Origin of the sequence: Rhizobium sp. CC1099 (assembly GCF_029714385.1) — a bacterium.
GTDB lineage: Bacteria > Pseudomonadota > Alphaproteobacteria > Rhizobiales > Rhizobiaceae > Rhizobium.
On sequence record NZ_CP121641.1, the window covers coordinates 1,186,471 to 1,240,834 of the forward strand.

General features: G+C 60.5%; 64 protein-coding genes, 3 tRNA genes and 1 pseudogene (2 of these 68 running past the window's edge). 54 read left to right on the top strand and 14 right to left on the bottom strand.

The features are described from left to right. The 4 genes from QA644_RS05960 to tuf (QA644_RS05975) form a co-directional block, all read left to right on the top strand. Positions 1-53 (top strand) — tRNA-Tyr (locus QA644_RS05960); it begins 32 nt to the left of the window's first position. Positions 54-78: 25 nt separating this feature from the next. Beyond that, a tRNA-Gly gene (locus tag QA644_RS05965) sits at positions 79-152 on the top strand. A gap of 129 nt (positions 153-281) precedes the next feature. Next, entirely contained in the window at positions 282-584 is a 303-nt protein-coding gene (locus tag QA644_RS05970; protein WP_074067585.1) for a hypothetical protein, read from the top strand. 328 nt (positions 585-912) lie between these two features. Then, positions 913-2,088, top strand: coding sequence for an elongation factor Tu (tuf, locus tag QA644_RS05975; protein WP_074067586.1), 1,176 nt, complete (start codon positions 913-915; stop codon positions 2,086-2,088). An 8-nt stretch (positions 2,089-2,096) separates the two neighbouring features. Here the strand turns inward: tuf (QA644_RS05975) and QA644_RS05980 are convergent, their stop codons facing one another. Continuing rightward, positions 2,097-2,423: a hypothetical protein gene (locus QA644_RS05980; protein WP_283071456.1), complete on the bottom strand. Its 327-nt coding sequence runs from the start codon at positions 2,421-2,423 to the stop codon at positions 2,097-2,099. Here QA644_RS05980 and QA644_RS05985 point away from each other — a divergent pair. The 11 genes from QA644_RS05985 to QA644_RS06035 all read left to right on the top strand — a co-directional run bounded on the left by QA644_RS05985 (position 2,422) and on the right by QA644_RS06035 (position 16,253). Then, positions 2,422-3,315: an NAD(P)-dependent oxidoreductase gene (locus QA644_RS05985; RefSeq protein ID WP_283071458.1), complete on the top strand. Its 894-nt coding sequence runs from the start codon at positions 2,422-2,424 to the stop codon at positions 3,313-3,315. The genes QA644_RS05980 and QA644_RS05985 overlap by 2 nt on opposite strands. Positions 3,316-3,458: 143 nt before the next feature. Beyond that, positions 3,459-3,534 (top strand) — tRNA-Trp (locus tag QA644_RS05990). A 188-nt stretch (positions 3,535-3,722) separates the two neighbouring features. Then, entirely contained in the window at positions 3,723-3,923 is a 201-nt protein-coding gene (gene secE / locus QA644_RS05995) for a preprotein translocase subunit SecE (protein ID WP_039844632.1), read from the top strand. A gap of 17 nt (positions 3,924-3,940) precedes the next feature. Then, positions 3,941-4,471: a transcription termination/antitermination protein NusG gene (nusG, locus tag QA644_RS06000; RefSeq protein ID WP_022719204.1), complete on the top strand. Its 531-nt coding sequence runs from the start codon at positions 3,941-3,943 to the stop codon at positions 4,469-4,471. Positions 4,472-4,647: 176 nt separating this feature from the next. Beyond that, the gene (rplK, locus tag QA644_RS06005; RefSeq protein ID WP_022719203.1) at positions 4,648-5,079 is read left to right on the top strand and encodes a 50S ribosomal protein L11; all 432 of its coding nucleotides are present in this window, start codon (positions 4,648-4,650) and stop codon (positions 5,077-5,079) included. Between the two features lie 4 nt (positions 5,080-5,083). Continuing rightward, positions 5,084-5,776: a 50S ribosomal protein L1 gene (gene rplA / locus QA644_RS06010; protein WP_039844633.1), complete on the top strand. Its 693-nt coding sequence runs from the start codon at positions 5,084-5,086 to the stop codon at positions 5,774-5,776. A 326-nt stretch (positions 5,777-6,102) separates the two neighbouring features. Then, positions 6,103-6,621, top strand: a complete 519-nt coding sequence (gene rplJ, locus QA644_RS06015) for a 50S ribosomal protein L10 (protein WP_022719201.1) — start codon at positions 6,103-6,105, stop codon at positions 6,619-6,621. A 58-nt stretch (positions 6,622-6,679) separates the two neighbouring features. Continuing rightward, positions 6,680-7,063, top strand: coding sequence for a 50S ribosomal protein L7/L12 (gene rplL / locus QA644_RS06020; protein ID WP_022719200.1), 384 nt, complete (start codon positions 6,680-6,682; stop codon positions 7,061-7,063). 257 nt (positions 7,064-7,320) lie between these two features. Then, positions 7,321-11,463: a DNA-directed RNA polymerase subunit beta gene (gene rpoB / locus QA644_RS06025; protein ID WP_283071461.1), complete on the top strand. Its 4,143-nt coding sequence runs from the start codon at positions 7,321-7,323 to the stop codon at positions 11,461-11,463. A 189-nt stretch (positions 11,464-11,652) separates the two neighbouring features. Beyond that, positions 11,653-15,864, top strand: coding sequence for a DNA-directed RNA polymerase subunit beta' (rpoC, locus tag QA644_RS06030; RefSeq protein WP_074060950.1), 4,212 nt, complete (start codon positions 11,653-11,655; stop codon positions 15,862-15,864). 155 nt (positions 15,865-16,019) lie between these two features. Further along, positions 16,020-16,253 carry a hypothetical protein gene (locus tag QA644_RS06035; RefSeq protein WP_283071463.1) on the top strand — a complete coding sequence of 78 codons (234 nt, stop codon included), beginning with the start codon at positions 16,020-16,022 and terminating at the stop codon, positions 16,251-16,253. Here QA644_RS06035 and QA644_RS06040 read toward each other — a convergent pair. Further along, complete coding sequence (locus QA644_RS06040) at positions 16,250-16,681, bottom strand: NUDIX domain-containing protein (RefSeq protein WP_283072336.1); 432 nt, start codon at positions 16,679-16,681, stop codon at positions 16,250-16,252. The genes QA644_RS06035 and QA644_RS06040 overlap by 4 nt on opposite strands. Before the next feature lie 4 nt (positions 16,682-16,685). Beyond that, complete coding sequence (locus tag QA644_RS06045) at positions 16,686-16,979, bottom strand: transcriptional regulator (protein WP_074060952.1); 294 nt, start codon at positions 16,977-16,979, stop codon at positions 16,686-16,688. A 501-nt stretch (positions 16,980-17,480) separates the two neighbouring features. On the opposite strand from QA644_RS06045, the gene rpsL reads away from it, so the two are divergent. The 34 genes from rpsL to QA644_RS06215 all read left to right on the top strand — a co-directional run bounded on the left by rpsL (position 17,481) and on the right by QA644_RS06215 (position 39,002). After that, positions 17,481-17,852 carry a 30S ribosomal protein S12 gene (gene rpsL, locus QA644_RS06050; protein ID WP_022719193.1) on the top strand — a complete coding sequence of 124 codons (372 nt, stop codon included), beginning with the start codon at positions 17,481-17,483 and terminating at the stop codon, positions 17,850-17,852. 76 nt (positions 17,853-17,928) lie between these two features. Continuing rightward, on the top strand, positions 17,929-18,399 hold the full coding sequence (gene rpsG, locus QA644_RS06055) for a 30S ribosomal protein S7 (protein ID WP_022719192.1): 471 nt from the start codon (positions 17,929-17,931) through the stop codon (positions 18,397-18,399). A 29-nt stretch (positions 18,400-18,428) separates the two neighbouring features. Further along, the gene (gene fusA / locus QA644_RS06060; protein WP_239599252.1) at positions 18,429-20,528 is read left to right on the top strand and encodes an elongation factor G; all 2,100 of its coding nucleotides are present in this window, start codon (positions 18,429-18,431) and stop codon (positions 20,526-20,528) included. Between the two features lie 68 nt (positions 20,529-20,596). Continuing rightward, on the top strand, positions 20,597-21,772 hold the full coding sequence (gene tuf / locus QA644_RS06065) for an elongation factor Tu (protein ID WP_074067586.1): 1,176 nt from the start codon (positions 20,597-20,599) through the stop codon (positions 21,770-21,772). A gap of 259 nt (positions 21,773-22,031) precedes the next feature. Beyond that, positions 22,032-22,340, top strand: coding sequence for a 30S ribosomal protein S10 (rpsJ, locus tag QA644_RS06070; protein ID WP_003547547.1), 309 nt, complete (start codon positions 22,032-22,034; stop codon positions 22,338-22,340). A 34-nt stretch (positions 22,341-22,374) separates the two neighbouring features. After that, positions 22,375-23,016 (top strand): 50S ribosomal protein L3, encoded by a 642-nt coding sequence (rplC, locus tag QA644_RS06075; RefSeq protein ID WP_022718392.1) that lies wholly within the window; start codon positions 22,375-22,377, stop codon positions 23,014-23,016. Between the two features lie 12 nt (positions 23,017-23,028). Next, complete coding sequence (gene rplD / locus QA644_RS06080; RefSeq protein ID WP_022718391.1) at positions 23,029-23,649, top strand: 50S ribosomal protein L4; 621 nt, start codon at positions 23,029-23,031, stop codon at positions 23,647-23,649. Further along, a complete protein-coding gene (locus QA644_RS06085; RefSeq protein WP_022718390.1) occupies positions 23,646-23,939 on the top strand; it encodes a 50S ribosomal protein L23 in 294 nt (97 codons plus the stop codon). Before rplD ends, QA644_RS06085 begins: the two co-directional genes overlap by 4 nt. Positions 23,940-23,950: 11 nt before the next feature. Continuing rightward, positions 23,951-24,787 carry a 50S ribosomal protein L2 gene (rplB, locus tag QA644_RS06090; protein ID WP_074067598.1) on the top strand — a complete coding sequence of 279 codons (837 nt, stop codon included), beginning with the start codon at positions 23,951-23,953 and terminating at the stop codon, positions 24,785-24,787. Between the two features lie 15 nt (positions 24,788-24,802). Next, entirely contained in the window at positions 24,803-25,081 is a 279-nt protein-coding gene (gene rpsS, locus QA644_RS06095; RefSeq protein WP_007531666.1) for a 30S ribosomal protein S19, read from the top strand. A gap of 2 nt (positions 25,082-25,083) precedes the next feature. Then, positions 25,084-25,473 carry a 50S ribosomal protein L22 gene (gene rplV / locus QA644_RS06100; protein ID WP_022718388.1) on the top strand — a complete coding sequence of 130 codons (390 nt, stop codon included), beginning with the start codon at positions 25,084-25,086 and terminating at the stop codon, positions 25,471-25,473. Next, positions 25,473-26,192 (top strand): 30S ribosomal protein S3, encoded by a 720-nt coding sequence (gene rpsC / locus QA644_RS06105; protein WP_022718387.1) that lies wholly within the window; start codon positions 25,473-25,475, stop codon positions 26,190-26,192. The genes rplV and rpsC overlap by 1 nt, the downstream gene beginning before the upstream one ends. Before the next feature lie 36 nt (positions 26,193-26,228). Continuing rightward, entirely contained in the window at positions 26,229-26,642 is a 414-nt protein-coding gene (gene rplP, locus QA644_RS06110) for a 50S ribosomal protein L16 (RefSeq protein ID WP_022718386.1), read from the top strand. 10 nt (positions 26,643-26,652) lie between these two features. Next, entirely contained in the window at positions 26,653-26,853 is a 201-nt protein-coding gene (gene rpmC / locus QA644_RS06115; protein ID WP_022718385.1) for a 50S ribosomal protein L29, read from the top strand. A 12-nt stretch (positions 26,854-26,865) separates the two neighbouring features. Beyond that, on the top strand, positions 26,866-27,105 hold the full coding sequence (gene rpsQ, locus QA644_RS06120) for a 30S ribosomal protein S17 (protein WP_003547557.1): 240 nt from the start codon (positions 26,866-26,868) through the stop codon (positions 27,103-27,105). A 264-nt stretch (positions 27,106-27,369) separates the two neighbouring features. After that, entirely contained in the window at positions 27,370-27,738 is a 369-nt protein-coding gene (gene rplN, locus QA644_RS06125; RefSeq protein WP_018900268.1) for a 50S ribosomal protein L14, read from the top strand. A 12-nt stretch (positions 27,739-27,750) separates the two neighbouring features. Beyond that, entirely contained in the window at positions 27,751-28,059 is a 309-nt protein-coding gene (gene rplX / locus QA644_RS06130) for a 50S ribosomal protein L24 (RefSeq protein ID WP_022718384.1), read from the top strand. Further along, positions 28,052-28,609: a 50S ribosomal protein L5 gene (rplE, locus tag QA644_RS06135; protein WP_283071475.1), complete on the top strand. Its 558-nt coding sequence runs from the start codon at positions 28,052-28,054 to the stop codon at positions 28,607-28,609. Before rplX ends, rplE begins: the two co-directional genes overlap by 8 nt. Before the next feature lie 32 nt (positions 28,610-28,641). Then, the gene (rpsN, locus tag QA644_RS06140) at positions 28,642-28,947 is read left to right on the top strand and encodes a 30S ribosomal protein S14 (RefSeq protein WP_074067600.1); all 306 of its coding nucleotides are present in this window, start codon (positions 28,642-28,644) and stop codon (positions 28,945-28,947) included. A gap of 12 nt (positions 28,948-28,959) precedes the next feature. Continuing rightward, on the top strand, positions 28,960-29,358 hold the full coding sequence (gene rpsH, locus QA644_RS06145; protein WP_022718381.1) for a 30S ribosomal protein S8: 399 nt from the start codon (positions 28,960-28,962) through the stop codon (positions 29,356-29,358). Positions 29,359-29,400: 42 nt separating this feature from the next. Then, complete coding sequence (gene rplF, locus QA644_RS06150; RefSeq protein WP_022718380.1) at positions 29,401-29,934, top strand: 50S ribosomal protein L6; 534 nt, start codon at positions 29,401-29,403, stop codon at positions 29,932-29,934. Between the two features lie 12 nt (positions 29,935-29,946). Further along, positions 29,947-30,309, top strand: a complete 363-nt coding sequence (rplR, locus tag QA644_RS06155; RefSeq protein WP_022718379.1) for a 50S ribosomal protein L18 — start codon at positions 29,947-29,949, stop codon at positions 30,307-30,309. Positions 30,310-30,441: 132 nt separating this feature from the next. Further along, positions 30,442-31,011 carry a 30S ribosomal protein S5 gene (rpsE, locus tag QA644_RS06160; RefSeq protein WP_022718378.1) on the top strand — a complete coding sequence of 190 codons (570 nt, stop codon included), beginning with the start codon at positions 30,442-30,444 and terminating at the stop codon, positions 31,009-31,011. Positions 31,012-31,025: 14 nt separating this feature from the next. After that, the gene (gene rpmD / locus QA644_RS06165) at positions 31,026-31,235 is read left to right on the top strand and encodes a 50S ribosomal protein L30 (RefSeq protein WP_022718377.1); all 210 of its coding nucleotides are present in this window, start codon (positions 31,026-31,028) and stop codon (positions 31,233-31,235) included. Between the two features lie 16 nt (positions 31,236-31,251). Beyond that, entirely contained in the window at positions 31,252-31,725 is a 474-nt protein-coding gene (gene rplO / locus QA644_RS06170; RefSeq protein WP_022718376.1) for a 50S ribosomal protein L15, read from the top strand. A gap of 235 nt (positions 31,726-31,960) precedes the next feature. Next, positions 31,961-33,301, top strand: a complete 1,341-nt coding sequence (gene secY / locus QA644_RS06175; protein WP_074067602.1) for a preprotein translocase subunit SecY — start codon at positions 31,961-31,963, stop codon at positions 33,299-33,301. Further along, entirely contained in the window at positions 33,298-33,948 is a 651-nt protein-coding gene (locus tag QA644_RS06180; protein WP_074067604.1) for an adenylate kinase, read from the top strand. The genes secY and QA644_RS06180 overlap by 4 nt, the downstream gene beginning before the upstream one ends. A gap of 227 nt (positions 33,949-34,175) precedes the next feature. Then, positions 34,176-34,544: a 30S ribosomal protein S13 gene (gene rpsM / locus QA644_RS06185; RefSeq protein WP_022718373.1), complete on the top strand. Its 369-nt coding sequence runs from the start codon at positions 34,176-34,178 to the stop codon at positions 34,542-34,544. Between the two features lie 132 nt (positions 34,545-34,676). After that, the gene (gene rpsK, locus QA644_RS06190; protein ID WP_022718372.1) at positions 34,677-35,066 is read left to right on the top strand and encodes a 30S ribosomal protein S11; all 390 of its coding nucleotides are present in this window, start codon (positions 34,677-34,679) and stop codon (positions 35,064-35,066) included. A 103-nt stretch (positions 35,067-35,169) separates the two neighbouring features. After that, entirely contained in the window at positions 35,170-36,180 is a 1,011-nt protein-coding gene (locus QA644_RS06195; RefSeq protein ID WP_022718371.1) for a DNA-directed RNA polymerase subunit alpha, read from the top strand. Between the two features lie 45 nt (positions 36,181-36,225). Then, on the top strand, positions 36,226-36,648 hold the full coding sequence (gene rplQ / locus QA644_RS06200; protein WP_039844646.1) for a 50S ribosomal protein L17: 423 nt from the start codon (positions 36,226-36,228) through the stop codon (positions 36,646-36,648). A 444-nt stretch (positions 36,649-37,092) separates the two neighbouring features. Next, entirely contained in the window at positions 37,093-37,476 is a 384-nt protein-coding gene (locus QA644_RS06205) for a hypothetical protein (protein WP_283069810.1), read from the top strand. After that, positions 37,461-38,453, top strand: coding sequence for a reverse transcriptase domain-containing protein (locus QA644_RS06210; protein WP_283071479.1), 993 nt, complete (start codon positions 37,461-37,463; stop codon positions 38,451-38,453). The genes QA644_RS06205 and QA644_RS06210 overlap by 16 nt, the downstream gene beginning before the upstream one ends. A 168-nt stretch (positions 38,454-38,621) precedes the next feature. Further along, complete coding sequence (locus tag QA644_RS06215) at positions 38,622-39,002, top strand: DUF4440 domain-containing protein (protein WP_283071481.1); 381 nt, start codon at positions 38,622-38,624, stop codon at positions 39,000-39,002. A gap of 10 nt (positions 39,003-39,012) precedes the next feature. Here QA644_RS06215 and msrQ read toward each other — a convergent pair whose 3' ends face one another. Further along, positions 39,013-39,669: a protein-methionine-sulfoxide reductase heme-binding subunit MsrQ gene (gene msrQ / locus QA644_RS06220; RefSeq protein WP_074067607.1), complete on the bottom strand. Its 657-nt coding sequence runs from the start codon at positions 39,667-39,669 to the stop codon at positions 39,013-39,015. Then, the gene (gene msrP / locus QA644_RS06225) at positions 39,669-40,616 is read right to left on the bottom strand and encodes a protein-methionine-sulfoxide reductase catalytic subunit MsrP (protein ID WP_283072337.1); all 948 of its coding nucleotides are present in this window, start codon (positions 40,614-40,616) and stop codon (positions 39,669-39,671) included. The genes msrQ and msrP overlap by 1 nt, the downstream gene beginning before the upstream one ends. Positions 40,617-40,945: 329 nt before the next feature. Here msrP and ilvD point away from each other — a divergent pair, with 329 nt between their 5' ends. After that, complete coding sequence (gene ilvD, locus QA644_RS06230; RefSeq protein WP_283071482.1) at positions 40,946-42,784, top strand: dihydroxy-acid dehydratase; 1,839 nt, start codon at positions 40,946-40,948, stop codon at positions 42,782-42,784. 114 nt (positions 42,785-42,898) lie between these two features. Here the strand turns inward: ilvD and QA644_RS06235 are convergent, their stop codons facing one another. Together QA644_RS06235 and QA644_RS06240 are read right to left on the bottom strand one after the other, a co-directional pair. After that, complete coding sequence (locus QA644_RS06235) at positions 42,899-43,249, bottom strand: lysozyme inhibitor LprI family protein (RefSeq protein WP_283071484.1); 351 nt, start codon at positions 43,247-43,249, stop codon at positions 42,899-42,901. Between the two features lie 30 nt (positions 43,250-43,279). Continuing rightward, positions 43,280-43,615: a DUF1232 domain-containing protein gene (locus QA644_RS06240; protein WP_283072338.1), complete on the bottom strand. Its 336-nt coding sequence runs from the start codon at positions 43,613-43,615 to the stop codon at positions 43,280-43,282. A 156-nt stretch (positions 43,616-43,771) separates the two neighbouring features. Here QA644_RS06240 and QA644_RS06245 point away from each other — a divergent pair, with 156 nt between their 5' ends. Beyond that, on the top strand, positions 43,772-45,175 hold the full coding sequence (locus tag QA644_RS06245) for a DegQ family serine endoprotease (protein ID WP_283071485.1): 1,404 nt from the start codon (positions 43,772-43,774) through the stop codon (positions 45,173-45,175). After that, positions 45,172-46,488: a replication-associated recombination protein A gene (locus QA644_RS06250; protein WP_283071487.1), complete on the top strand. Its 1,317-nt coding sequence runs from the start codon at positions 45,172-45,174 to the stop codon at positions 46,486-46,488. The genes QA644_RS06245 and QA644_RS06250 overlap by 4 nt, the downstream gene beginning before the upstream one ends. 17 nt (positions 46,489-46,505) lie before the next feature. On the opposite strand, the gene QA644_RS06255 is transcribed toward QA644_RS06250, so the two are convergent. The 4 genes and pseudogenes from QA644_RS06255 to QA644_RS06270 all read right to left on the bottom strand — a co-directional run bounded on the left by QA644_RS06255 (position 46,506) and on the right by QA644_RS06270 (position 48,559). Continuing rightward, positions 46,506-46,811, bottom strand: coding sequence for a DUF1883 domain-containing protein (locus QA644_RS06255; protein ID WP_194729465.1), 306 nt, complete (start codon positions 46,809-46,811; stop codon positions 46,506-46,508). 146 nt (positions 46,812-46,957) lie between these two features. Next, on the bottom strand, positions 46,958-47,122 hold the full coding sequence (locus QA644_RS06260; RefSeq protein ID WP_283072464.1) for a hypothetical protein: 165 nt from the start codon (positions 47,120-47,122) through the stop codon (positions 46,958-46,960). Between the two features lie 118 nt (positions 47,123-47,240). Further along, a pseudogene (locus QA644_RS06265) lies at positions 47,241-48,237 on the bottom strand (2-dehydropantoate 2-reductase). A gap of 103 nt (positions 48,238-48,340) precedes the next feature. Next, positions 48,341-48,559, bottom strand: a complete 219-nt coding sequence (locus tag QA644_RS06270) for a hypothetical protein (RefSeq protein WP_039844655.1) — start codon at positions 48,557-48,559, stop codon at positions 48,341-48,343. 198 nt (positions 48,560-48,757) lie between these two features. On the opposite strand from QA644_RS06270, the gene ftsZ reads away from it, so the two are divergent. Then, complete coding sequence (ftsZ, locus tag QA644_RS06275) at positions 48,758-49,777, top strand: cell division protein FtsZ (protein WP_074067620.1); 1,020 nt, start codon at positions 48,758-48,760, stop codon at positions 49,775-49,777. 64 nt (positions 49,778-49,841) lie between these two features. Here ftsZ and QA644_RS06280 read toward each other — a convergent pair whose 3' ends face one another. Further along, complete coding sequence (locus tag QA644_RS06280) at positions 49,842-50,687, bottom strand: oxidoreductase (protein ID WP_239599240.1); 846 nt, start codon at positions 50,685-50,687, stop codon at positions 49,842-49,844. A gap of 129 nt (positions 50,688-50,816) precedes the next feature. Between QA644_RS06280 and QA644_RS06285 the strand changes: the two genes are divergently transcribed. Beyond that, positions 50,817-51,704, top strand: a complete 888-nt coding sequence (locus QA644_RS06285) for a LysR family transcriptional regulator (RefSeq protein WP_283071489.1) — start codon at positions 50,817-50,819, stop codon at positions 51,702-51,704. 279 nt (positions 51,705-51,983) lie between these two features. Here QA644_RS06285 and QA644_RS06290 read toward each other — a convergent pair whose 3' ends face one another. Together QA644_RS06290 and QA644_RS06295 are read right to left on the bottom strand one after the other, a co-directional pair. Further along, a complete protein-coding gene (locus QA644_RS06290) occupies positions 51,984-52,577 on the bottom strand; it encodes a carboxymuconolactone decarboxylase family protein (RefSeq protein ID WP_283071491.1) in 594 nt (197 codons plus the stop codon). A gap of 135 nt (positions 52,578-52,712) precedes the next feature. After that, positions 52,713-54,364 carry the 3' portion of a phosphoketolase family protein gene (locus QA644_RS06295; protein ID WP_283071493.1) on the bottom strand. 736 nt of this gene lie beyond the right edge of the window, so 1,652 of the gene's 2,388 nt are visible here — the last part of the coding sequence; its start codon lies off the right edge, out of view; the stop codon is at positions 52,713-52,715.

The following is a 54,364-nucleotide window of genomic DNA, read 5'->3' on the forward strand; positions in this document are numbered from 1 at the left end:
CTGTAAATCCGTTGGCTCAGCCTACGTTGGTTCAAATCCAACTCTCTCCACCATTCGTCACTTGGATCGCACCACCCCGCGGGTATAGCTCAATGGTAGAGCAGCAGCCTTCCAAGCTGAATACGCGGGTTCGATTCCCGCTACCCGCTCCAAGCCTTTCAATTCTTCGGCAATGCCGCGCATTGCGCGCGCTTTTTTTGGCGCCGTGCCTTCGAGGGCGCAAAATTTCTGTTTGAATGACGCGGATACTGCTGCTTAATTGGCCTCCATTGAGAGGTGCCATGCGAAACGTGATTTTGGCCGCTGCATTTTTGCTTCCATCGGTCGCCCTTGCCGCCGAGGCCGTGGAAGTCAGGGCTCGCGATCTCAGCTGTGGCGAACTCGCGCAGTTCATCCGGCAAAACAAAACGGTATTTGTCCGAATCGGCATCGGCGGCCGCAGCTTCCGCTATCCGCCGGCGCGCTGCAGGCTGGGGGACAAGCACTCGACGACCAGTTTGCGGGATGCCGGTGGAAAGCTCTGCGTCCTCGATTATGCCTGCGTCTACGATCCAGAATCTTTTTATAACAAGATCCCGAATTAGGGTTGGAGCTAAGCCACACGACCAGCCGCCAAGGCTCGCAGCGCTCGCGCTCGTTTGGGAGTTCGCGCGACCAGGACAGCTTGAACGACGTGCCTGCGCGATCACGCATTCGATACCGCTGCCCGCTCCAGATTTTCCCCTTGGTTTCAACGATTTTCGCCAGGTTCGGGGCGAATCGTCTTGCTCGGCGCGAATTGTCTCCCATATGCGCTTGCAAGCCAAGAATGGCGTTCGCAATTAGGTCTTGCGCAATCCCGCCGAAAGCCTTAAACGGCGGCACTAAACCGGCTCGCCGGGGTCACCCATTTCGTTCACAGGAAGCATTCAAATGGCAAAGAGTAAGTTTGAGCGCAACAAGCCGCACGTTAACATCGGCACGATCGGCCACGTTGACCACGGCAAGACGTCTCTGACGGCGGCGATCACGAAGTACTTCGGCGAGTTCAAGGCGTATGACCAGATCGACGCTGCGCCGGAAGAAAAGGCTCGCGGCATCACGATTTCGACGGCGCATGTCGAGTATGAGACGGCTGCCCGCCACTACGCGCACGTTGACTGCCCCGGCCACGCCGACTACGTCAAGAACATGATCACCGGTGCCGCACAGATGGACGGCGCGATCCTGGTGTGCTCGGCTGCCGACGGCCCGATGCCGCAGACCCGCGAACACATCCTGCTCGCCCGCCAGGTGGGCGTTCCGGCAATCGTCGTGTTCCTGAACAAGGTCGACCAGGTCGACGACGCCGAGCTTCTCGAGCTCGTCGAGCTGGAAGTGCGCGAACTGCTGTCGTCCTACGACTTCCCGGGCGACGACATCCCGGTCGTCAAGGGTTCGGCGCTGGCTGCTCTTGAAGATTCCGACAAGAAGATTGGCGAAGACGCGATCCGCGAGCTGATGGCCCAGGTCGACGCCTACATCCCGACGCCTGAGCGTCCGATCGACCAGCCGTTCCTGATGCCGATCGAAGACGTGTTCTCGATCTCGGGCCGCGGTACGGTCGTGACCGGCCGCGTCGAGCGCGGTATCGTCAAGGTTGGCGAAGAAGTCGAGATCGTCGGCATCCGCCCGACCTCGAAGACGACGGTGACCGGCGTTGAAATGTTCCGCAAGCTGCTCGACCAGGGCCAGGCCGGCGACAACATCGGCGCACTGATCCGCGGCGTGAACCGCGACGGCGTCGAGCGTGGCCAGATCCTGTGCAAGCCGGGTTCGGTGAAGCCGCACAAGAAGTTCAAGGCTGAAGCCTACATCCTGACGAAGGAAGAAGGCGGCCGTCATACGCCGTTCTTCACCAACTACCGTCCGCAGTTCTACTTCCGCACGACGGACGTGACGGGCATCGTGACGCTGCCGGAAGGCACGGAAATGGTGATGCCGGGCGACAACGTCACGGTTGACGTCGAGCTGATCGTGCCGATCGCCATGGAAGAAAAGCTGCGCTTCGCCATCCGCGAAGGCGGCCGTACCGTCGGCGCCGGTATCGTTGCATCGATCGTAGAGTAATCTTCGGATTAGCTTGTATTGAAGGAGCCCCGCTGGAAACGGCGGGGCTTTTGCGTTGCATTATTGTTGACGTTTGGACGTCGAATCAGCACCGATACGGCTCTTCGGTTCGGCAAGTCCTTCAAGACATCGCCGGATTCTGGATGAATATGCAGGTGGCCTACGACATCAAGATCCAGGCTCGCGCGCTGGAAGAGGTGCTGGCCGGAATCCTGAACTGGAAGCAGCTTAGGCGAAATCTGACCGTGGCTTCTCAATCGCCACGCCTTCACCTTGCGCCCTGTTGTGGAGCCTTTATCTATTCCTTCTATTTCATGATGCGGAGGAGATTTCATGAAGAAGCGTATTCTCTTTACCGGCGGTTCGGGCAAGGCCGGACGTCATGTCGTGCCGTGGCTGGTGAATGCCGGCTATGAGGTTCACAATGTCGATCTGGTGCCGCTCGACAGTCCCGGCGTCACCAACCTGATTGCCGACATCACCGACAGCGGCCAGGTCTTCAACGCGCTGTCCATGCATCGCGATCTTCCCGATCTGGAGCCGGGCAACGGCGTCCAAGGCTTCGAGGCTGTCGTGCATTTCGCTGCGATACCGCGCATTCTGATCAAGACGGACAACGAGACGTTCCGCATCAATACGATGGGCACTTACAATGTCCTCGAGGCAGCGGTGAAGCTCGGCGTCAGGAAGATCATCCTTGCCTCCAGCGAGACCACCTATGGCGTCTGCTTCGCGGAGGGAAAGAAGGATTTCCATCAGTTTCCGCTGGAGGAGGACTACGACGTCGATCCAATGGACAGCTACGGTCTGTCGAAGGTGCTGAACGAAAAGACGGCGCGCGCTTTCGCCGAGCGGTCCGGTGCCGATATCTATGCCTTGCGCATCGGAAACGTCATCGAGCCGCATGAATATGACAGGTTTCCCGGCTTCATCGCCAATCCGGAGACGCGCCGGCGCAATGCGTGGAACTATGTCGACGCCCGCGATCTCGCGCAGGTCGTCCATCTGTGTATCGAAAAGAGCGGATTGGGCTTCCAGGTCTTCAATGCGGTGAACGATACCGTGACCGCCAATATGCCGTCGAAGGAACTCGCCAAACGCTTCTTTCCGAACGTTCCCTTCACCCGCGAGATCGGGGAGCGTGAGGGCCTGCTTTCCAACCGCAAGATCCGCGAAGTCCTCGGCTTCAAGGAAGAGCACGACTGGCGCAAATATGTGAAGCTCTGAAGGTAGGCCATGCCGGGGTGATGGCGGATTGGGAAAAATCGAAAATCGCACTTGCATATCCCGTGCCACCGTCTTAAAGGGAGCGCCATGCTTGCAGGAAGCGCTTCGACCCTCATGGTCAAAGGGCTGAATGTAAAGCGTAAAGGGGTATAGCTCAGCTGGTAGAGCGGCGGTCTCCAAAACCGCAGGTCGGGGGTTCGAGCCCCTCTGCCCCTGCCATCTTCTTCGAAGGGAAAGCGCGGACGTTCTCGCAGCGGTCCGTCGGGGAGGGTATTATGGCAAATTTCGCTAGACGTCGGTTTTCCTCTTGTGCAATTGGGAATCGGTGTTTATGTAGGGTTCAACAGACACGCGGTGCGTGGGGCTGATATGTTCAGCTTTACGTGCCGTAATTGCGTGGGCAGTCGATGGCATCCAAATCCAATCCGTTTGCGTTCCTGCAGCAGGTTCGCACCGAAACGTCCAAGGTTACCTGGCCGTCTCGCCGCGAGACCATGATCTCGACGATCATGGTTCTGGTGATGGTCGTCTTTGCCGCGCTGTTTTTCTTTGCTGCTGACCAGCTGATTGGCTGGGCTTTGAGCTACGTGCTCAACACCGGCAACTGATCGGGTGGAGATATAAGATGGCGGCACGTTGGTATATCGTCCACGCGTATTCGAATTTTGAGAAGAAGGTGGCTGAATCCATCGAGGAGAAGGCCAGGCAGAAGGGGCTCGAGCATCTCTTCGAAAAGATCCTCGTGCCGACCGAAAAGGTGGTTGAGGTGCGCCGCGGCCGCAAGGTCGACAGCGAGCGCAAGTTCTTTCCGGGCTATGTCATGGTTCGAGCGAACCTGACGGACGAGGCCTACCACCTCATCAAGAACACGCCGAAGGTCACCGGTTTCCTCGGCTCCGATAACAAGCCCGTTCCGATTCCGGACTCCGAAGCCGAGCGCATTCTCGGCCAGGTCCAGGAAGGTGTCGAGCGGCCGAAGGCTTCGGTTACCTTCGAGGTCGGCGAACAGGTCCGCGTTTCCGATGGCCCGTTCGCGTCGTTCAACGGCACGGTTCAGGATGTGGACGAAGAGCGTTCGCGCCTGAAGGTGGAAGTGTCGATCTTCGGCCGTGCAACGCCGGTCGAGCTGGAATACGGTCAGGTCGAAAAGGTCTGATTTTTGAGATGGAAGTCGGTCGGTACTGACCGGCTTCTGCGCGGCGATAGCCGCCAATCGCGTGGAAGGTGAGGGGTCTTAGCCGGGCCTTAAAATCCGCACCACGCAACCGCAGCCGCCGGAGAAATCCGGCATCACTGGCCGGGCAACCGGTCATCAATGAAAGGCAGAGAGTTATGGCTAAGAAAGTTGCAGGCCAGCTCAAGCTTCAGGTCAAGGCAGGATCGGCAAACCCGTCCCCGCCGATCGGCCCGGCGCTTGGTCAGCGTGGCATCAATATCATGGAATTCTGCAAGGCGTTCAATGCCGCCACGCAGGAAATGGAAAAGGGTATGCCGATCCCGGTTGTCATCACCTACTACCAGGACAAGTCCTTTACCTTCGTGATGAAGCAGCCGCCCGTCAGCTACTTCCTTAAGAAGGAAGCGAAGATCCAGTCCGGTTCGAAGACGCCCGGCAAGGGCTCTGTCGCTGGCAAGCTGACCAAGGCTCAGGTCAAGGCGATTGCCGAAGCGAAGATGAAGGACCTGAACGCAGCAGATATCGAAGGTGCAATGGCGATGATCGAGGGCTCTGCCCGCGCCATGGGCCTGGAAGTGGTAGGTTAAGACCATGGCTGGCAAGCGCACCAAGAAGATCAACGAAGGTGTTGATCCCACGAAGCTCTACGCTCTCAACCTTGCTATCGGCATGGTCAAGGACCGGGCTGTCGCCAAGTTCGATGAAACCATCGAAGTCGCCATGAACCTCGGCGTCGATCCGCGTCACGCAGACCAGATGGTCCGCGGCGTGGTCAACCTGCCGAACGGTACGGGCCGTGACGTTCGCGTCGCCGTTTTCGCGCGCGGCGCCAAGGCTGACGAAGCCAAGGCAGCCGGTGCTGACATCGTCGGCGCAGAAGAGCTGGTCGAAATCGTCCAGGGCGGCAAGATCGATTTCGATCGTGTCATCGCGACCCCGGACATGATGCCGCTCGTCGGCCGTCTCGGTAAGGTACTCGGCCCGCGCGGCATGATGCCGAACCCGAAGGTCGGAACGGTCACCATGGACGTTGCCGGGGCGGTCAAGGCCTCCAAGGGCGGCGCCGTCGAATTCCGCGTCGAGAAGGCTGGTATCGTTCACGCCGGCATCGGCAAGGCATCCTTCGATGCAAAGGCTCTGGAAGAAAACATCCGTGCCTTCGCTGATGCCGTCATCAAGGCGAAGCCGGCTGGCGCAAAGGGCAACTACGTCAAGCGCGTAGCGATCTCTTCGACCATGGGCCCGGGCGTCAAGATCGACCCGTCGTCGGTCACGGCCGCTTAACGAATTTCATCGGGCTTTGCCCGGTGGCAAGAATTCCGGCCTCGAAAGGGGCCGGAATATTCCGGAGAAATCCGGAATCCTGTCCGAGATTGCAGGTGGTTTTCCCTTAATCACTTCGGCCTGCATGAGACGGGTAAGACCCGAATTTCGATGAAGCTCAGCTTCATGGATTTGGTTCGAGCCTTGGATGCCTTGTGCCTTCGGCCTTTTGGCGCGAAGCGCGAGGGGACAGGATCCTCAAGCGCCGCTTGGGATCGCTTCTGATCCCGGGAGGCAAAGGCAACCCGGTGGGTCCGTTTCACGGTCCCGCCAACTGGAGATAGGCAGTGGAAAGAGCGGAAAAACGCGAATTCGTCACGGAACTGAACGAAGTCTTCAAGGCTTCGGGCTCGGTTGTCGTGGCCCACTATGCTGGTGCTACAGTCGCGCAGATGAACGACTTCCGTTCGAAGATGCGCGCTGCTGGCGGCACCGTCAGAGTCGCGAAGAACCGCCTGGCCAAGATCGCCCTTCAGGGTACGGAAGCGGAAGGGATTTCCAATCTCTTCACCGGTCAGACGCTGATTGCATACAGCGCCGATCCGATCACCGCTCCGAAAGTCGTCGTGGATTTCGCCAAGGGCAACGACAAGATCGTTGTGCTCGGCGGCGCCATGGGAACAACCACGCTCAACGCCGATGCAGTCAAGTCGCTTGCGACCCTGCCGTCGTTGGACGAACTGCGCGCGAAGCTGCTGGGCATGATCCAGACACCGGCTACCCGCATCGCAGGCGTTGTTGCAGCACCGGCAAGCCAGCTTGCCCGCGTGTTTTCGGCTTACGCCAAGAAGGACGAAGCCGCTTAAGGCGGTTTTTCGCTGTTTATAGAAAACCGGTTCGAACCGAACAAAAGGAACTGATAAAATGGCTGATCTCGCAAAGATCGTAGACGACCTCTCCTCGCTGACCGTTCTGGAAGCTGCAGAACTGTCCAAGCTTCTCGAAGAAAAGTGGGGCGTTTCCGCTGCTGCTCCGGTAGCTGTTGCTGCCGCTGCTGGTGGTGCTGGTGGCGCTGCTGCCGCTGCTGAAGAAGAAAAGACCGAGTTCGACGTCATCCTCACGGATGCCGGCGCCAACAAGATCAACGTCATCAAGGAAGTCCGCGCCATCACCGGCCTCGGCCTCAAGGAAGCCAAGGACCTCGTTGAAGCCGCTCCGAAGGCTGTCAAGGAAGCCGTTTCCAAGGCTGAAGCCGCTGACATCAAGAAGAAGCTTGAAGACGCTGGCGCAAAGGCCGACGTCAAGTAATCTTGAACTGCATCTGGGAGGCGGTCTTCACCGTCTCCCATTTGCCGTTTTTGTGAACGAATTACCCAAAAGCCGCGTGAAAACGGCTTTTGGGTAATGGGTTCTTCAAGAGCATGGTCTCGAACCGAAGCGCAGGGCAATCCGGCCATGTGGCTTCGGGAAGTGGGACGAGATTGAATTATCCATTGATCGACGGGATCGCCTGGCCAGCGGTTCCCGTCCGTTGCAGGCCCGGATGCAATTTTGAAGGAGCGACGATGGCTCAGACCCTTTCGTTCAACGGTCGTAGGCGCGTACGCAAGTTTTTTGGTAAAATCCCCGAAGTCGCAGAAATGCCGAACCTCATCGAGGTTCAGAAGGCGTCCTACGACCAATTCCTGATGGTTGAAGAGCCCAAGGGCGGCCGCCCTGACGAAGGCCTTCAGGCCGTCTTCAAGTCAGTTTTCCCGATCACGGATTTCTCCGGCGCTTCGATGCTGGAATTCGTGTCCTATGAGTTCGAACCGCCGAAGTTCGACGTCGACGAATGCCGCCAGCGCGACCTGACCTACGCCGCGCCGCTGAAGGTTACCCTCCGTCTCATCGTGTTCGATATCGACGAGGATACCGGCGCGAAGTCGATCAAGGACATCAAGGAACAGTCCGTCTACATGGGCGACATGCCGCTCATGACGAACAACGGCACGTTCATCGTGAACGGCACCGAGCGCGTGATCGTGTCCCAGATGCACCGTTCGCCGGGCGTCTTCTTCGACCACGACAAGGGCAAGAGCCATTCTTCCGGCAAGCTGCTCTTCGCCGCCCGCGTGATCCCGTATCGCGGCTCCTGGCTCGACATCGAGTTCGACGCCAAGGATATCGTCTATGCCCGTATCGACCGCCGCCGCAAGATTCCGGTGTCGTCGCTGCTGATGGCCCTCGGCATGGATGGCGAGGAAATCCTCGACACCTTCTACACGAAGTCGCTCTACAAGCGCGACGGCGAAGGCTGGCGCATTCCCTTCCAGCCCGAGGCGCTGAAGGGCGCCAAGGCGATCACCGAGATGGTCGACGCCGACACCGGCGAAGTCGTGGTCGAAGCGGGCAAGAAGCTGACCCCGCGTTTGCTCCGCCAGCTTTCCGACAAGGGTCTCAAGGCTCTGAAGGCGACGGACGACGATCTCTACGGCAACTACCTCGCAGAAGACATCGTCAACTACTCGACGGGTGAGATCTATCTCGAAGCCGGCGACGAAATCGACGAGAAGACCCTGCCGGTCATCCTCGCCAACGGTTTCGACGAAATCCCGGTTCTCGGTATCGACCACATCAATGTCGGCGCCTACATCCGCAACACGCTCAACGCCGATAAGAACGAGAACCGCCAGGACGCGCTGTTCGACATCTACCGCGTCATGCGTCCGGGTGAACCGCCGACCATGGAATCGGCCGAAGCCATGTTCAACTCGCTGTTTTTCGATGCGGAGCGTTACGACCTCTCCGCCGTCGGCCGCGTGAAGATGAACATGCGTCTCGACCTCGACGTCGAAGACACCGTCCGCGTCCTGCGCAAGGACGACATCCTAGCCGTGGTCAAGATGCTCGTCGAGCTACGCGACGGCAAGGGCGAGATCGACGACATCGACAACCTTGGCAACCGCCGCGTCCGCTCGGTCGGCGAGCTGATGGAAAACCAGTACCGTCTGGGCCTGCTGCGCATGGAACGCGCGATCAAGGAGCGCATGTCCTCGATCGAAATCGACACGGTCATGCCGCAGGATCTGATCAACGCGAAGCCGGCAGCTGCCGCCGTTCGCGAATTCTTCGGCTCCTCGCAGCTCTCGCAGTTCATGGACCAGGTCAACCCGCTGTCGGAGATCACTCACAAGCGCCGTCTCTCGGCACTTGGCCCGGGCGGGCTGACCCGCGAGCGCGCCGGCTTCGAAGTCCGCGACGTTCATCCGACCCACTACGGCCGTATTTGCCCGATCGAAACGCCGGAAGGCCCGAACATCGGTCTCATCAACTCGCTGGCGACCTTTGCGCGCGTCAACAAGTACGGCTTCATCGAGAGCCCTTACCGCCGCATCGTCGACGGCAAGGTGACGAACGATGTTCTTTACCTGTCGGCCATGGAAGAGGCGAAGTACTACGTCGCACAGGCCAACGCCGAGCTCGACAGGGAGGGTTCCTTCGTTGACGAATTCGTCGTGTGCCGTCACGCCGGCGAAGTCATGCTCGCCCCGCGCGACAGCATGAACCTGATGGACGTCTCGCCGAAGCAGGTCGTTTCGGTTGCAGCCGCTCTTATCCCGTTCCTGGAAAATGACGACGCGAACCGCGCCCTCATGGGCTCGAACATGCAGCGTCAGGCTGTTCCGTTGCTGCGTGCCGAAGCTCCGTTCGTTGGCACCGGCATGGAGCCGGTCGTCGCTCGCGACTCCGGTGCAGCTATCGGCGCCCGCCGCAGTGGCGTCGTTGACCAGGTCGACGCGACGCGCATCGTCATCCGCGCAACGGAAGACCTCGAAGCCGGCAAGTCCGGCGTCGATATCTACCGCCTGCAGAAGTTCCAGCGTTCGAACCAGAACACCTGCGTCAACCAGCGTCCGCTGGTCACCGTCGGTGACGTTGTCAACCGCGGCGACATTCTCGCGGACGGTCCGTCGACCGACCTTGGCGATCTGGCTCTCGGCCGCAACGCGCTCGTCGCGTTCATGCCGTGGAACGGCTACAACTACGAAGATTCGATCCTGCTCTCCGAGCGTATCGTTGCCGACGACGTGTTCACCTCCATCCACATCGAAGAATTCGAAGTGATGGCGCGCGACACGAAGCTTGGTCCGGAAGAAATCACGCGCGATATTCCGAATGTTTCGGAAGAAGCGCTGAAGAATCTCGACGAAGCAGGCATCGTCTACATCGGCGCCGAAGTTCAGCCGGGTGATATCCTTGTCGGCAAGATCACGCCGAAGGGCGAAAGCCCGATGACGCCGGAAGAAAAGCTCCTACGCGCCATTTTCGGTGAAAAGGCGTCCGACGTCCGCGATACGTCGATGCGCATGCCGCCCGGCACCTACGGCACGATCGTCGAAGTGCGCGTCTTCAACCGCCACGGCGTTGAAAAGGACGAGCGCGCAATGGCAATCGAGCGCGAAGAGATCGAGCGTCTTGCCAAGGACCGCGACGACGAACAGGCGATTCTCGACCGTAACGTCTACGGCCGTCTGATCGAGATGCTCCGCGGCCAGATGTCCATCGCCGGCCCGAAGGGCTTCAAGAAGGGCGCCGAGCTTTCGAACGCCGTGGTCTCCGAATATCCCCGCTCGCAGTGGTGGATGTTCGCAGTCGAGGACGAGAAGGTCCAGAGCGAACTCGAAGCACTCCGCGGCCAGTACGACGAATCCAAGTCGCGCCTTGAGCAGCGCTTCATGGACAAGGTCGAGAAGGTCCAGCGCGGCGACGAAATGCCTCCGGGCGTGATGAAGATGGTCAAGGTCTTCGTCGCAGTGAAGCGCAAGATCCAGCCGGGCGACAAGATGGCTGGCCGTCACGGCAACAAGGGTGTTGTGTCGCGCATCGTTCCGGTCGAAGACATGCCGTTCCTCGAAGACGGCACGCATGTCGACGTCGTTCTGAACCCGCTGGGCGTGCCTTCGCGCATGAACGTCGGCCAGATCCTCGAGACGCACCTCGGCTGGGCTTGCGCCGGCATGGGCAAGCAGATCGGTGATCTGATCGAAGCCTACAAGGCGAACGGCAATATCGAGCCGTTGCGCAAGACGATCGGCGACGTTGTCGGCGACGGTCCGAAGGCCGAGCAGGTCAAGGACTTCGACGATGACTCGGTTCTGCGTCTTGCGGACCAGTGGAAGCGCGGCGTTTCGATCGCAACGCCGGTCTTCGACGGCGCCCATGAAGGCGATGTCAACGAGATGCTGCGTCTGGCGGGTCTCAAGGATTCCGGTCAGTCGACGCTGTATGACGGCCGTACCGGCGAGCAGTTCGACCGTCAGGTGACCGTGGGCTACATCTACATGCTGAAGCTCAACCACCTGGTCGACGACAAGATCCACGCCCGTTCGATCGGTCCTTACTCGCTCGTGACCCAGCAGCCGCTTGGCGGCAAGGCCCAGTTCGGCGGCCAGCGCTTCGGCGAAATGGAGGTCTGGGCTCTGGAAGCATACGGCGCAGCCTACACGCTGCAGGAAATGCTGACGGTGAAGTCGGACGACGTTGCCGGCCGCACCAAGGTCTACGAAGCCATCGTCCGGGGCGACGATACGTTCGAAGCGGGTATTCCCGAAAGCTTCAACGTTCTCGTCAAGGAAATGCGCTCGCTCGGCCTTTCCGTCGAGCTGGAGAACTCGAAGGTCGAGGATCTGCAGCAGGCGGGCCAGTTGCCGGACGCAGCCGAGTAACCACTTGATAGGGTGTGCGCCTTAAGAGGGCGCACACCGTTCCCGCCATGGCCCCGTAATGTGTTGGCCGGGCAGGGACGTTTCCGCCGCATTGTGCGGTTATTGTCGTTTTGAGCGTTGGCGCGGCTCCCGGGATTTGCCGCCGACCATCGCAAGCTAAGGGCGCTTTCGCCCATGAAGGAGACAGGCATGAACCAAGAGGTCATGAATCTTTTCAATCCGCAGGTGCCTGCACAGAACTTCGACTCCATCCGGATTTCGATTGCCTCTCCGGAGAAGATCCTTTCCTGGTCCTACGGTGAGATCAAGAAGCCGGAAACCATCAACTACCGCACGTTCAAGCCGGAACGCGATGGTCTCTTCTGCGCGCGCATCTTCGGGCCGATCAAGGACTACGAGTGCCTTTGCGGCAAGTACAAGCGCATGAAGTACAAGGGCATCATCTGCGAAAAGTGCGGCGTCGAAGTCACGCTGTCGCGCGTTCGCCGCGAGCGCATGGGCCATATCGAGCTTGCAGCACCCGTTGCCCACATCTGGTTCCTGAAGTCGCTGCCGAGCCGCATTTCCACGCTGCTCGACATGACGCTGAAGGATGTCGAGCGCGTCCTGTATTTCGAAAACTACATCGTCACCGAGCCGGGCCTCACGGCCCTTAAGGAACATCAGCTCCTCTCGGAAGAAGAGTACATGCTCGCCGTCGACGAATATGGCGAAGACCAGTTCACGGCGATGATCGGCGCTGAAGCCATCTACGAGATGCTGGCATCGATGAACCTCGAGAAGATCGCCGGCGATCTGCGTTCCGAGCTTGCCGACACCACGTCTGATCTCAAGCAGAAGAAGCTGATGAAGCGGCTGAAGATCGTCGAGAACTTCATGGAATCCGGCAACCGTCCGGAATGGATGATCATGAAGGTCGTTCCGGTGATCCCGCCGGATTTGCGTCCGCTGGTTCCGCTCGATGGCGGCCGCTTTGCGACGTCGGACCTCAACGATCTCTATCGTCGCGTTATCAACCGCAACAATCGTCTGAAGCGCCTGATCGAGCTTCGTGCGCCGGGTATCATTATCCGCAACGAAAAGCGCATGTTGCAGGAATCCGTCGACGCGCTGTTCGACAACGGCCGTCGCGGCCGCGTCATCACGGGTGCCAACAAGCGTCCGCTGAAGTCGCTCTCCGACATGCTCAAGGGCAAGCAGGGCCGCTTCCGCCAGAACCTGCTTGGCAAGCGCGTTGACTATTCCGGCCGCTCGGTCATCGTGACCGGTCCGGAGCTTAAGCTGCACCAGTGCGGCCTGCCGAAGAAGATGGCGCTCGAACTCTTCAAGCCGTTCATCTACGCCCGCCTCGACGCCAAGGGTTATTCCTCGACCGTCAAGCAGGCGAAGAAGCTGGTCGAGAAGGAAAAGCCGGAAGTCTGGGATATCCTCGACGAGGTCATCCGCGAGCATCCGGTTCTCTTGAACCGCGCACCGACGCTGCACCGCCTGGGCATCCAGGCCTTCGAACCCACCCTGGTCGAAGGCAAGGCGATCCAGCTGCATCCGCTCGTTTGCACGGCCTTCAACGCCGACTTCGATGGCGACCAGATGGCCGTCCACGTGCCACTGTCTCTCGAAGCCCAGCTCGAAGCCCGCGTTCTGATGATGTCGACGAACAACATCCTGCACCCGGCAAACGGCGCACCGATCATCGTTCCGTCGCAGGACATGGTTCTCGGCCTCTACTACCTCTCGATCATGAACCAGAACGAGCCGGGCGAAGGCATGGCCTTCTCCGACCTCGGCGAACTGCATCATGCTCTCGAAAGCAAGGTCGTCACGCTGCACACCAAGATCCGCGGCCGCTTCAAGTCGATCAGCGAGGACGGCAAGCCGTACTCCAAGATCTATGAAACGACCCCGGGCCGCCTGCTCATCGGCGAATTGCTGCCGAAGAACGGCAAGGTGCCTTTCGACATCTGCAACCAGGAAATGACCAAGAAGAACATCTCCAAGATGATCGACACGGTCTACCGTCATTGCGGCCAGAAGGACACGGTCATTTTCTGCGACCGCATCATGCAGCTCGGCTTCTCGCATGCCTGCCGCGCCGGCATCTCGTTCGGCAAGGACGACATGGTGATCCCGGATACCAAGGTGAAGATCGTCGGCGATACCGAAGCACTCGTGAAGGAATACGAGCAGCAGTATAACGACGGCCTCATCACGCAGGGCGAAAAGTACAACAAGGTCGTCGATGCCTGGGGCAAGGCCACCGAGAAGGTCGCCGAAGAGATGATGGCCCGCATCAAGGCTGTCGAGTTCGACGAAAAGACCGGCCGCCAGAAGCCCATGAACTCGATCTACATGATGAGCCACTCGGGCGCCCGCGGTTCGCCGAACCAGATGCGTCAGCTGGGCGGCATGCGCGGCCTGATGGCTAAGCCCTCGGGCGAAATCATCGAGACGCCGATCATCTCGAACTTCAAGGAAGGCCTGACCGTCAACGAGTACTTCAACTCGACGCACGGCGCCCGTAAGGGTCTGGCAGACACCGCCTTGAAGACGGCAAACTCGGGCTACCTGACCCGCCGTCTCGTCGACGTCGCGCAGGATTGCATCGTCAACTCCGTGGATTGCGGCACCGACAAGGGCCTCACCATGACCGCCATCGTCGATGCCGGTCAGGTCGTTGCCTCGCTCGGCGCACGTATCCTCGGCCGTACGGCACTCGACAACATCGATCACCCGGTCACCGGCGAGCGCATCGTCGATGCCGGCAAGATGATCCTCGAGCCAGATGTCGTCGAGATCGAAAAGGCTGGTATCCAGTCGATCCGCATCCGTTCGGCACTGACCTGCGAAATCCAGACAGGCGTCTGCTCGGTCTGCTACGGCCGCGACCTTGCTCGCGGTACGCCGGTCAACATGGGCGAAGCGGTCGGCGTCATCGCGGCTCAGTCGATCGGCGAGCCAGGCACGCAGCTCACCATGCGTACCTTCCACCTTGGCGGTACGGCCACCGTGGTCGACCAGTCGTTCCTGGAAGCCTCGTATGAAGGAACGGTTCAGATCAAGAACCGCAACCTTCTGCGGAACTCCGAAGGCATCCTCGTTGCCATGGGCCGCAACATGACCGTCCAGATCCTGGACGAGCGTGGCGTTGAGCGCTCCTCGCAGCGCGTTGCCTACGGTTCGAAGCTGTATGTGGACGAGGGCGACAAGGTGAAGCGCGGCCAGCGTCTGGCTGAGTGGGATCCGTACACCCGTCCGATAATGACGGAACTGGCCGGTACCGTTCAGTTCGAAGACGTTGTCGACGGTCTCTCCGTTCTCGAAGCGACCGACGAATCCACGGGTATCACCAAGCGTCAGGTCATCGACTGGCGTTCGACCCCGCGTGGTTCGGACCTCAAGCCGGCAATCGTCATCAAGGACGCAAGCGGCAATGTCGCGAAGCTGTCTCGCGGCGGCGATGCCCGCTTCCTGCTTTCGGTCGACGCGATCCTTTCGGTCGAGCCGGGCCAGAAGGTCTCCCAGGGTGACGTGCTTGCACGTTCGCCGCTGGAAAGCGCCAAGACCAAGGACATCACCGGCGGTCTGCCGCGCGTTGCCGAACTCTTCGAAGCCCGCCGCCCGAAGGATCATGCCATCATCGCTGAGATCGATGGTACGATCCGCCTCGGCCGCGACTACAAGAACAAGCGCCGCGTCATCATCGAGCCGGCGGAAGACGGTGTCGAGCCTGTCGAATACCTGATCCCGAAGGGCAAGCCCTTCCACCTTCAGGAAGGCGACTATATCGAAAAGGGCGACTACATCCTCGACGGCAACCCGGCACCGCACGACATCCTGGCGATCAAGGGCGTAGAGGCTTTGGCTTCCTACCTCGTCAACGAAATCCAGGAAGTCTACCGCTTGCAGGGCGTTGTCATCAACGACAAGCACATCGAAGTGATTGTCCGTCAGATGCTGCAGAAGGTGGAAATCACCGATGCGGGCGACTCGACTTATATCGTCGGCGACAACGTCGACCGTATCGAGCTCGAGGACGTCAACGACGGCCTGATCGAGCAGGGCAAGAAGCCTGCCTATGGCGAGCCGGTTCTTCTGGGCATCACCAAGGCGTCGCTGCAGACCCCGTCCTTCATCTCCGCCGCTTCCTTCCAGGAAACGACGAAGGTGCTGACGGAAGCTGCGATCGCCGGCAAGACTGACGGTCTGCAGGGTCTCAAGGAAAACGTCATCGTCGGGCGCCTCATCCCGGCCGGTACCGGCGGCACCATGACGGCGATCCGCCGCATCGCGACGTCGCGCGATGAGATGATCCTCGAAGAGCGCCGCAAGGGCACGGGCGCGGATGCCGCAACCCCGATGCTCCAGGATATGGCCGGCGAAAACGCTTCGGCGGCCGAATAGCCGGCAGCCCGGACTCAGAATTGAAAAACCGCCCGGAGCGATCCGGGCGGTTTTTTGTTTGGTTTCGCGGCGGCGGGGAGGCCGAAATTAGTTCTCCATTCTTTCTTGATAACTACTATAGGCTCGCCTCCATATAGCTTACGGAAGTCGTTCCCATGGCGCGGAACCGCATGCGGCTTTTCGATGAAAGGAAAAGACACCTTGCATTGCTCGATGCCGCTTTGGCCTGCGGGATGGCCACCTCGAAGCCGGCTGCGTTTAACCGGCAGGACGTTTTTGCCGAGCTGAAAGACCGTATAATCGTTTCGTGGAAGGTGCATATTGTGCACGTCTCCAACAGCGCGATGAACTATGAAGCGATCGTAATTTCCCAAGCTCGGATTGGTTAGCGAAGCAGGATGAGGCAATTCTGCATTCCGTACCCGCGCCTGGCCTTTGCTGCTGCGATATCAATCCAGAAAAAGCGGAGCAGGATCGGGCCGCCGCCGCCGAATGGTGTCATCTCGTGATGAAGCCAGGTGTCGGGGTAGGGCCCTCCAATATCGGCATGATAGTAATGCCGCCGGTGGTAGATGGCGGCGCCGTTCTTGATGAAGCGGTAGTCATCGATTGCAAGCGGACGAAGAGTGTTGCTCAGCGCAAGACCTGTCTCTTCGGCGAATTCGCGGGTTGCCGCTTGCTCAGGGTCTTCGCCGGGTTCGACCGTCCCGCCCGGAACCTGCAGTTCGATCTCCGGAAAATCCGGCTCGTCGAAAACCAGGAGTCGGCCGCGCCAGGTGGCGTAGATCAGCACCTTTTGCGCATCCGGCCCCGTCATGTCTTCAGTTGAAGCGGATGATGGCGACTTCGCCTTCGAGCGCGCCTTGGTACGCCGAGGCATGCGGTTCTTCTTCGGGAACGTCGGTCAGCATGCCGATCTGATCGAGGTCGGCTTCGATGAAGCCCTCTTCGGCAAGGGCGTTCAGCGCCTCGCGCACCGCGCTGTCGTCATCGGCGGCCTTCAACATCACGTGCAGGTCGACGCCCTCGGCGCCATCGGACTCGTAGCCCTTGCCGATGATGATGAAGATCATCGGGCCTACGGAATTATTGTCGTTGTCGGGCTTCTCGATCATTCATCGGTCCTTTGGATATCTGGCGATTCGAAACTCGAATCCGTTTTTGACAGGCGCGCGGCCTGCGATCGCTGATTCCTTATCCGTTTTTGCAGCGATGCCCAAGTTCAACTTGGCATGCGGTGTCCGTTGCGTCTAAAAGCCTTCAAAGAGCGCACGCAGCCCGGGTTTCAAGGCGATCCGCCGAAGATTATTTCTTAACCGGCCTTGACGAACCAGCGGGAAACCAGTAGTACCCGCGCCATCGGAACCCATGTGAGGCATGGCTGTCCGGGGCGTCTCGTCCTGGAGTTCTCCTCAAACAAGGTTCGAAACGCACGTTGAAGATATGATGCCTGCACGCATGACGCATGTCTTTTTTGCGTCCTCTGCCTTCAGTGGTCCATCTGCGCAAGCGGATCGGGCCACATTTTGCGCATTGACGACAGCCGTGTGATCTTGCCGGAGACGGCGCGAGTTACGCCCGCAAGGGTTTGAGAGATAAACGTAAGGGATGGTTGAATGCCTACCGTAAACCAGCTGATCCGCAAGCCTCGCCAGGCAAGTGTAAAGCGTAACAAGGTTCCTGCGCTGCAGGAAAACCCGCAGAAGCGCGGCGTTTGCACCCGCGTCTACACCACGACGCCGAAGAAGCCGAACTCGGCTCTGCGTAAGGTTGCCAAGATCCGCCTCACCAACGGCTTCGAAGTCATTGGTTACATTCCCGGCGAAGGTCACAACCTTCAGGAACACTCCGTCGTCATGATCCGTGGCGGCCGCGTGAAGGACCTTCCGGGTGTCCGTTACCACATCATCCGCGGCGTTCTCGATACCCAGGGTGTCAAGAACCGCAAGCAGCGCCGTTCGAAGTACGGTGCGAAGCGTCCGAAGTAATTCGGTTTTGGTTTTCCGGCGCTGCGCGAGGTTCTCCGCGTGGTAAAGCGCCTTAACAGTTGAAGAGACGAGAAGTATGTCCCGACGTCACAGAGCAGAAAAGCGCGAGATCAACCCGGACCCGAAGTTCGGCGATCTGGTTGTCACGAAGTTCATGAATGCCATCATGCTCGACGGCAAGAAGTCCGTTGCTGAAAACATCGTATACGGCGCATTCGACGTCGTGCAGGGCAAGTCCAAGCAGGAGCCGATTGCGGTTTTCCACGCTGCGCTCGATAACATCGCCCCGCACGTCGAAGTCCGCTCGCGCCGCGTCGGTGGTGCGACCTACCAGGTCCCGGTCGACGTCCGTCCGGAGCGCCGTCAGGCTCTCGCCATTCGCTGGCTGATCGCTGCTGCCCGCAAGCGCAACGAAACGACCATGGTTGACCGCCTCTCGGGCGAGCTTCTCGATGCATCCAACAACCGCGGCAGTGCCGTCAAGAAGCGCGAAGACACGCACAAGATGGCCGATGCCAACCGTGCGTTCTCGCACTATCGCTGGTAATTCCGAACGGTATCGAAAGGCAGTCCACAATGGCTCGCGAATATAAAATCGAAGACTACCGCAATTTCGGTATCATGGCGCACATCGACGCCGGCAAGACCACGACCACCGAACGTATTCTTTATTACACCGGTAAGTCGCACAAGATCGGCGAAGTCCACGACGGCGCAGCCACCATGGACTGGATGGAGCAGGAACAGGAGCGTGGCATCACGATCACCTCCGCTGCGACCACGACCTTCTGGAAGGGCCGTGACGGCAAGATGCGCCGCTTCAACATCATTGACACCCCCGGCCACGTCGACTTCACCATCGAAGTCGAGCGTTCGCTGCGCGTTCTTGACGGCGCCATCGCACTTCTCGATGCCAACGCCGGTGTCGAGCCGCAGACTGAAACCGTCTGGCGCCAGGCCGAGAAGTATCATGTTCCGCGCATGATCTTCTGCAACAAGATGGACAAGACCGGTGCGGACTTCTACCGCTCCGTCGAGATGATCAAGACCCGTCTCGGCGCGACGGCTGTCGTCATGCAGCTGCCGATCGGCGCAGAAACCGAGTTCAAGGGCGTTATCGACCTGATCGAGATGAACGCTCTCATCTGGCGCGACGAGTCTCTCGGCGCACAGTGGGACGTCGTCGAAATCCCGGAAGACATGAAGGCCAAGGCTGAAGAATATCGCGAAAAGCTGATCGAGACGGTTGTTGAGATCGACGAAGCCGCAATGGAAGCCTACCTCGAAGGCAACATGCCGGACAACGATCAGATCCGCGCGCTCGTTCGCCGCGGCACCATCGACGTCAAGTTTCATCCGATGTTCTGCGGTACTGCCTTCAAGAACAAGGGCGTTCAGCCGCTGCTCGACGCAGTTGTCGATTACCTGCCGTCGCCGCTCGACATTCCGGCGATCAAGGGTATCGACGTGAAGACGGAAGCTGAAATCGAGCGTCACCCCGATGACGCCGAGCCGCTCTCCATGCTCGCCTTCAAGATCATGAACGACCCCTTCGTCGGTTCGCTCACCTTCGCCCGCATCTATTCCGGCAAGCTCGAGAAGGGCGCGTCGGTCATGAACACGGTCAAGGACAAGCGCGAGCGCGTCGGCCGCATGCTGCAGATGCACTCCAACTCGCGTGAAGACATCGAAGAAGCCTTCGCCGGCGACATCGTTGCTCTCGCAGGCCTCAAGGAAACTACCACTGGCGATACGCTGTGTGATCCACTGAAGCCGGTTATCCTCGAGCGCATGGAATTCCCCGAGCCGGTCATCCAGATCGCCATCGAGCCGAAGACCAAGGGCGACCAGGAAAAGATGGGCCTCGCGCTCAACCGCCTGGCTGCCGAAGACCCGTCCTTCCGCGTGAAGACGGACCAGGAATCGGGCCAGACGATCATCGCCGGCATGGGTGAACTTCACCTCGACATCATCGTTGACCGCATGCGCCGCGAGTTCAAGGTTGAAGCAACCGTCGGTGCGCCGCAGGTTGCCTACCGCGAAACCATCACGAAGACGCACGAAGAAGACTACACGCACAAGAAGCAGTCCGGTGGTACCGGCCAGTTCGCGCGCGTCAAGATCATCTTCGAACCGAACCCAGAAGGCGACGACTTCAAGTTCGAGTCCAAGATCGTCGGCGGTGCTGTTCCGAAGGAATACATCCCGGGCGTTCAGAAGGGTATCGAAAGCGTTTTGACCTCCGGTCCTCTCGCAGGCTTCCCGATGCTCGGCGTCAAGGCGACGCTGATCGACGGTGCCTTCCACGATGTCGACTCGTCGGTCCTGGCGTTCGAAATCGCCTCCCGCGCTTGCTTCCGTGAGGCAGCAAAGAAGGCTGGCGCTCAGCTGCTCGAGCCGATGATGAAGGTCGAAGTCGTGACGCCGGAAGACTATGTCGGCGACGTCATCGGCGACCTGAACTCGCGCCGTGGTCAGATCCAGGGCCAGGAGAGCCGCGGCATCGCTGTCGTCATCAACGCGAACGTTCCGCTGGCGAACATGTTCAAGTACGTCGACAACCTGCGCTCCATGTCGCAGGGCCGCGCTCAGTACACGATGACCTTCGATCACTACGCGCCGGTCCCGTCGAACGTCGCAACTGAAATCCAGGCAAAGTATTCCGGTCAGAAGTGACCGGAATACCAATTGACCGATAACAAGAATTAGATCCCTTCGGGGACTAGCAGAATGGAGAGCCGAAAATGGCAAAGAGCAAGTTTGAGCGCAACAAGCCGCACGTTAACATCGGCACGATCGGCCACGTTGACCACGGCAAGACGTCTCTGACGGCGGCGATCACGAAGTACTTCGGCGAGTTCAAGGCGTATGACCAGATCGACGCTGCGCCGGAAGAAAAGGCTCGCGGCATCACGATTTCGACGGCGCATGTCGAGTATGAGACGGCTGCCCGCCACTACGCGCACGTTGACTGCCCCGGCCACGCCGACTACGTCAAGAACATGATCACCGGTGCCGCACAGATGGACGGCGCGATCCTGGTGTGCTCGGCTGCCGACGGCCCGATGCCGCAGACCCGCGAACACATCCTGCTCGCCCGCCAGGTGGGCGTTCCGGCAATCGTCGTGTTCCTGAACAAGGTCGACCAGGTCGACGACGCCGAGCTTCTCGAGCTCGTCGAGCTGGAAGTGCGCGAACTGCTGTCGTCCTACGACTTCCCGGGCGACGACATCCCGGTCGTCAAGGGTTCGGCGCTGGCTGCTCTTGAAGATTCCGACAAGAAGATTGGCGAAGACGCGATCCGCGAGCTGATGGCCCAGGTCGACGCCTACATCCCGACGCCTGAGCGTCCGATCGACCAGCCGTTCCTGATGCCGATCGAAGACGTGTTCTCGATCTCGGGCCGCGGTACGGTCGTGACCGGCCGCGTCGAGCGCGGTATCGTCAAGGTTGGCGAAGAAGTCGAGATCGTCGGCATCCGCCCGACCTCGAAGACGACGGTGACCGGCGTTGAAATGTTCCGCAAGCTGCTCGACCAGGGCCAGGCCGGCGACAACATCGGCGCACTGATCCGCGGCGTGAACCGCGACGGCGTCGAGCGTGGCCAGATCCTGTGCAAGCCGGGTTCGGTGAAGCCGCACAAGAAGTTCAAGGCTGAAGCCTACATCCTGACGAAGGAAGAAGGCGGCCGTCATACGCCGTTCTTCACCAACTACCGTCCGCAGTTCTACTTCCGCACGACGGACGTGACGGGCATCGTGACGCTGCCGGAAGGCACGGAAATGGTGATGCCGGGCGACAACGTCACGGTTGACGTCGAGCTGATCGTGCCGATCGCCATGGAAGAAAAGCTGCGCTTCGCCATCCGCGAAGGCGGCCGCACCGTCGGCGCCGGTATCGTTGCATCGATCGTAGAGTAATCTTTTAAGCAAGCGGCCGAGGGCCGCTTGCTTATGACATAAAAATGTAGCAAATGGCGCGCGAGCGCGATTTGCGTCTGCTTCGGCTTCGAGGCAGGCAATGAACAGATAAGGTGGGCCTTAAGGCCTGGAGACTGGAAAGGGACATCGTTTTCGGTGTCCCCTTCGATCTTTGAAACCGGTGGTCCGCCTTAGGAAAAGAAGAACAGCCCGTGCCGTTTTGCTGGCACGCGAAGAACAAACACAAGGATAACGTCGAATGAACGGCCAAAATATCCGCATTCGCCTGAAGGCGTTCGATCACCGAATTCTCGATGCTTCCACGCGCGAGATTGTGTCGACGGCGAAGCGCACCGGAGCTAGTGTCCGGGGCCCCGTTCCGCTTCCGACCCGCATCGAGAAGTTTACGGTCAACCGGTCCCCGCACATCGACAAGAAGAGCCGCGAGCAGTTCGAGATGCGCACGCATAAGCGCCTCCTCGACATCGTAGACCCGACCCCGCAGACGGTGGACGCGCTGATGAAGCTCGATCTCGCCGCCGGTGTCGATGTTGAGATCAAGCTCTGAGCCTGGCTCGAGCGGATTTGGAAGGATTGAACCGATGCGTTCAGGTGTGATTGCACAGAAGGTGGGAATGACCCGCGTCTACAACGACGCCGGCGAGCATGTCCCGGTAACGGTATTGCGTATGGAAGGCTGCCAGGTCGTTTCTACGCGCACTGTAGAAAAGAATGGCTATACCGCAGTTCAGCTCGGTGCTGGCCAGGCGAAGGTTAAGAACACGTCCAAGGCGATGCGCGGCAACTTTGCTGTCGCCAACGTCGAGCCGAAGGCCAAGCTCGCAGAATTCCGCGTTTCGGAAGACAACCTGCTCGAGGTCGGCACCGAGCTCAAGGCTGGTCACTTCGCTGCAGGTCAGCTCGTCGACGTGACGGGTACGACCATCGGTAAGGGTTTTGCCGGCGCCATGAAGCGCCACGGCTTCGGCGGTCTGCGCGCCACGCACGGTGTGTCCGTTTCGCACCGTTCGCATGGTTCGACGGGTTCGCGCCAGGATCCAGGCAAGGTTTTCAAGAACAAGAAGATGGCTGGTCACATGGGCCAGACGCGCGTAACGACTCAGAACCTGGAAGTGGTTTCGACCGATGAAGATCGCGGTCTGATCCTGATCAAGGGTGCAGTACCCGGTTCCAAGGGTGCCTGGATCATCGTGCGCGATGCCGTCAAGTCGGCAGCGAAGTAAGGAGCCGGACCAATGGAATTCAACGTCAAGACCCTCGAGGGAAAAGACGCAGGGAAGGTTTCTCTCTCTGACGCGATTTTCGGCCTCGAGCCCCGCGAAGACATTCTTGCCCGCGTCATCCGCTGGCAGCTTGCCAAGAAGCAGCAGGGCACGCACCAGGCAAAGGGCCGCGCGGACGTTTCGCGTACCGGCGCCAAGATGTACAAGCAGAAGGGTACGGGCCGCGCTCGTCACCATTCGGCTCGCGCTCCGCAGTTCCGCGGCGGCGGTAAGGCTCACGGCCCGGTCGCCCGCAGCCACGAGCACGACCTTCCGAAGAAGGTTCGCGCTCTCGGCCTGCGCCACGCTCTGTCGGCCAAGTTCAAGTCCGAGGACGTCATCGTCATCGACAATCTGGTCGCTGCTGAAGCAAAGACCAAGGCTCTCGCATCCGTTTTTGAGACGCTGGGCCTGACCAATGCGCTCTTCATCGGCGGCGCTGAGCTTGACGGCAACTTCAAGCTTGCAGCAAAGAACATCCCGAACATCGATGTTCTGCCGATCCAGGGCATCAACGTTTACGACATCGTGCGCCGCGGCAAGCTCGTGCTTTCCAAGGCTGCCGTTGAAGCTCTAGAGGAGCGTTTCAAGTGACCGATCTTCGCCACTACGATGTGATCGTCTCGCCGGCGATCACCGAAAAGTCCACGCTGGTATCGGAAAACAACCAGGTTGTTTTCAACGTCGCCAAGGCGGCCACGAAGCCGGAAATCAAGGCTGCAGTCGAGGCGCTCTTCGGCGTCAAGGTCACGGCCGTCAACACTCTGCTCCGCAAGGGCAAGACCAAGCGTTTCCGCGGTTTTGTAGGCAAGCAGAAGGACGTGAAGAAGGCTGTCGTGACGCTGGCTGAAGGCCAGACGATCGACGTCTCCACCGGTCTCTGAGGAATAAGAAAATGGCATTGAAAACATTCAATCCTACGACCCCGAGCCAGCGCCAGCTCGTCATCGTTGACCGTTCTGGCCTGTGGAAGGGCAAGCCGGTCAAGGTGCTGACGGAAGGCCTGACTTCCAAGGGTGGCCGCAACAACGCCGGCCGCATCACGGTCCGCTTCCAGGGCGGCGGTCATAAGCGCACCTATCGTCTCGTCGACTTCAAGCGCCGCAAGTTTGACGTCGAGGGCACGGTCCAGCGTATCGAATATGACCCGAACCGCACGGCATACATCGCGCTCGTAACCTACACGGACGGCGAACAGGCCTACATCCTCGCTCCGCAGCGCCTCGCTGCCGGCGACAAGGTCATCGCTTCCGACAGGGCCGTCGACGTGAAGCCGGGCAACACCATGCCGCTTCAGTTCATCCCGGTCGGCTCCATCATCCACAACGTGGAAATGAAGCCGGGCAAGGGCGGTCAGATCGCACGTTCGGCTGGCGGTTACGCACAGCTCGTCGGCCGCGACCAGGGCATGGCGATCCTTCGCCTGAACTCGGGCGAACAGCGCCTCGTCCACGGCACCTGCCTGGCGACGATCGGTGCCGTTTCCAACCCGGACCACGGCAACATCAATGATGGCAAGGCCGGCCGTTCGCGCTGGCGTGGCAAGAAGCCGCACAACCGCGGCGTCGTCATGAACCCAGTCGACCATCCGCACGGCGGTGGTGAAGGCCGCACCTCGGGTGGCCGTCATCCGGTTACCCCGTGGGGCAAGCCGACCAAGGGCAAGCGCACCCGGTCGAACAAGTCGACCGACAAGATGATCATGCGCTCGCGTCATCAGCGTAAGAAGTAAGAGAGGAAGTCTCCAATGGCTCGTTCAGTATGGAAAGGTCCGTTCGTTGACGGCTATCTTCTCAAGAAGGCTGAGAAGGTTCGTGAAGGCGGACGTGCAGAAGTAATCAAGATCTGGAGCCGTCGCTCCACGATCCTGCCGCAGTTCGTCGGTCTCACCTTCGGCGTCTACAACGGCAGCAAGCATGTTCCGGTCAGCGTCAATGAAGACATGGTCGGTCACAAATTCGGTGAATTCTCTCCGACCCGGACCTATTACGGTCACGGTGCGGACAAGAAGGCAAAGAGGAAGTAACAATGGGCAAGGCAAAAGCCGAACGCCGGCTGAAGGACAACGAGGCGCAAGCAGTCGCCCGCACGCTCCGCGTCAGCCCACAGAAGCTCAACCTGGTTGCTGCGGCCATCCGCGGCAAGAAGGTTGACCGCGCACTCGCTGAGCTGGAGTTCTCCCGCAAGCGCATCGCAGGCGCCGTCAAGAAGACGCTCGAATCTGCGATCGCCAACGCCGAGAACAACCACGATCTCGACGTCGACTCGCTGGTCGTAGCAGAAGCCTATGTCGGCAAGTCGATCGTCATGAAGCGCTTCCACGCTCGTGGCCGCGGCCGTGCATCTCGCATCGAGAAGCCGTTCGCCCACCTGACGATCGTCGTCCGCGAAGTGCAGGCACAAGAGGAGGCCGCATAATGGGTCAGAAAATCAATCCAATCGGTTTCCGTCTTGGCATCAACCGCACCTGGGATAGCCGCTGGTTCGCGGACAATGCCGAGTACGGTCAGCTCCTGCACGAAGACCTGAAGATGCGCAAGTTCGTCATGAGCGAACTGAAGCAGGCTGGTATTGCAAAGGTCGTCATCGAGCGTCCGCACAAGAAATGCCGCGTCACGATCCACTCGGCTCGCCCGGGTCTGATCATCGGCAAGAAGGGTGCAGACATCGACAAGCTCCGCAAGAAGCTGTCGGACATGACGAACTCCGAAACGCACCTCAACATCGTCGAAGTGCGCAAGCCGGAAGTCGACGCGACGCTCGTCGCACAGTCGATTGCCCAGCAGCTGGAACGCCGCGTGGCTTTCCGCCGCGCCATGAAGCGCGCTGTTCAGTCTGCAATGCGTCTTGGCGCCGAAGGCATCAGGATCACCTGCGCAGGCCGTCTCGGCGGTGCGGAAATCGCTCGTACCGAATGGTACCGCGAAGGCCGCGTTCCGCTGCACACCCTGCGTGCGGACATCGACTACGGTACGGCTGAAGCCGAAACCGCATTCGGCATCTGCGGCATCAAGGTCTGGATCTTCAAGGGCGAAATCCTTGAACACGATCCGCTGGCCTCCGAGCGCCGCGCACTCGAGGGTGACGCTCAGGGTCCGGCAAGCCGTGATCGCGATCGTCGCCGCGACAACGCTTGATAGCGTTGGTGGCAGATAAGTTCGGAGAATAAGAAAATGTTGCAGCCAAAGCGTACCAAGTACCGCAAGCAATTCAAGGGCCGCATCAAGGGCGTCGCCAAGGGTGGTTCCGACCTCGCCTTCGGTGAATTCGGCCTGAAGGCTCAGGAGCCCAACCGCGTCAACGCACGTGAAATCGAAGCGGCCCGCCGCGCGATCACGCGCTACATGAAGCGCGCCGGCCGTGTATGGATCCGCGTGTTCCCGGACGTTCCGGTAACCGCAAAGCCGACCGAAGTCCGCATGGGTAAGGGTAAGGGCTCCGTCGAATATTGGGCATGCAAGGTCAAGCCTGGCCGCATGATGTTCGAGATCGACGGCGTCACCGAAGAAATCGCCCGCGAGGCGCTTCGTCTCGGCTCGGCCAAGCTCTCGGTCAAGACGCGCTTCGTTCAGCGCATTGCAGAGTAAGGAGAGGCAGATGAAAGCCGAAGAAGTCCGCGGCCTCACGGCCGATCAGCTCAAGGACAAGCTCGCCAACCTCAAGAAGGAGCAGTTCAACCTGCGCTTCCAGAAGGCAACCGGCCAGCTCGAAAAGTCCTCGCGCATCAACGAAGTCCGCAAGGACATCGCCCGCGTGAAAACCATTGCCCGCCAGAAGGCGGCAGAAGCAAAGGCGTAAAGGAAGAATAACATGCCGAAGCGCATTCTGCAGGGCGTTGTCGTTGGCGACAAGAACGAGAAGACTGTCGTAGTTCGCGTTGAGCGCCGTTTTGCTCACCCGCTGCTTCAGAAGACCGTTCGTCGTTCCAAGAAGTACAAGGCCCACGACGAAAACAACCAGTACAAGATCGGCGATACCGTATCCATCGAGGAATGCGCACCGATCTCCAAGGACAAGCGCTGGACGGTCATTTCCGCCCAGGGCAAGTAACAGAATTTTGCGCGAGGCCTTGCGTCTCGCCGAAATTTCTGTATGAAGCAGCGTCAGAACGCTCGAATGCCGGGCGTTCTTTTGCTTTGAGCGCATGGAAGGTCCCGTCGGGAAACCACCTTGGCACGATTTTTCCCGCGCTATTCAAGCTATTGCCGTGTCTGTACCCGCCCTTGAGGCGGGTTCGGCGGGCTGACAATTTTCATGAGCCGGGGTAGGGGGCGCAAGCCCAACCATTCCGGTAAAACAAGAAGGCGACCTGATATGATTCAGATGCAAACAAACCTCGACGTCGCGGATAATTCCGGCGCACGTCGTGTCATGTGCATCAAGGTGCTGGGCGGCTCGAAGCGCAAGTATGCCTCGATCGGCGACGTCATCGTCGTTTCGATCAAGGAAGCGATCCCGCGCGGCCGCGTGAAGAAGGGTGACGTGATGAAGGCGGTGGTTGTTCGTACCGCCAAGGAAATCCGTCGCGTGGATGGCAGCATCATCCGCTTCGACACGAATGCAGCAGTCCTCATCGACAACAAGAAAGAGCCGATCGGCACCCGTATCTTCGGACCGGTTCCGCGCGAACTTCGCGCCAAGAACCACATGAAGATCATCTCGCTGGCTCCCGAAGTACTGTAAGGAGCGGGAACGATGCAGAAGATTCGTAAAGGCGACAAGGTCGTCATGCTCGCAGGCAAGGACAAAGGCCGTACCGGCGAAGTCCTCCAGGTTCTGCCGAAGGAAGATCGCGCGGTCGTCCGTGGCGTCAACGTCGTCAAGCGCCACCAGCGCCAGACGCAGACGCAGGAAGCCGGCATCATCAGCAAGGAAGCCTCGGTTCACCTGTCCAACATTGCAATCGTCGACAAGGACGGCAAGCCGACCCGCGTCGGTTTCAAGGTCGTTGACGGCAAGAAGGTCCGTGTGGCCAAGCGTTCTGGAGATGTGATCGATGGCTGAGGCAAAGTACGAGCCGCGGCTCAAGAAGGAATATGTCGAGCGCATCCGCAAGGCGATGCAGGAGAAGTTCTCCTATGCCAACGAGATGCAGATCCCGAAGCTCGACAAGATCGTAATCAACATGGGTGTTGGCGAAGCAACGGCTGATTCGAAGAAGCCGACGATTGCTGCAGCCGACCTGGCAGCGATCGCCGGCCAGAAGCCGGTCATCACCCGTGCACGCAACTCCATCGCTGGCTTCAAGGTCCGCGAGCAGATGCCGATCGGCGCCAAGGTCACCCTGCGCGGCGCCCGCATGTACGAGTTCCTGGACCGTCTCGTGAACATCGCGCTTCCGCGCGTTCGCGACTTCCGCGGCCTGAACCCGAAGAGCTTTGACGGCCGTGGCAACTTCGCCATGGGCATCAAGGAGCACATTGTGTTCCCTGAGATCAACTACGACAAGGTTGATCAGATGTGGGGCATGGACATCATCGTTTGCACGACGGCAACGAAGGACGACGAAGCACGAGCTCTGCTGACAGAGTTCAACTTCCCGTTCCGTCAGTAACCGTAACGACGAGCGTAGAAAAGGAACCTGACATGGCGAAGACAAGCGCAGTTGAAAAGAACAAGCGCCGCCGTACTACGGTCGCAAATCAGGCTGCCAAGCGCGCAGCCCTGAAGGCGATCATCATGAACCAGTCTCTTCCGATCGAAGAGCGGTTCAAGGCCTCGATCAAGCTGGCATCCCTGCCGCGCGATGGATCCAAGACCCGCATTCGCAACCGTTGCGAAGTATCGGGCCGCCCGCGCGCGTACTACCGCAAACTGCGCATGTCGCGTATCGCGCTGCGTGAACTGGGCAATCTCGGCAAGGTGCCGGGCATCGTCAAGTCGAGCTGGTAAGGAGCAGGTTAGATGACAATGACTGATCCGTTGGGCGATATGCTCACTCGCATCCGCAACGGCGCTTCCCGCCGCAAGTCGTCGGTTTCGACGCCTGCGTCCAAGCTCCGTGCACGCGTTCTCGATGTCCTGCAGTCCGAAGGCTACATCCGTGGCTATTCCGTTGTCGATTTCGGCAATGGCAAGTCGGAACTCAGCATCGAGCTGAAGTACTACGAAGGCACATCGGTGATCCGTGAGATCGGCCGTGTGTCCAAGCCGGGCCGCCGGGTTTATGTCTCGGTCAAGTCCATTCCGCAGGTCGCGAACGGTCTCGGCATCACCATCCTTTCGACTCCGAAGGGCGTGATGGCCGATCACCAGGCTCGCGAACAGAACGTTGGTGGCGAGGTTCTTTGCTCTGTCTTCTAAGACAGGGCAGGGATCTCCATTGCGAACAGACAGGATTTAAACATGTCTCGTATCGGTAAGAAGCCCGTTCAGGTACCTGCTGGAATCACGGCTACGGTCGATGGTCAGAAGGTTACTGCAAAGGGCCCGAAGGGCGAGCTGTTCTTCGTCGCAAACGACGAAGTCGGCGTAAAGCTCGAAGATAACGCGGTCGTGGTCACGCCGCTCAACCAGACCAAGGATGCTCGCGCAAAGTGGGGTATGTCCCGCACAATGATCGAGAACATCTTCAAGGGCGTCAAGGACGGTTACGAGCGCAAGCTCGAAATCAACGGCGTTGGTTATCGTGCATCCATGCAGGGCAAGAACCTGCAGCTGGCTCTCGGTTTCAGCCACGACGTGGTCTATGAGCCGCCGGTCGGTATCTCGATCGCTGTTCCGAAGCCGACGGAAATCGTCGTCACCGGCATTAATAAGCAGCAGGTCGGTCAGGTCGCCGCCGAAATCCGCGAATACCGCGGTCCCGAGCCCTACAAGGGCAAGGGCGTGAAGTATGCTGACGAGCGCATCGTCCGCAAAGAAGGCAAGAAGAAGTAAGGATCACGCGAAATGGCTAGCAGGAAAGAAGCACTTGCACGTCGTGCCAACCGCGTGCGCCGTCAACTCAAGTCGGTGGCCAATGGCCGTCCGCGCCTGTCGGTTCATCGCTCCTCGAAGAACATCTACGCACAGATCATCGATGATGTGGCCGGCAAGACGCTTGCGGCTGCCTCCACGCTCGACAAGGATCTGCGCGGTTCTCTGAAGACCGGTGCCGACACCGCAGCAGCTGCCCTCGTCGGCAAGCTCGTTGCAGAGCGCGCCTCCAAGGCCGGCGTCAAGGAAGTCGTATTCGACCGTGGCGCCTTCATCTATCACGGCCGCATCAAGGCTCTTGCAGAAGCAGCCCGCGAAGGCGGTCTGACCTTCTAAGGAGATTTCCGGCCGCGCGTCTTTTGGACAGCGGCCGGATTTTCACCGGACCGCAAACGCTCCCGCAAGGGAGACCGATGCGGTCCTCGTTTGTTTGCCGATTGCACCCGGAAAAGAAAAAGGAAGAGGACAATGGCACAGGAAAGAAGGGGTTCTCGCGAAGATCGCCAGAGCCGCGAAGAGCGCGACAGCGAATTCGTCGACAAGCTTGTCGCGATCAACCGCGTCGCCAAGGTTGTTAAGGGTGGCCGCCGTTTCGGTTTCGCCGCTCTCGTCGTCGTCGGTGACCAGAAAGGCCGCGTAGGCTTCGGTCACGGTAAGGCACGCGAAGTGCCGGAAGCGATCCGCAAGGCAACGGAAGCCGCCAAGCGCGAGCTGATCTTCGTTCCCCTGCGTGAAGGCCGCACCCTGCATCACGACGTCCATGGCCGCCATGGCGCCGGCAAGGTTCTGCTGCGCTCGGCCAAGGTCGGTACCGGTATCATCGCCGGCGGTCCGATGCGCGCCGTTTTCGAAACGCTCGGCGTTCACGACGTTGTCGCCAAGTCGACCGGTTCCTCGAACCCGTACAACATGGTTCGCGCAACCTTCGACGCTCTGAAGCACCAGGTTCACCCGAAGGACATCGCAGCTCAGCGCGGCATCAAGTATGCTACGCTCCAGGCTCGCCGTGCCGCCTCCGGCAACGCCTCTGAAGAATAAGAGGAGTCTGACCCATGGCTAAGGCTACCAAGAAGACCGAAGCGAAGACGGTTACCGTCGAGCAGATCGGCAGCCCGATTCGCCGGCCGGCTGTACAGCGCCAGACGCTGATCGGCCTCGGCCTCAACAAGATGCACCGGACCCGCACCCTGGAAGATACGCCTTCCGTTCGCGGCATGATCCGTGCTGTCCAGCATCTCGTTCGCGTCGTCGACGAGAAGTGAGACGGAGGTTATCATCATGAAACTCAATGAAATCAGAGATAACGAAGGTTCGACCCACAGCCGCAAGCGCCTCGGCCGCGGTATCGGTTCGGGCTCGGGCAAGACCGGTGGTCGCGGTGTGAAGGGTCAGAAGTCCCGTTCCGGCGTCGCCATCAACGGTTTTGAAGGTGGTCAGATGCCAATCTACCGCCGTCTGCCGAAGCGCGGCTTCACGAACATCTTCAAGGCCGACTTCGTCGTCGTCTCTCTCGCACGCATCCAGGCTGCGATCGACGCCGGCAAGCTCGACGCCAAGGCGACTGTCGATGCCGCAGCCCTCAAGGCCGCCGGTGTGATCCGCCGCGCCAAGGACGGCGTTCGCGTTCTCGCCGACGGCGAGCTGAAGGCAAAGATCAAGCTCGAAGTCGCAGGCGCTTCCAAGCCCGCCGTCGAGAAGATCGAAAAGGCCGGCGCGTCGATCACGCTTCTTTCTGCCGCAGCGGCAGAATAATAATCTTATGATATGTCGCCCGGGGTGGCTTCACACCGGGCGATTTTGCTCCCATATGTGGGCCTCACAAGAATCTGCATCGTTGCACTCCGCAGCATGCCGGTTTCGACGAAATCAAGGGTGAGGCATAGGTTGCGCCAGCAATCCGTCCGTAGCCCGATTGTGAATAATTTGATTACTGATTCCGGGTCCGGCACTCGCCCGAAGCGCCCGAATTGGTAGCGCGGAGAATCGCATGGCGTCTGCAGCGGAACAATTGGCTTCCAATCTTAGTTTTTCGACCTTCGCCAAAGCCGAGGATCTCAAGAAGCGCCTGTGGTTCACGCTGGCAGCTCTCCTCGTCTATCGTCTTGGTACGCACATTCCGCTTCCGGGCCTCAATCCCGAAGCCTATGCCCAGGCCTTCCGCGGCCAGGCGGGCGGCATTCTCGGCCTCTTCAACATGTTTTCGGGCGGCGCCGTCGAGCGCATGGCGATCTTCGCGCTCGGCATCATGCCCTATATCTCCGCTTCGATCATCGTGCAGTTGATGACCTCGGTCGTGCCGGCGCTCGAAAACCTGAAGAAGGAAGGCGAGCAGGGCCGCAAGATCATCAACCAGTACACCCGCTACGGCACCGTGCTGCTCGGCGCACTGCAGGCCTATGGCATCGCGGTCGGCCTTGAAAGCGGCAGCGGCCTCGTGGTCGATCCGGGCTGGTTCTTCCGTATTTCCACCGTCATCACACTGCTCGGCGGCACGATGTTCCTGATGTGGCTCGGCGAACAGATCACCTCGCGCGGCATCGGCAACGGCATTTCGCTGATCATTTTCGCAGGCATCGCTGCCGGTCTTCCGAGCGCGCTTGCCGGCACGCTCGAACTCGGCCGCACCGGTGCGCTTTCGACGTCGCTGATTCTCGCTGTCATCCTGATCGCAATGGCCGTTATCGCCGTCATCGTCTTCGTCGAGCGCGCCCAGCGCCGGCTGCTGATCCAGTATCCGAAGCGTCAGGTCGGCAACCGGATGTTCCAGGGCGATACCTCGCACCTGCCGCTGAAGTTGAATACCTCGGGCGTCATCCCGGCAATCTTCGCCTCGTCGCTGCTGCTTCTGCCAGCGACCGTCGCGGGCTTTGCCAACACGACGTCTCTGCCGTCCTGGGCGACGGTGATCGTTGCGGCGCTCGGCCACGGCCAACCGCTCTATATGCTGCTCTACGCGGCGTTGATCGCGTTCTTTGCCTTCTTCTACACGGCCATCGTCTTCAATCCGAAGGACACGGCCGACAATCTGAAGAAGCATGGCGGCTTCATTCCCGGCATCCGTCCAGGCGAGCGCACCGCCGAATATATCGATTTCGTGCTGACCCGCATCACGGTCATCGGCGCGATCTATCTCGTCTTCGTCTGCATCCTGCCTGAGATCCTGGTGTCGCAAACCGGCATCCCATTAGCCCTTGGTGGTACTTCGCTTTTGATCGTGGTTAGCGTAACTCTTGATACGGTGGCTCAGATCCAGGGTCATCTGATTGCACAGCAGTACGAAGGCCTGATCAAGAAATCGAAGTTGCGTGGAGGAAAGAGGGGGCGATGAGACTCATACTTTTGGGGCCGCCGGGCGCGGGCAAGGGAACCCAGGCCCAGCGGATCGTGGAGAAGTACGGCATTCCGCAGCTTTCCACGGGTGACATGCTTCGCGCTGCCGTTCACGCTGGAACCGAGGTCGGCAAGCGGGCCGATGCCTTGATGAAGGCGGGCAAGCTTGTGCCCGATGAAGTCGTCAACGCCATCGTCTCCGAGCGCATCGACCAGCCGGACTGTGCGAATGGCTTCATCCTCGACGGTTTCCCCCGGACGCTGATCCAGGCGGATGCCACGGAAGCGATGCTTCGCGCAAAGGGTCTCGACCTTTCCGTCGTCATCGAGTTGAAGGTCAACGACGACGAGCTCATTCGCCGTGTTGCGGGGCGCTATTCATGCGCACAATGCGGCAGCGTCTACCATGACACCGACAAGGCCCCGGAAAGCGAAGGCGTCTGCGACAAGTGCGGTTCGACGCATTTCAAGCGCCGGCCGGACGATAACCCGGAGACGATGACGGCGCGGCTTCAGGTCTATTACAAGGAAACCTCGCCGTTGATCGGCTATTACTACGCCAAGGGGAAGCTCAAGAGCGTGGACGGCATGGCCGACATAGACCACGTCACTGGCGAGGTCGACACCATCCTTTCGAAGCTTTAAGGCTTTGAAAATAAACTTGGCGGGACCGGTTGCCTTTCAGCGCTGATTCCGCTAAACACCGCGCCAACTCGCGATATTCGATGCGATCGGCGCGGATTTCCCAAAGGAACTCCGGGTTCGGTCGTTTTGACATGTTACGAACCCAAATTTGAACGAGCGGCCCTTCGGAGGGCGGCATAATCGAAGCCCTCTTGCCGGATGGCAACTGGAACTCAAGGAGAATAGGCGTGGCACGTATCGCTGGCGTCAACATCCCGACTGCGAAGCGCGTCGTTATCGCGCTGACCTACATTCACGGGATCGGTTCGAAATTCGCACAGGAAATCGTCGAGAAGGTCGGCATCCCGGCTGATCGCCGCGTGCACCAGCTCACGGACGCTGAAGTTCTTCAGATCCGCGAAACGATCGACCGCGACTATCAGGTCGAAGGTGATCTTCGTCGCGAAACCTCGATGAACATCAAGCGTCTGATGGACCTCGGCTGCTACCGCGGCCTGCGTCATCGCCGCGGCCTGCCGGTTCGCGGTCAGCGCACGCACACCAATGCCCGCACCCGCAAGGGCCCGGCAAAGGCGATCGCTGGTAAGAAGAAGTAATTTCCGGGAAACCGGGAGTGGGAGGCTGGCGGTCTGCGCCGGCCTCTTTTGAGTTTGGGGCGGAGCTGCAAGGCGCCGTTCCGGTGTAGCCGCTGGCATTACGGCGGTGAAGATATCCAAGAAAGGGATACAATGGCCAAGGAAGCCGTCCGCGTTCGCCGTCGCGAACGTAAAAACATTTCGTCGGGTGTGGCTCACGTCAACTCGACCTTCAACAACACGATGATCACCATCACTGACGCGCAGGGCAATGCAATCGCCTGGTCGTCCGCCGGTGCCAAGGGCTTTAAGGGTTCGCGCAAGTCGACCCCGTTCGCGGCCCAGATCGCTGCTGAAGATGCTGCCAAGAAGGCGCAGGAACATGGCATGAAGTCGCTGGAAGTCGAAGTTTGCGGTCCGGGTTCTGGTCGTGAATCCGCTCTGCGCGCGCTCCAGGCTGCCGGTTTCATGATCACGTCCATCCGCGACGTGACGCCGATCCCGCACAATGGCTGCCGCCCGCGCAAGAAGCGCCGCGTCTGATCATCGCCACTCACAACACCGGTGAGCGTTTTGTTGACGCTCCCGGTGCTTCTCAAGCTCGGTTGCCACGATTGGATGGTGGCAACGAACGGAAGGCAAAAAAATGATCCAGAAGAACTGGCAGGAATTGATCAAGCCGAACAAGGTCGAGTTCTCTTCGAACTCGCGCATCAAGGCGACGCTCGTTGCAGAGCCGCTTGAGCGCGGTTTCGGCCTGACCCTCGGCAACGCGCTTCGTCGCGTTCTGCTCTCGTCGCTGCGCGGTGCCGCTGTGACGGCCGTGCAGATCGACGGCGTGCTGCACGAATTCTCCTCGATTCCGGGCGTCCGCGAAGACGTGACGGATATCGTGCTCAACATCAAGGAAATCGCCATCAAGATGGATGGCGACGACGCAAAGCGCATGGTCGTCCGCAAGCAGGGCCCGGGCGTTGTGACGGCTGGCGACATCCAGACGGTCGGCGATATCGAAATCCTCAACCCTGAGCATGTCATCTGCACGCTCGACGAGGGCGCCGAGATCCGCATGGAATTCACCGTCAACAACGGCAAGGGCTACGTTCCGGCCGAACGCAATCGTGCGGAAGATGCTCCGATCGGCCTGATCCCGGTCGACAGCCTCTATTCGCCGGTCAAGAAGGTGTCCTACAAGGTTGAAAACACCCGCGAAGGACAGGTTCTCGACTACGACAAGCTGACGATGACCATCGAAACCGATGGCTCCGTTTCCGGCGAAGACGCCGTCGCTTTTGCGGCGCGCATCCTCCAGGACCAGCTTGGCGTCTTCGTCAACTTCGACGAGCCGCAGAAGGAAGCCGAAGAGGAAGCAGTCACCGAACTCGCTTTCAACCCGGCGCTCCTCAAGAAGGTAGACGAACTCGAACTGTCGGTCCGCTCGGCAAACTGCCTGAAGAACGACAACATCGTCTACATCGGCGACCTCATTCAGAAGACCGAAGCAGAAATGCTCCGCACGCCGAATTTTGGTCGCAAGTCGCTGAACGAAATCAAGGAAGTTCTCGCTTCCATGGGCCTGCATCTCGGCATGGAAGTGCCGGCATGGCCGCCTGAGAACATCGAAGATCTCGCCAAGCGATACGAAGACCAGTACTAACCATCAAACGGCGGGCGAGATGCCTGCATGTGAAGGAGAATAGCAATGCGCCACGGTAAAGCCGGCCGCAAGCTGAATAGGACCGCAAGCCACCGCAAGGCGATGTTCGCCAACATGGCGGCTTCGCTCATCACGCATGAGCAGATCGTGACGACCCTGCCGAAAGCAAAGGAAATCCGTCCGATCGTTGAAAAGCTCGTTACCCTCGGCAAGCGCGGCGACCTGCACGCTCGCCGTCAGGCGATTTCGCAGATCAAGGACGCCGCAGTCGTTTCGAAGCTTTTCGACACGATCGCTTCGCGCTACGCAACCCGCAATGGCGGCTACCTGCGTATCATGAAGGCCGGCTTCCGCCAGGGCGATAACGCCGCTCTCGCCGTCATCGAATTCGTTGACCGCGACACCTTCGCCAAGGGCGCAGCCGACAAGGCTCGCTCCGCCGCCGAAGAGCAGGCCGTCGCCGCCTAATACTGTCCGGTTCACCGGAAGCAAGCAGCCGGGCTCGAGAGGCCCGGCTGTTTTTGTTGTGCGCCCAGCATGGGCACATTCTTGTGGGTGCAAGTCCCACCGTAAGCTGGTCATAGCGAGCGAAGAGAAGCGCAACTGCGGAAGGGTGACCGACCGTGGGGAGGAAGCGTGGATCGAAACTGCGGGCCGATGGACAAGAACCGGATATGAGGCGGTGCCGACCAGGGCGAGCGGGCAACAAACCGCGAAGTCCTTGTGACCGAGGGGAGGCAGCGTAAATCCGGCGGTCGTGCAGTGAAGGAGTGCGTTCTTACCTGGGGAGATCTCGCTTTGCGCCTGAAAGGGCGACGGTGTCGAGCCGGAGCGAGAAGTCAGCAGAGGCCGTAGTAGGGAGCGCCTTGGTGCAAACGAAGGGCCGAACGAGAGAGTGAAGTTCCTCCGAGGATGAGCAAGGCCCTGCGTCAGATGCCGGGAGTGTCCGGGCGATTGGAGAAGGAGGCGGGTGAAGCCTGCCGGAGCTCCGATCTCGACGAAGCCGAGCCCCCGCCGCGGCACAGGAACGACACAGGCGCGGGGCTGCTGGACGCGGCCCTGAGGCGAGAGAACCTTCTGCAGGCCTGGAAGCAGGTGCGGGCCAACAAAGGCGCGGCGGGCGCGGACGGACTGGACATCGACCAGACGGCCGCGATGCTGCGCAAGTGCTGGCCGGCCATCCGCGACAGCCTACAGGAAGGGACGTATCGGCCGCAGCCGGTGCGTCGCGTGATGATCCCGAAGCCGGGGGCGGCGAGCGCGAGCTTGGCATCCCCACGGTGCTGGACCGCCTGATCCAACAGGCGCTCCTGCAAGTCCTCCAGCCAATCCTTGATCCGACCTTCAGCCAGCACAGCTACGGCTTCCGCCCGGGAAAGAGTGCGCACGATGCCGTCCTGGCGGCGCAATCGTTCGTGCAGTCCGGGCGGCGGGTCGTGGTGGACGTGGACCTGGAGAAGTTCTTCGACCGGGTTGACCACGACATCCTGATCGACCGTCTGCGCAGGAAAATCCCCGATCCCGGCATTATCCGCCTGGTCCGGGCGTACCTGAACGCCGACATTGTCGATGGGGATGCGACCGTCAAGCGGATCAGGGGCACGCCGCAAGGCGGGCCGCTGTCGCCGCTTCTGGCCAACCTGCTGCTGGATGAGGTGGACAAGGAACTTGAACGGCGGGGCCATGCGTTCTGCCGCTATGCCGACGACTGCAATGTCTATGTGCGGTCGCAGCGGGCGGGTGAACGGGTGATGGCTCTGCTGCGGCGCCTCTATGGCCGACTTCACCTGACGGTGAACGAGACCAAAAGCGCCGTTGCCAGCGTCTTCGGCCGCAAGTTCCTCGGCTACGCCTTCTGGGTGGCGCCGGGGGGTGTGGTCAAACGAGGTGTCGCCGACAGGGCAATCAAGGCGTTCAAGGATCGCATCCGCGAGCTGACGTCCCGCGTGACGGGACGGTCCTTGCAGGCCGTGGTCGAACAGCTGGGCGTCTTCGTGCGCGGATGGAAAGCCTACTTCAGGCTGGCGCAAACACCTGGGGTCTGGCGAAAGCTGGACAAGTGGATGCGTCACCGCCTGAGAGCCATCCAGCTCAAGCAATGGAAGATAAGCAGGACGATCTTCCGGGAACTGATGGCGAGGGGAGCAAAAGCCGATGTGGCGCTGCAGGTGGCGGGAAACTCCCGTCGCTGGTGGCGCAACAGCGCCAAGCTCCTCAACTCCATCCTCACGATCAAATGGGCCGACCAGCTCGGAATGCCCAGACTCGCTTGACCTCAATCCCTCGAACCGCCCGGTGCGGACCCGCATGCCGGGTGGTGTGGCAGGGGTGCGATCACATACGATCGCCCCCTATGCCGATTGTCGCTTTTGGACGTGTTGAACGCCGATTGCGCTATGCGAAACTGACCCGGCTGGCGATTTCAACGCGTGGTGGAGGTCATGGGAAATTTACCTGAACTGCTGAGTGAAATCCGCGTTCTCGAAGAGGCCCTTCACCGCCCCGAGATACGCCGTTCAAGAACGGCAGTAGAAGAGCTACTTTCGGAGGAATTCGTAGAGTTCGGCAGTTCCGGGGCGATATATCGCCGTAACGAGATTATCGACCTTCTCGTGCAGGAAAACGACAACGAAGATCCTGGCGAGTTGCTGGCCTACGATTATTCACTCAGCATCATATCTTCGGACGCAGTTTTGCTCACCTATCGCACTCGTCGCGCAAGAGAGGACGGATTTGAGCGACATGTTTTGCGCAGCTCAATTTGGAAGCACTCTGAAATTGGATGGCAAATGCTGTTTCACCAAGGGACCGTTATAGCCTGACACTGCAGGCTCAAGCGGCGGTCGCCGCCGCCCGGCTGTCTTGCCGTCCTTGCCCGCGCTTCCTGCTGCGGGCGATCGGCCTCCAGGAGCGGTAGAGGATCAGCAGGATCAGAAGGCCGACATAGATGTATTGCTCGAGGCCTAAGACCTTGGTCGAGAGGGCGAAGTGCAGCGCGCCGCAGGCTGCGACGATGTAGACGAGGCGGTGGAGGCGGACCCAGGCCGGGCCGAGGCGGCGGATCGAGAAATTGTTGGATGTCAGCGCAAGCGGAATGAGCAGCGTCAGGCCCGCCATGCCGAACATGATGAAGGGCCGTTTCACGACATCGTCGATGACAGCTTGAATGATCAATGCCTGGTCGAGCACCATGTAGACGGTGAAATGCATTGCGACATAGTAGAAGCAGAGCAGGCCGAGGCAACGGCGGTAGCGCAGGTAATTCCAGCCGAAGAGATCGCGGGCAGGGCTGACGGCGAGCGTCAGGATCAGGAAGCGGATTGCCCAGATGCCGAGAAACAGTTCGAAGGTCTTGACCGGATCGGCGCCGAGACCGTCCGTGGCGCCGAGGTAGAAATACCAGGCGGCGGGCAGGAGCCCCGCCACGTAGAGCAGCCAGACGGATGCCGGCTGCCAGCGTTTCGCAAGCGTAAGCGAGAAATCCGTCATCAGAAATTCGCCTTCAGGTCCATACCGGAATAGAGGCTTGCGACCTCATCGGCGTAACCGTTGAAAGGCAGCGTCGGATGGCGGCTGGCGCCGAAGAAGCCGCTTTCGCCGATGCGCCGTTCGCTCGCCTGGCTCCAGCGGGGATGATCGACCGCCGGATTGACGTTGGCATAGAAGCCGTATTCCTGCGGGTTGGTGACCTGCCAGGTGTTCTTCGGCTGCTGGTCGGTGAGCGTGATCTTCACGATCGACTTGATGCCCTTGAAGCCGTATTTCCACGGCACGACGAGGCGGATGGGCGCACCATTCTGGTTCGGCAGCGTGTCGCCATAGAGACCGACGGCAAGCAGCGTCAGCGGGTGGCGGGCCTCGTCGAGGCGCAGGCCCTCGACATAAGGCCATTCGAGTGACTGGAAGATGCCTTTCTGGCCCGGCATTTCGTCCGGCCGGACGACGGTTTCAAAGGCGACGTATTTGGCGCTGCCCAGCGGCTCCACCTTGTCGAGCAGGGCTGCAAGCGGGAAGCCGTCCCATGGGATCACCATCGACCAGGCCTCGACACAGCGCATGCGGTAGACGCGCTCCTCGATCGGAAATTCCTTGATCAGGGCCTCGATATCGAAGGTGCCCGGTTTGCCGACCATGCCGTCGACCTTGACGGTCCAGGGCAGGGGCTTGAAGTCGCCGGAAAGGGCCGCGGGATCTCCCTTGTCGAGGCCGAATTCGTAGAAGTTGTTATAGGTCGTCACATCCTTCAGCGGCGTCGTTTTTTCATCGACCTTGTACTTGCTCTCGATGACGGAAAGTGCCGCAGCGCTCGCCTTGCCGGCCCCATAGAGCGCCATGGCGCCGAGCGTTGCAGCCCCAAGGAACTCGCGGCGGCGGAGATAGACCTGGCGCGGCGTGACCTCCGAAGACGGGATCTTTGGCGGATGATAAACCGGCATTTCGAAATCCTCCTGGGCGGGAACGGCCCGATATCTCAATAAACGCATCAGCAGCGTCTTTGGATGACTGTGTAGGCCTTGAAGATTGCTTTCGGGAAGCCAATTTTTTGTGTTCGGGTGTGATGGAATAGACTGTAACAAAAGGCTGCGATCCACCGTATATGCCAGATGGGCGCAAATGGGCGGCGTACCGGATTTGCCCTTGCCGGTAGTGACAGTCCCGGCTGATTGGATTAGGACAATTCCAAAATGCAGCGGCTGCCCGGCCTGCAAGCTTTCTTGCCGTCCCGCATCGTCCGCGCAATTTCCGCAGATCAAGGAAGAAACCGATGCCAGCTTACCGTTCCAGAACCACGACTCACGGCCGCAACATGGCGGGCGCGCGCGGCCTTTGGCGCGCGACGGGCATGAAGGACGCGGATTTCGGCAAGCCGATCATCGCAGTGGTGAATTCCTTCACCCAGTTCGTGCCGGGCCACGTGCATCTGAAGGACCTCGGCCAGCTTGTCGCCCGCGAGATCGAAGCGGCCGGTGGCGTTGCCAAGGAATTCAACACGATCGCCGTCGACGACGGCATCGCCATGGGCCATGACGGCATGCTCTATTCGCTGCCGTCGCGCGAACTGATCGCCGACAGCGTCGAATACATGGTCAACGCCCATTGCGCAGACGCCATGGTCTGCATCTCGAACTGCGACAAGATCACCCCCGGCATGCTGATGGCGTCGCTGCGCCTCAACATCCCCTCGGTCTTCGTTTCCGGCGGCCCGATGGAAGCTGGCAAGGTCGTGCTGCAGGGCAAGAAGCATGCGCTCGATCTGGTCGATGCCATGGTTGCCGCCGCTGACGACAAGATCAGCGACGAAGATGTTCAGACGATCGAGCGCTCGGCCTGTCCGACCTGCGGCTCGTGCTCCGGCATGTTCACGGCCAATTCCATGAACTGCCTGACAGAAGCGCTCGGCCTGTCGCTGCCCGGCAACGGCTCGACGCTTGCAACCCATGCCGACCGCAAGCGCCTCTTCGTCGAGGCCGGGCACCTGATCGTCGATCTCGCCCGCCGATACTACGAGCAGGACGACGTCAAGGCGCTGCCGCGCACGATCGCTTCGAAGCGGGCCTTTGAAAACGCCATGGCGCTCGATATCGCCATGGGCGGCTCGACCAATACCGTTCTGCACATCCTGGCTGCCGCTCATGAAGGCGAGGTCGATTTCACACTGGTCGACATCGACGCGCTGTCGCGCCGCGTGCCGTGCCTTTCCAAGGTCGCGCCGGCCAAGGCCGACGTGCACATGGAAGACGTCCACCGCGCCGGCGGCATCATGTCGATCCTCGGCGAGCTGGACAAAGGCGGTCTGCTCAACCGCGACTGCCCGACCGTTCATGCCGAGACGCTGGGTGACGCTATCGACCGCTGGGATATCACCCGCACCAGCAGCGAGACGGTTCGCAACTTCTACCTCGCGGCCCCCGGCGGCATCCCGACCCAGGTCGCCTTCAGCCAGAACGCCCGCTGGGAAGAGTTGGATACCGACCGGGAAAATGGCGTCATTCGCTCGGTCGAGCATCCGTTCTCGAAGGATGGCGGCCTGGCTGTCCTCAAGGGTAACCTCGCGCTCGACGGCTGCATCGTGAAGACGGCGGGCGTCGATGAATCGATCCTGAAATTCTCCGGTCCGGCCAAGGTCTACGAAAGCCAGGATGCTGCGGTGAAAGCCATCCTCGGCAATGAGGTGGTCGCGGGCGACGTCGTCGTCATCCGCTACGAGGGCCCGAAGGGCGGTCCCGGCATGCAGGAAATGCTCTATCCGACGAGCTATTTGAAGTCGAAGGGCCTCGGCAAGGCGTGTGCGCTGATCACCGACGGCCGCTTCTCCGGTGGCACCTCCGGCCTCTCGATCGGCCACGTTTCGCCGGAAGCGGCGAACGGCGGCACGATCGGCTTGGTGCGCCCGGGCGACATGATCGATATCGACATCCCGAACCGCACGATCAGCCTGCGCATCAGCGACGCCGAACTTGCGACCCGCCGTTCCGAGCAGGAAGAGAAGGGCTGGCATCCGGCCGAACACCGCAAGCGCAATGTCACGACGGCGCTGAAGGCCTATGCGGCTTTCGCGACGAGCGCGGACCGCGGCGCGGTGCGCGATCTCGGCGGCCGCTGAGGAACTGCAAGTCTCAATCAGGAGACGGCGCCTTGCGGAATGCGGGCGCCGTTTTGTCTGTCTGTTCAGAGTAATACGGAATATCTTCCTTTGTAGAGGGCTGAACAGGCACGGCTATAGCGGCCGGTTGATGTTCTTGTAGGTCTCGCCGAGCTGTTTCATTCGCTCGTCATAGGCGGCCTTGATGCAGGCGGCATCAGCCCTGCATTCCTGCCGCTTCTTCAGCCAGGCCGTTTGCTCGTCCTGCAGCGTGCCGCGCGAGCCCATGGCGAGCAGGCCTGAAAGAAGATCGAACGTCGTCGTCATCTTCACGTCGGCATCATTGAGCGCGCGGTTGTCGCAGATCACCTTTTCGTCCGGCTTCAGCTCCTTTGCATCGCAGTCGAAGCTCGCGGCGCGGGCTGCGCCAAAGCTCAAACATGCTGCGGACAAGGCAAGTATGGCAAGGGTGAGGGAACGTCTCATGCAAATCTTCCTGCTTCAGAAAGTAGCGTTTCAAAGGAACGCCAGTACCAGAAAGATGAAGCAGCAAGTCCAGACGGCAAGGACGAAAAGGAGCCCCGCTCTGCTACTGGCCGGACGGCTGGCGCGCAATGCGGCCTCCTTCCGGAGTTCGGCCATGATCTCCAGCGGGACGAGCTTGACGACCAGCAAAATGCCGAGCGGCACGATGACGAGGTCGTCGAGATAGCCGAGGACGGGCACGAAATCCGGGATCAGATCGATAGGTGAAAGCGCATAGGCCGCCACTGCTGCAGCCGTTGCTTTTGCAAGCCACGGAACGCGTGGGTCGCGGGCGGCAAGCCATAATGCGGCAATGTCACACCTCAGTGACTTCGCCCATGTTTTCGCTTTTTATATCAGTTCCATGCCGCAAGTTCCTCACGTGCTTTCAAACCTGCCTTATTCCTTCATGCTTCCGCCCTCTTTCCTTTCTAGCGTCCAGCGCTACAACACTTTCTCAATACGAATTCAGAAGGGATTCCAATGCAAGGCCTGTTGAAACGCGCTTCCATTTCGCTCTTTGCGCTGGTCGTCGCTTTGCCGTTCGGCGCAGATGCGCAGGACGCGAAGGCGGTGCCGCAAAGCCAGGCGCAACTGCAGCTTTCCTTCGCGCCGCTCGTCAAGCAGACGTCGGGCGCCGTGGTGAATGTCTACGCAGAGAAGATCATCCAGCGCCAATCTCCCTTTGCAGGCGACCCTTTCTTCGAGCAGTTCTTCGGCCAGCAGATGCCGAATCGCACAGAAAAGCAATCCTCGCTCGGCTCTGGCGTCATCGTTGAAGCAAACGGCACAGTGGTGACGAATAATCACGTCATCGAGGGTGCGGACGACATCAAGGTGGCGCTGTCGGACGGCCGCGAGTTCCCGTGCAAGGTCGTGCTGCGTGACGACCGGCTCGATCTCGCGGTGCTGAAGATCGAAACCAAGGCGAGCTTCCCGACGCTGGCGATCGGCAATTCGGATGCCGTCGAGGTTGGCGATCTCGTGCTTGCGATCGGCAATCCCTTCGGCGTCGGCCAGACGGTGACGAGCGGCATCGTTTCGGCGCTTGCGCGCAACCAGGTTGTCAAGAACGAGTTCGGCTTCTTCATCCAGACCGACGCGTCGATCAATCCCGGCAATTCGGGGGGTGCGCTGATGAACATGAAGGGTGAACTGATCGGCATCAATACGGCGATCTTCTCGCGCGGCGGCGGCTCGAACGGTATCGGCTTCGCAATCCCCGCCAACCTGGTGAAGGTGTTCCTGGCATCGGCCGACGCTGGCGTGAAGTCGTTCGAACGCCCCTATGTCGGTGCCACCTTCGACGCGGTGACCTCCGAGGTTGCAGAAGCGCTCGGTCTCGACAAGGCACGCGGCGCGCTGATCGTGAAAGTGACGGATGGCGGTCCTGCATCCAAGGCGGGTCTGAGAGCCGGCGAGATCGTCACGGCGGTGAACGGAGTTCCGGTCGAGCATCCCGACGCGCTTCTCTATCGCCTGACGACAGCGGGCCTCGGCAGCTCCGTCAACCTGACCGTGGCCGAGAATGGCGGCGAACAGCAGGTGGCGCTGAAGCTCGACCGGGCGCCGGAAACCTCGCCGCGCGACCAGCGCACGATTGGCGGGCGTACGCCCTTCACCGGTACTGTCGTCGAGAACCTGTCGCCGCGCGTCGCTGACGAGCTGCGCATGCCGACGGAATCGACGGGTGTCGTCGTTGCCGATGTGAAGGATGGCTCGCCTGCAGCGCGTCTCGGCTTCGAGCCGAAGGACATCATCGTTTCGATCAATGGCGCACCGGTACAGACAACGGAGGAGTTGGAACAGATGGCCGACGCGGACCCGGGTTTCTGGCGCGTCGAGATCGAGCGCGAGGGCCAGCGGATAAGGCAGTTCTTCCGATGAGCGACGATCTCTTCGCACCGCGTGTTCCAGAGGAGGTCGCCAACAGGCGGCCTCTCGCCGATCGGCTCCGGCCGCAGACGATTGCCGAAGTCACCGGCCAGGAACACCTGACGGGCGAAGACGGCGTGTTGCGCCGGATGATCGCAAGCGGTTCGCTCGGCTCCATGATCTTCTGGGGGCCGCCCGGCACCGGCAAGACGACCGTTGCCCGGCTGCTTTCCGGTGAAGCGGGCCTAGCCTTCGAACAGATCTCGGCGATATTCTCCGGCGTCGCCGACCTCAAGAAGGCTTTCGACGCCGCGCGCCTGCGCCGCATGGACGGCCGCCAGACGCTGCTTTTCGTCGACGAAATCCACCGCTTCAACCGTGCCCAGCAGGATAGCTTCCTGCCGGTCATGGAAGACGGCACCATCATCCTCGTCGGTGCCACCACAGAGAATCCGTCCTTCGAACTCAATGCCGCTCTCTTGTCTCGCGCCCGCGTGCTGATCTTCAAATCGCATGATGAAGAAAGCCTGGAAGAACTGCTGAAGCGCGCCGAGACAGCCGAAGGCAAGGCGCTGCCGCTGACGGCGGATGCACGCGCCAGCCTCTTGCGCATGGCAGACGGCGACGGCCGTGCCGTACTGACACTTGCCGAGGAGGTCTGGCGCGCCGTCCGCGACGGTGAGACGTTCGATACCGAAGCGCTTACGCGCATCGTGCAGCGCCGTGCCCCGGTCTATGACAAGGCACAGGACGGCCACTACAATCTCATCTCCGCGCTGCATAAGTCCGTGCGCGGCTCCGATCCGGATGCAGCGCTCTACTATCTCGCCCGCATGTTCGATGCCGGCGAGGACCCGCTCTATCTCGGGCGGCGGCTGGTGCGCATGGCGGTGGAGGATATCGGCCTTGCCGATCCGCAGGCGCTGATCATCTGCAATGCCGCCAAGGACGCCTATGATTACCTTGGGTCACCGGAAGGTGAATTGGCGTTCGCGCAGGCCTGCGTCTATCTGGCGACCGCCCCGAAATCCAATGCCGTCTACACCGCTTTCAAGGCCGCCACGCAGGCGGCGAAAGAGAACGGCTCGCTGCTGCCGCCGAAGCATATCCTGAACGCGCCGACCAAGCTGATGAAGGGCGAAGGTTACGGCGACGGCTATCGCTACGACCACGACGAGCCCGACGCCTTTTCGGGCCAGGATTATTTTCCGGAGAAGATGGGCCGCCAGACCTTCTACGATCCGCCGGAGCGCGGCTTCGAGCGCGATATCCGCAAGCGGCTCGAATATTGGGCGAAGCTCAGAAAAGAGCGCAATCCGCGCTAGTTGCCATCCGGTGACTTTTATGACGCGTGCTTCTGCCCCGCCGGTGCGGCAATCACCTTCACTGCGGAACCGGCAAGCCCGTGATGGCCTTCCATGTCCACGATCAGATGCCAGTGGCCGCTTTCGGGAACGGCGAGCCTGATGGGCGATTTTTTGGCAACTCCGCCAATATACTTGAAATCGAGAACCTCGGTGAAGCGCTGATAGTTCGGCGCCGTCATCAGCCGCACATTGTTCACCGCATTCAGTGTCACCTCGACAACGGTTCCGGCGCGCTGCTCGTGAAGATCATAATGGGTAAAGCGGAAGTTCGGTTTCGGCATCGGTCTTTGCGGATTAAATGTCTATTGCCGCTAATGTTAGGGGACGCCGGTTAAGGAAGAGTTGGGCTGCGCGAGGGTGTGAAGCGCCGGACGCTCCTGCTCTAAGACTGCGGGAGCAGCGCAGTCAGTGCTTCGGGTATCTTACCTCACGACAACTGCCAGAGATTGGCGATGACGACGTAGAGTTCGACAAAGGCAAGCACGATGCCGAAGATCATCAGGATTTGCGCCGTGCGGCGTTCGCGCATATGGCGCGCTCCGGTCTTGTGGCGCGAAGGAGGAAACGAAAAGGGCGGAAACATCAGACGCATGGCGTTTCACCTTTGCATGATGCCAAAGGCTACCGCCGATGCGGATAGGAAATCCATTCGCGCTCACGGGTGAAGATATAAGAATGTCATAAAGACGCCTGGCAGGTGCCGGAACAGTCTACCGCTGGTTCTCCCGATCGAGCTGCGAGACCAGCGCGAATACCGTTTCGGAGACCGGCGTCGGCACCGACACAAGCCGTCCCAGCGTGACGATCATGCCGGTGAGGGGCACGATTTCGAGCGGCTTTCCGGCCAAAAGATCCTGCAGCATCGAGGTGCGCACTGCGCCTACGTGCCGTGATTGCTCGAGCCGCTCTTCGATGGTGCTGTCAAAGCGGGCGCCAAGCGCGCGGCCGACGGTGCGCACTTCGGTCATCACCTTGCCGACGGTTTCGGCAAGCGCCGGATTGGCCATGATGTCGGTCATCAGGGCTCGCGTCAGGGCGCTGATCGGATTGAAGGCGGCGTTGCCAGTAAGCTTGTTCCAGATTTCGTCGCGGATGCGCTGCGTGGCCGTAATACTGAGGCCGGCGCGGGAGAAGAGAGCGGCAATCGCTTCGAGATCGGCGGATGGTTCACCGGACGGCTCGCCCAGGATGAAGGCCATCGTTCGAGAGCTTCACCTGGCCGGGATTGATCACTTCCGCGCCCTGATAGGCAACGCAGCCGATGACACGTTGCGGACCGATCAGGCGCCAGAGCCGGCCGCCCGGATCGAGTTCCTCCAACTGCAGTTCGGCATGCGGGCTTTGCCTGTCGCGGTGAAAATACCACCACGGAATGCCGTTCAGGATCATGACGACACGCGTGCCGTCCTTCAGCAGGTTGGCGATGCCTTCGGCTGCCGGGCCAAGCTGATGGCCCTTAAGGCCCGTAACGATCAGATCCTGCGGCGGAAGCGCCGATGGATCATCCGTTGCGGTGATACGGGCGTTGACCGGCGTCTCGGAGCCTGCTTCGAAGAGGTCAAGGCCATTCTTCCTCATCGCATCGAGATGGGCGCCTCGCGCCACCACGGAGATCGTCGCTCCGGTGCCGAGTCCGGCTGCAAGCTTCACCGCCATGGCACCGCCAAGCGCGCCGGCGCCATAGATACAGATAGTCCTGAAAGGCATTAGGAAGGCTCCGCGCGATCATTGCTGTCGCGCTAGACTTAGGACGCACTCGCGGGATGGCGAGCGAAATTATCGCTTCATGAACCGATTTTTGACGCCCGCATCAATGGGACGTGACGTCCGCAACAAGCTCATTGCGGCGGAGCTCATCGATCGCGGCAACCGCGTCCTCTGCCGACCATCCGGCGCGGACGGCAGCGGCGATCATCTTCACCTCCACCTCCTGCTCCAGAGCCAGAAAGAGCGGTTCCAGCGCTTCCTGGACTGTCAGAATATGCTCGCGCGGCGAGGCGATAGTCTGGCTTGCGGCTGACAAAGGCATCTCAGCAGTTCTCCTCCGGCAAATTATTCATGAATCAATTCAACTATGCCACCAGGAAAAAAGTTCCATGGGGTATTTCAGAAAGCATACGGCTTGTTCTTTCGCCCTGCCTCTGCCTTGTTGCTCGCTTAGCCTGACACTCGATTCGGTTTGCCGCAACGAGGGCGGGGACGAGAGATGGCATCAAAGGAGAATATGATGACGGACGCCAAAAGCGGGATTTCGGGATTGCGGCCGCGGATCACGGTGATCGGCGTTGGCGGCGGCGGCGGCAATGCGATCAACAACATGATCTCCGAAAATCTGGAAGGTGTCGATTTCATCGCCGCCAATACGGATGCTCAGGTGCTGGCAACGTCCAAGGCGTCGCGCCGCATCCAGCTCGGCGCGCACGTGACCGAGGGGCTCGGTGCCGGATCGCTGCCGGAAGTCGGCCGTGCAGCGGCCGAAGAATCGATCGACGAGATCATGGATCACCTGGCAGGCTCGCATATGTGCTTCGTCACCGCCGGCATGGGCGGTGGCACGGGCACGGGTGCTGCGCCGGTGATTGCGCATGCGGCACGCTCCGCCGGCATCCTGACGGTCGGCGTCGTCACTAAGCCCTTCACCTTCGAGGGCAACCGGCGCCTGAGGACGGCGGATATCGGCATCGAGGCGCTGCGCCAGGCGGCCGACACCGTAATCGTCATTCCGAACCAGAACCTTTTCCGCATCGCCGATGCGAAGACCACCTTCGCCGACGCCTTCATGACCGCCGACCGCGTACTCTTTGCCGGTGTCGGCTGCATCACCGACCTGATCGTCAAGGAAGGCCTGATCAATCTCGACTTCGCCGACGTCAAATCGGTGATGCGCGGCATGGGCCGGGCGATGATGGGGACCGGTGAGTCATCCGGCGACGAGCGCGCGCTGAAGGCGGCCGAAGCGGCGATCGCCAATCCCTTGCTCGACGACATCTCGATGAAGGGCGCCAAGGGCGTTCTGATCTCGATTTCCGGCGGTTCGGACATGACGCTCTTCGAAGTGGACGAGGCCGCAAGCCGCATCCGCGACGAGGTGCAGGACGACGCCGACATCGTCGTCGGCGCGATCTTCGACCGCAATCTCGACGGCAAGTTCCGCGTGTCCGTCGTCGCAACGGGCCTCGACGCAGAGCTCTCCGCATCGGCACCGGATGCCGTCGCTCAGCAGATCCATACGCGCACGCTTCAATAGGACGCAATTTCGCTCCGCCCTCGGCTTTTCCGCAGGCGGAGCGAAATGACTGGCAGCAGTTCCGTCAAGCGGCGGCGTCTGCTTGAAAATCCGTCGAGACGGCGAGTTCGCGCCATTCGGCAAGCTCTTTGGCAACGCTCGCATTCTGCTCCTCGATCTTCGCGACTGTATCGCTGCCGAAGGGCATGCGGAGCGGCGGGCTTGCCGCGTTCGCAAGGGTGATGATGCCGGCTGCGAGCCTTGCCGGGTCGCCCGGCTGGGCATGGTTTGCATCGGCTGCGAAATCGCGCATGTTGCCGGCCGGCGTGCCGATATAGTCCGGGATCGAGGCCGGGCTGACCGCCAGCGAGTTGTCGGCGAGGAAGTCTGTGCGGAAGAAGCCGGGCTCGACGATCGTCACCTTGATGCCGAAGGGCTCGAGTTCGGCGGCCAGGGATTCCGACAGGCCTTCGACGGCGAACTTGGTCGAACCATAGACGCCCCAGCCGGGATAGCCGAAATAGCCGCCGATCGAGGAAAAGTTCAAGATGTGTCCCGAACGCTGGCGACGCATATAGGGCAGGACGGCACGGGTGACCTTCAGGAGGCCGAAGACATTGGTGGCGTAAAGCCTTTCGACTTCCTCGGCGGTTGCTTCCTCCACGGCGCCGAGCAGGCCGTAACCCGCATTGTTAGCGAGGACGTCGATGCGGCCGAAGCGTTCGACGGCTTTTGCCGCGGCCTCCTTCGCTTGTCCCTCATTGGTGACGTCAAGGGCGACGGCGACAAGGTTCGGGTGGTCGCCGAACTTGTCGGTGACGCTCTTCGGATTGCGGGCTGTGGCGACGACCGCATCGCCGGCTGCAAGCGCTTCCTTCGTCATCAGCGCGCCGAAGCCGCGGGATGCACCAGTGATGAACCAGACTTTCATGACACGTTCCTTTCAAGCTCTAGGATTTTTGGGTGTCTGCATCTCTGTGCCGACGGGAGGAATTTGACCGAAAATGCGCTGCTGTATAAGATTTGTTATTATCGAAACTATGATGAGTGAAATTCAGCAATGCGCGCCACCGAGCTTTCCGAACTGGCAGCTTTTGCCGCCGTTGCCCGGCACCGGAGCTTCAGAAAGGCGGGCGAGGAGAGGGGCGTCACGGCCTCCGCCGTCAGCCATGCGGTTCTCAATCTCGAGGACAGGATCGGCGTCCGGCTTTTGAATCGCACGACGCGCAGCGTCTCGCTGACGGAGGCGGGCGAACTCCTGAAGTCGCATCTCGATCCGGCCTTCGGTGAGATCACTGCAGCGCTCGATGCGCTGAACCGGTTTCGTGACACGCCCTTCGGCAAGGTCAGGATCAACGTTCCGAATTCGATCGCGCCTTTCGTGATCGGCCGGGTGATCGGCCCGCTGCTCGAAAAGAATCCGAACCTGCAGCTCGAAATCAGCGCCACGGACCGCCTGGTCGATATTGTCGAAGAAGGTTTCGATGGCGGGATAAGGTTTGGTGAGCGGGTGACGGAAGGCATGATCGCCTTGCGCATCAAGCCGCGGCTGCGCCTGGTGGTCGTCGGTTCGCCCGCCTATTTCAAACGGCGGCCGAAGCCGGTGACACCGCACGACCTGAAGCGCCATCTCTGTATCCAGAACATGTTCCCCTCCGGCGCGCGTTACCCATGGGATTTCGAGAAGGACGGGCAGGCGATTACCTTCCACCCGGCCGGCCCGCTTTCGCTCGACGACCACGAACTGATGACCCAAGCAGCCCTTGGCGGCGTGGCGCTCGCCTATGTCTGGGAAGATCGCGTGGAGAAGATGATCGCGGCCGGCGAACTCATCCAGGTGCTCGACGACTGGTGCCAGCCGGAAGAGCCGCTCTACCTCTACTACCCCAGCCGGCGCCACATGCCGGCGGGGTTCAGGGCAGTGATCGAAGCGATGAAGGCGGAATAGCGCTAGGCGTTCTGGGCTCTGGGGGCACCTCTTGCCGCGGTGACCTCATCAAGGCAGCTGGCGAGAGGAGCGAGCGGCGGCATGCGCGCAGCCCTCAATGGTGCCGGCGCGTCGCCCCCGCCGATTTCGAGGGCTTTTCCTCGTAATCCGATGTTGGCCAGGTGCTGCAATTGCGGCACCAATGCCAAGTGTCTTTGCCCTTGCTTTTCCGATATGCCATGTCCGCCCTCCCGTAGATTGGCGCAAGGAGGTAAAGCGGCAGGGCGATTTCAGGTTGCCTCAGGTGAGCCCCGTGACCGGGCGGCCGACGGTGAGTGCCTTGCGGAGATTGGGGTCGAGCCGTTCGGCATAGACATGGTCCGGTGCCGCACCCAGCGCATCCAGCATCTTCGAGAAGAAGCAGCGGGCTGCCGCCGCCGCGGTGATGTCGAAGATCTCGGCATCGGTGAGCTGGTGCTTTTTCAACCCGTCGACATCGTGCTGCGTCACCGAGGTCGCGTCGCGCACCACTTTGGCGGCAAAGGCCATGACGGCGCGCTCGAGGGCATCGATCGGCGCCTTTTCCGTCTCGTTCGCCACGGCCGCCAGGCCGTCATTGGTGAAGCCCTCGCGCAACAGCACGGAACCGTGCGCCAGCATGCAATACGAGGACTTGAGCTCCTTTGCCGCCGCCAGCGTCACCAGCTCGTAGCGCCTGGGGCTCATATGACTGCGGATGCTCGAAAGCAGGGCACCCCAGTTCTCCATCACCTCGGGCCGGTGCCCGAAGGCGCGGTACATGTTTGGCAGATAGCCGTAGTTCGACTCGGCGGACGCGTACATGGACGCGGTCTTCTCGCTGGCGGACGCGTCGGGGGTGTGGATGAAGGGCATGGCTTGATCCTCCTCTAGATGCATGAAGGATAGGCGGAAAAACGCGGACGGCAATCTGCGGGACGGTCTTTGTGCGCGCCGGCGTGCTTGGAGTTCGGCGGAGCCTCGAAATGGCAGGGTCCGCCGCCGCCCGGCTCATGACGCCGGCCATTTCCAGTTTCTGACCTCGGGCATGTCCTCGCCATATTCCCGGACGTAGGCGTGGTGTTCGGCGAGTTTCACATGCAGCCGGTCGAGAACGTCCGGCACCTTCTCCTTCAATCCCGGCACGCGCTCGATGGCTTCGATGGCGAGATGGAAGCGGTCGAGCTCGTTCAGCACCGTCATGTCGAAAGGCGTCGTCGTCGTTCCTTCCTCGATGAAACCGCGCACGTGAATGTTTTCGTGGTTTGTGCGTTTGTAGGTCAGCCGGTGGATGAGATAGGGATAGCCGTGATAGGCGAAGATCACCGGCTTGTCCTTTGTGAAGATGCGGTCGAATTCACCGTGCTCCAGGCCGTGCGGATGCTGCTCCTTGGCCTGCAGCGCCAAAAGGTCGACGACGTTGACGACGCGCATTTTCAGATCGGGGATCATCTCGCGAAGGAGGCTGACGGCGGCAAGCGTTTCCATCGTCGGCACGTCGCCGGCGCAGGCCATGATCACGTCGGGCGCGATCGTGTTGTCCTCGTTGCTGGCCCATTCCCAGATGCCGATCCCGGCCTTGCAGTGCTCGATCGCCTCATCCATCGGCAGATATTGCGGCTCCGGCTGCTTGCCTGCGACGATGACATTGACGCGGTCGTAGGTCTTTAGGCAATGGTCGCCAACCCAGAGCAGTGTGTTGGCATCCGGCGGCAGGTAGATGCGCACAATATCGGCCTTCTTGTTGGCGACGAGATCGACGAAGCCCGGATCCTGATGGGAAAAGCCGTTGTGATCCTGCCGCCAGACATGCGAGGTGAGCAGGTAGTTGAGGGAGGATATCGGCTTTCGCCACGCCAGTTCGCGGGTGACCTTCAGCCATTTGGCGTGCTGGTTGAACATCGAGTCGACGATGTGGATGAAGGCTTCGTAGCACGAGAACAGGCCGTGCCGTCCGGTCAGAAGGTAGCCCTCCAGCCAGCCCTGGCAGAGATGTTCGCTCAGGACCTCCATGACGCGGCCGTCACGGGAAAGATGCACGTCATAGGGCTCGATGTTCTCCATCCAGACGCGGTCCGTCGCCTCGAAGACGCTGCCGAGGCGGTTCGATTCCGTTTCGTCGGGGCCGAAGATGCGGAAATTCGCGTTCTTGGCATTGAGCTTCAGCACATCGCGCAGGTACTGACCGAAAATTTCGGTCGATTGCACGGCGGTGCTGCCACGGTCCCCGATCTTGATCTCGTAATCGCGGATATCGGGGACGGAGAGCTCCTTGCGCAACAGGCCGCCATTGGCGTGCGGGTTGGCGCCCATCCGGCGATTGCCCTCGGGCGCCAGCGCCTGCAGGTCGTCCTTCAGGCGTCCGTCCGCATCGAACAAGTTTTCCGGCTCGTAGCTGCGCATCCAGTCTTCGAGGATCTTCCGGTGGCCGTCGTCGCCGCGGCAGTTGGAGACCGGCACCTGATGGGCGCGCCAGAAGCCCTCGACCTTCTTGCCGTCGACTTCCTTGGGCCCCGTCCAGCCTTTCGGGCTGCGAAACACGATCATCGGCCAGCGCGGCATGCCGGCGCCGCCTGAGCGCGCTTGCGCCTGGATGTCCCTGATCCGGTCGAACACTGCGTCGAAGGCGGCCGCCATCTTGCTGTGCATGTCGGCCGGCTCGT

Excerpts from the sequence above, each read along its gene's own strand:
- fusA (WP_239599252.1), top strand. The coding sequence starts at position 18,429 with ATGGCTCGCGAATATAAAATCGAAGACTACCGCAATTTCGGTATCATG.
- rpsQ (WP_003547557.1), top strand. The coding sequence starts at position 26,866 with ATGCCGAAGCGCATTCTGCAGGGCGTTGTCGTTGGCGACAAGAACGAG.
- QA644_RS05970 (WP_074067585.1), top strand. The coding sequence starts at position 282 with ATGCGAAACGTGATTTTGGCCGCTGCATTTTTGCTTCCATCGGTCGCC.
- nusG (WP_022719204.1), top strand. The coding sequence starts at position 3,941 with ATGGCGGCACGTTGGTATATCGTCCACGCGTATTCGAATTTTGAGAAG.
- rplK (WP_022719203.1), top strand. The coding sequence starts at position 4,648 with ATGGCTAAGAAAGTTGCAGGCCAGCTCAAGCTTCAGGTCAAGGCAGGA.
- rplN (WP_018900268.1), top strand. The coding sequence starts at position 27,370 with ATGATTCAGATGCAAACAAACCTCGACGTCGCGGATAATTCCGGCGCA.
- rplX (WP_022718384.1), top strand. The coding sequence starts at position 27,751 with ATGCAGAAGATTCGTAAAGGCGACAAGGTCGTCATGCTCGCAGGCAAG.
- QA644_RS06285 (WP_283071489.1), top strand. The coding sequence starts at position 50,817 with ATGCGCGCCACCGAGCTTTCCGAACTGGCAGCTTTTGCCGCCGTTGCC.
- tuf (WP_074067586.1), top strand. The coding sequence starts at position 913 with ATGGCAAAGAGTAAGTTTGAGCGCAACAAGCCGCACGTTAACATCGGC.
- QA644_RS06180 (WP_074067604.1), top strand. The coding sequence starts at position 33,298 with ATGAGACTCATACTTTTGGGGCCGCCGGGCGCGGGCAAGGGAACCCAG.
- QA644_RS06290 (WP_283071491.1), bottom strand. The coding sequence starts at position 52,577 with ATGCCCTTCATCCACACCCCCGACGCGTCCGCCAGCGAGAAGACCGCG.
- msrP (WP_283072337.1), bottom strand. The coding sequence starts at position 40,616 with ATGCCGGTTTATCATCCGCCAAAGATCCCGTCTTCGGAGGTCACGCCG.
- rpmC (WP_022718385.1), top strand. The coding sequence starts at position 26,653 with ATGAAAGCCGAAGAAGTCCGCGGCCTCACGGCCGATCAGCTCAAGGAC.
- rpsL (WP_022719193.1), top strand. The coding sequence starts at position 17,481 with ATGCCTACCGTAAACCAGCTGATCCGCAAGCCTCGCCAGGCAAGTGTA.
- msrQ (WP_074067607.1), bottom strand. The coding sequence starts at position 39,669 with ATGACGGATTTCTCGCTTACGCTTGCGAAACGCTGGCAGCCGGCATCC.
- QA644_RS06040 (WP_283072336.1), bottom strand. The coding sequence starts at position 16,681 with ATGACGGGGCCGGATGCGCAAAAGGTGCTGATCTACGCCACCTGGCGC.
- rpsS (WP_007531666.1), top strand. The coding sequence starts at position 24,803 with ATGGCTCGTTCAGTATGGAAAGGTCCGTTCGTTGACGGCTATCTTCTC.
- rplV (WP_022718388.1), top strand. The coding sequence starts at position 25,084 with ATGGGCAAGGCAAAAGCCGAACGCCGGCTGAAGGACAACGAGGCGCAA.
- rpsG (WP_022719192.1), top strand. The coding sequence starts at position 17,929 with ATGTCCCGACGTCACAGAGCAGAAAAGCGCGAGATCAACCCGGACCCG.
- secE (WP_039844632.1), top strand. The coding sequence starts at position 3,723 with ATGGCATCCAAATCCAATCCGTTTGCGTTCCTGCAGCAGGTTCGCACC.
- rplD (WP_022718391.1), top strand. The coding sequence starts at position 23,029 with ATGGAATTCAACGTCAAGACCCTCGAGGGAAAAGACGCAGGGAAGGTT.
- rplC (WP_022718392.1), top strand. The coding sequence starts at position 22,375 with ATGCGTTCAGGTGTGATTGCACAGAAGGTGGGAATGACCCGCGTCTAC.
- rpoB (WP_283071461.1), top strand. The coding sequence starts at position 7,321 with ATGGCTCAGACCCTTTCGTTCAACGGTCGTAGGCGCGTACGCAAGTTT.
- secY (WP_074067602.1), top strand. The coding sequence starts at position 31,961 with ATGGCGTCTGCAGCGGAACAATTGGCTTCCAATCTTAGTTTTTCGACC.
- ftsZ (WP_074067620.1), top strand. The coding sequence starts at position 48,758 with ATGACGGACGCCAAAAGCGGGATTTCGGGATTGCGGCCGCGGATCACG.
- QA644_RS05980 (WP_283071456.1), bottom strand. The coding sequence starts at position 2,423 with ATGAAATCTCCTCCGCATCATGAAATAGAAGGAATAGATAAAGGCTCC.
- QA644_RS06215 (WP_283071481.1), top strand. The coding sequence starts at position 38,622 with ATGGGAAATTTACCTGAACTGCTGAGTGAAATCCGCGTTCTCGAAGAG.
- rplB (WP_074067598.1), top strand. The coding sequence starts at position 23,951 with ATGGCATTGAAAACATTCAATCCTACGACCCCGAGCCAGCGCCAGCTC.
- QA644_RS06250 (WP_283071487.1), top strand. The coding sequence starts at position 45,172 with ATGAGCGACGATCTCTTCGCACCGCGTGTTCCAGAGGAGGTCGCCAAC.
- rplQ (WP_039844646.1), top strand. The coding sequence starts at position 36,226 with ATGCGCCACGGTAAAGCCGGCCGCAAGCTGAATAGGACCGCAAGCCAC.
- QA644_RS06260 (WP_283072464.1), bottom strand. The coding sequence starts at position 47,122 with ATGCGTCTGATGTTTCCGCCCTTTTCGTTTCCTCCTTCGCGCCACAAG.
- rplP (WP_022718386.1), top strand. The coding sequence starts at position 26,229 with ATGTTGCAGCCAAAGCGTACCAAGTACCGCAAGCAATTCAAGGGCCGC.
- rplF (WP_022718380.1), top strand. The coding sequence starts at position 29,401 with ATGTCTCGTATCGGTAAGAAGCCCGTTCAGGTACCTGCTGGAATCACG.
- ilvD (WP_283071482.1), top strand. The coding sequence starts at position 40,946 with ATGCCAGCTTACCGTTCCAGAACCACGACTCACGGCCGCAACATGGCG.
- QA644_RS06270 (WP_039844655.1), bottom strand. The coding sequence starts at position 48,559 with ATGCCTTTGTCAGCCGCAAGCCAGACTATCGCCTCGCCGCGCGAGCAT.
- QA644_RS05985 (WP_283071458.1), top strand. The coding sequence starts at position 2,422 with ATGAAGAAGCGTATTCTCTTTACCGGCGGTTCGGGCAAGGCCGGACGT.
- QA644_RS06205 (WP_283069810.1), top strand. The coding sequence starts at position 37,093 with ATGAGCAAGGCCCTGCGTCAGATGCCGGGAGTGTCCGGGCGATTGGAG.
- tuf (WP_074067586.1), top strand. The coding sequence starts at position 20,597 with ATGGCAAAGAGCAAGTTTGAGCGCAACAAGCCGCACGTTAACATCGGC.
- rpsE (WP_022718378.1), top strand. The coding sequence starts at position 30,442 with ATGGCACAGGAAAGAAGGGGTTCTCGCGAAGATCGCCAGAGCCGCGAA.
- rpsH (WP_022718381.1), top strand. The coding sequence starts at position 28,960 with ATGACAATGACTGATCCGTTGGGCGATATGCTCACTCGCATCCGCAAC.
- rplL (WP_022719200.1), top strand. The coding sequence starts at position 6,680 with ATGGCTGATCTCGCAAAGATCGTAGACGACCTCTCCTCGCTGACCGTT.
- rpoC (WP_074060950.1), top strand. The coding sequence starts at position 11,653 with ATGAACCAAGAGGTCATGAATCTTTTCAATCCGCAGGTGCCTGCACAG.
- QA644_RS06280 (WP_239599240.1), bottom strand. The coding sequence starts at position 50,687 with ATGAAAGTCTGGTTCATCACTGGTGCATCCCGCGGCTTCGGCGCGCTG.
- rpsJ (WP_003547547.1), top strand. The coding sequence starts at position 22,032 with ATGAACGGCCAAAATATCCGCATTCGCCTGAAGGCGTTCGATCACCGA.
- rplO (WP_022718376.1), top strand. The coding sequence starts at position 31,252 with ATGAAACTCAATGAAATCAGAGATAACGAAGGTTCGACCCACAGCCGC.
- rplA (WP_039844633.1), top strand. The coding sequence starts at position 5,084 with ATGGCTGGCAAGCGCACCAAGAAGATCAACGAAGGTGTTGATCCCACG.
- QA644_RS06245 (WP_283071485.1), top strand. The coding sequence starts at position 43,772 with ATGCAAGGCCTGTTGAAACGCGCTTCCATTTCGCTCTTTGCGCTGGTC.
- rplR (WP_022718379.1), top strand. The coding sequence starts at position 29,947 with ATGGCTAGCAGGAAAGAAGCACTTGCACGTCGTGCCAACCGCGTGCGC.
- QA644_RS06035 (WP_283071463.1), top strand. The coding sequence starts at position 16,020 with ATGGCGCGGAACCGCATGCGGCTTTTCGATGAAAGGAAAAGACACCTT.
- rpmD (WP_022718377.1), top strand. The coding sequence starts at position 31,026 with ATGGCTAAGGCTACCAAGAAGACCGAAGCGAAGACGGTTACCGTCGAG.
- rplE (WP_283071475.1), top strand. The coding sequence starts at position 28,052 with ATGGCTGAGGCAAAGTACGAGCCGCGGCTCAAGAAGGAATATGTCGAG.
- QA644_RS06195 (WP_022718371.1), top strand. The coding sequence starts at position 35,170 with ATGATCCAGAAGAACTGGCAGGAATTGATCAAGCCGAACAAGGTCGAG.
- rpsC (WP_022718387.1), top strand. The coding sequence starts at position 25,473 with ATGGGTCAGAAAATCAATCCAATCGGTTTCCGTCTTGGCATCAACCGC.
- QA644_RS06255 (WP_194729465.1), bottom strand. The coding sequence starts at position 46,811 with ATGCCGAAACCGAACTTCCGCTTTACCCATTATGATCTTCACGAGCAG.
- rpsK (WP_022718372.1), top strand. The coding sequence starts at position 34,677 with ATGGCCAAGGAAGCCGTCCGCGTTCGCCGTCGCGAACGTAAAAACATT.
- QA644_RS06045 (WP_074060952.1), bottom strand. The coding sequence starts at position 16,979 with ATGATCGAGAAGCCCGACAACGACAATAATTCCGTAGGCCCGATGATC.
- rpsN (WP_074067600.1), top strand. The coding sequence starts at position 28,642 with ATGGCGAAGACAAGCGCAGTTGAAAAGAACAAGCGCCGCCGTACTACG.
- QA644_RS06235 (WP_283071484.1), bottom strand. The coding sequence starts at position 43,249 with ATGAGACGTTCCCTCACCCTTGCCATACTTGCCTTGTCCGCAGCATGT.